General features: G+C 36.8%; 48 protein-coding genes and 4 pseudogenes (2 of these 52 running past the window's edge). 34 read left to right on the forward strand and 18 right to left on the reverse strand.

What is annotated here, in order from left to right; translation table 11 throughout:
• The 5 genes from MHB53_RS18440 to MHB53_RS18460 all read left to right on the forward strand — a co-directional run.
• Positions 1-195: the end of an ROK family transcriptional regulator gene (locus MHB53_RS18440; RefSeq protein ID WP_340921127.1), read on the forward strand. 960 nt of this gene lie to the left of the window's left edge; only the last 195 of its 1,155 coding nucleotides appear in the window; its start codon lies beyond the left edge, outside the window; it ends in the stop codon at positions 193-195.
• A 30-nt stretch (positions 196-225) separates the two neighbouring features.
• Entirely contained in the window at positions 226-1,224 is a 999-nt protein-coding gene (locus MHB53_RS18445; protein ID WP_340921129.1) for an asparaginase, read from the forward strand.
• A 381-nt stretch (positions 1,225-1,605) separates the two neighbouring features.
• Positions 1,606-2,337 (forward strand): helix-turn-helix transcriptional regulator, encoded by a 732-nt coding sequence (locus MHB53_RS18450; protein ID WP_340921134.1) that lies wholly within the window; start codon positions 1,606-1,608, stop codon positions 2,335-2,337.
• 417 nt (positions 2,338-2,754) lie between these two features.
• Positions 2,755-3,669 (forward strand): polysaccharide deacetylase family protein, encoded by a 915-nt coding sequence (locus tag MHB53_RS18455; RefSeq protein WP_340921136.1) that lies wholly within the window; start codon positions 2,755-2,757, stop codon positions 3,667-3,669.
• Positions 3,670-3,845: 176 nt separating this feature from the next.
• Positions 3,846-5,216, forward strand: coding sequence for an MFS transporter (locus tag MHB53_RS18460; RefSeq protein ID WP_340921138.1), 1,371 nt, complete (start codon positions 3,846-3,848; stop codon positions 5,214-5,216).
• Between the two features lie 670 nt (positions 5,217-5,886).
• Here the strand turns inward: MHB53_RS18460 and MHB53_RS18465 are convergent.
• The gene (locus MHB53_RS18465; RefSeq protein WP_340921141.1) at positions 5,887-6,546 is read right to left on the reverse strand and encodes an SIMPL domain-containing protein; all 660 of its coding nucleotides are present in this window, start codon (positions 6,544-6,546) and stop codon (positions 5,887-5,889) included.
• A gap of 463 nt (positions 6,547-7,009) precedes the next feature.
• On the opposite strand from MHB53_RS18465, the gene MHB53_RS18470 reads away from it, so the two are divergent.
• The 13 genes from MHB53_RS18470 to MHB53_RS18530 all read left to right on the forward strand — a co-directional run bounded on the left by MHB53_RS18470 (position 7,010) and on the right by MHB53_RS18530 (position 23,989).
• Positions 7,010-8,071: a GntR family transcriptional regulator gene (locus MHB53_RS18470; RefSeq protein WP_340921142.1), complete on the forward strand. Its 1,062-nt coding sequence runs from the start codon at positions 7,010-7,012 to the stop codon at positions 8,069-8,071.
• 167 nt (positions 8,072-8,238) lie between these two features.
• Positions 8,239-9,570, forward strand: coding sequence for an ABC transporter substrate-binding protein (locus MHB53_RS18475; RefSeq protein ID WP_340921144.1), 1,332 nt, complete (start codon positions 8,239-8,241; stop codon positions 9,568-9,570).
• Between the two features lie 172 nt (positions 9,571-9,742).
• Positions 9,743-10,624, forward strand: a complete 882-nt coding sequence (locus MHB53_RS18480; protein WP_340924827.1) for a carbohydrate ABC transporter permease — start codon at positions 9,743-9,745, stop codon at positions 10,622-10,624.
• An 18-nt stretch (positions 10,625-10,642) separates the two neighbouring features.
• Positions 10,643-11,479 (forward strand): carbohydrate ABC transporter permease, encoded by an 837-nt coding sequence (locus MHB53_RS18485; RefSeq protein ID WP_340921148.1) that lies wholly within the window; start codon positions 10,643-10,645, stop codon positions 11,477-11,479.
• 44 nt (positions 11,480-11,523) lie between these two features.
• The gene (locus MHB53_RS18490) at positions 11,524-13,953 is read left to right on the forward strand and encodes a family 43 glycosylhydrolase (RefSeq protein WP_340921151.1); all 2,430 of its coding nucleotides are present in this window, start codon (positions 11,524-11,526) and stop codon (positions 13,951-13,953) included.
• Between the two features lie 105 nt (positions 13,954-14,058).
• The gene (locus tag MHB53_RS18495) at positions 14,059-15,822 is read left to right on the forward strand and encodes a glycoside hydrolase family 2 protein (RefSeq protein WP_340921153.1); all 1,764 of its coding nucleotides are present in this window, start codon (positions 14,059-14,061) and stop codon (positions 15,820-15,822) included.
• Between the two features lie 183 nt (positions 15,823-16,005).
• Positions 16,006-17,541, forward strand: a complete 1,536-nt coding sequence (locus MHB53_RS18500; RefSeq protein ID WP_340924829.1) for an arylsulfatase — start codon at positions 16,006-16,008, stop codon at positions 17,539-17,541.
• Positions 17,542-18,810: 1,269 nt separating this feature from the next.
• Complete coding sequence (locus tag MHB53_RS18505; RefSeq protein ID WP_340921155.1) at positions 18,811-18,945, forward strand: hypothetical protein; 135 nt, start codon at positions 18,811-18,813, stop codon at positions 18,943-18,945.
• 67 nt (positions 18,946-19,012) lie between these two features.
• Positions 19,013-19,918 carry a hypothetical protein gene (locus tag MHB53_RS18510; protein ID WP_340921159.1) on the forward strand — a complete coding sequence of 302 codons (906 nt, stop codon included), beginning with the start codon at positions 19,013-19,015 and terminating at the stop codon, positions 19,916-19,918.
• A 39-nt stretch (positions 19,919-19,957) separates the two neighbouring features.
• Entirely contained in the window at positions 19,958-20,599 is a 642-nt protein-coding gene (locus MHB53_RS18515; RefSeq protein WP_340921161.1) for a DUF4129 domain-containing protein, read from the forward strand.
• Positions 20,600-20,623: 24 nt separating this feature from the next.
• Positions 20,624-21,751, forward strand: coding sequence for a DUF4350 domain-containing protein (locus tag MHB53_RS18520; protein ID WP_340921164.1), 1,128 nt, complete (start codon positions 20,624-20,626; stop codon positions 21,749-21,751).
• The gene (locus MHB53_RS18525; protein ID WP_340921166.1) at positions 21,748-22,677 is read left to right on the forward strand and encodes an AAA family ATPase; all 930 of its coding nucleotides are present in this window, start codon (positions 21,748-21,750) and stop codon (positions 22,675-22,677) included. Before MHB53_RS18520 ends, MHB53_RS18525 begins: the two co-directional genes overlap by 4 nt.
• A complete protein-coding gene (locus tag MHB53_RS18530) occupies positions 22,628-23,989 on the forward strand; it encodes a DUF58 domain-containing protein (protein WP_340921169.1) in 1,362 nt (453 codons plus the stop codon). Before MHB53_RS18525 ends, MHB53_RS18530 begins: the two co-directional genes overlap by 50 nt.
• Here the strand turns inward: MHB53_RS18530 and MHB53_RS18535 are convergent.
• Entirely contained in the window at positions 23,982-24,947 is a 966-nt protein-coding gene (locus tag MHB53_RS18535; protein ID WP_340921171.1) for a stage II sporulation protein M, read from the reverse strand. The two genes, MHB53_RS18530 and MHB53_RS18535, sit on opposite strands and share 8 nt — an antisense overlap.
• Positions 24,948-25,701: 754 nt before the next feature.
• Here MHB53_RS18535 and MHB53_RS18540 point away from each other — a divergent pair.
• Both MHB53_RS18540 and MHB53_RS18545 read left to right on the forward strand, forming a co-directional pair.
• The gene (locus MHB53_RS18540) at positions 25,702-26,505 is read left to right on the forward strand and encodes an RDD family protein (protein WP_340921173.1); all 804 of its coding nucleotides are present in this window, start codon (positions 25,702-25,704) and stop codon (positions 26,503-26,505) included.
• Positions 26,506-26,550: 45 nt separating this feature from the next.
• On the forward strand, positions 26,551-26,847 hold the full coding sequence (locus MHB53_RS18545; RefSeq protein WP_340921176.1) for a hypothetical protein: 297 nt from the start codon (positions 26,551-26,553) through the stop codon (positions 26,845-26,847).
• A gap of 141 nt (positions 26,848-26,988) precedes the next feature.
• Here MHB53_RS18545 and MHB53_RS18550 read toward each other — a convergent pair whose 3' ends face one another.
• Both MHB53_RS18550 and htpG read right to left on the reverse strand, forming a co-directional pair.
• The gene (locus MHB53_RS18550) at positions 26,989-27,474 is read right to left on the reverse strand and encodes a DinB family protein (RefSeq protein WP_340921178.1); all 486 of its coding nucleotides are present in this window, start codon (positions 27,472-27,474) and stop codon (positions 26,989-26,991) included.
• A 367-nt stretch (positions 27,475-27,841) separates the two neighbouring features.
• Complete coding sequence (gene htpG, locus MHB53_RS18555; protein ID WP_340921180.1) at positions 27,842-29,722, reverse strand: molecular chaperone HtpG; 1,881 nt, start codon at positions 29,720-29,722, stop codon at positions 27,842-27,844.
• 413 nt (positions 29,723-30,135) lie between these two features.
• Here htpG and MHB53_RS18560 point away from each other — a divergent pair, with 413 nt between their 5' ends.
• The 3 genes from MHB53_RS18560 to MHB53_RS18570 all read left to right on the forward strand — a co-directional run bounded on the left by MHB53_RS18560 (position 30,136) and on the right by MHB53_RS18570 (position 32,006).
• Positions 30,136-30,690 carry an HD domain-containing protein gene (locus MHB53_RS18560; protein ID WP_340921183.1) on the forward strand — a complete coding sequence of 185 codons (555 nt, stop codon included), beginning with the start codon at positions 30,136-30,138 and terminating at the stop codon, positions 30,688-30,690.
• Between the two features lie 32 nt (positions 30,691-30,722).
• Positions 30,723-31,154 carry a YrhA family protein gene (locus tag MHB53_RS18565; RefSeq protein WP_340921185.1) on the forward strand — a complete coding sequence of 144 codons (432 nt, stop codon included), beginning with the start codon at positions 30,723-30,725 and terminating at the stop codon, positions 31,152-31,154.
• Positions 31,155-31,232: 78 nt separating this feature from the next.
• Positions 31,233-32,006 carry a MurR/RpiR family transcriptional regulator gene (locus MHB53_RS18570; RefSeq protein ID WP_340921187.1) on the forward strand — a complete coding sequence of 258 codons (774 nt, stop codon included), beginning with the start codon at positions 31,233-31,235 and terminating at the stop codon, positions 32,004-32,006.
• Positions 32,007-32,211: 205 nt separating this feature from the next.
• Here MHB53_RS18570 and MHB53_RS18575 read toward each other — a convergent pair whose 3' ends face one another.
• Positions 32,212-32,961: an ankyrin repeat domain-containing protein gene (locus tag MHB53_RS18575; RefSeq protein ID WP_340921190.1), complete on the reverse strand. Its 750-nt coding sequence runs from the start codon at positions 32,959-32,961 to the stop codon at positions 32,212-32,214.
• 600 nt (positions 32,962-33,561) lie between these two features.
• Here MHB53_RS18575 and malX point away from each other — a divergent pair.
• A complete protein-coding gene (gene malX, locus MHB53_RS18580; RefSeq protein WP_340921192.1) occupies positions 33,562-35,124 on the forward strand; it encodes a maltose/glucose-specific PTS transporter subunit IIBC in 1,563 nt (520 codons plus the stop codon).
• A 17-nt stretch (positions 35,125-35,141) separates the two neighbouring features.
• Positions 35,142-36,341, forward strand: a complete 1,200-nt coding sequence (locus MHB53_RS18585) for a MalY/PatB family protein (RefSeq protein ID WP_340921194.1) — start codon at positions 35,142-35,144, stop codon at positions 36,339-36,341.
• 84 nt (positions 36,342-36,425) lie between these two features.
• On the opposite strand, the gene MHB53_RS18590 is transcribed toward MHB53_RS18585, so the two are convergent.
• From MHB53_RS18590 to MHB53_RS18600, 3 genes and pseudogenes are all read right to left on the reverse strand, one after another.
• Positions 36,426-36,713, reverse strand: a complete 288-nt coding sequence (locus MHB53_RS18590; protein WP_340921196.1) for a YxcD family protein — start codon at positions 36,711-36,713, stop codon at positions 36,426-36,428.
• Positions 36,701-37,141 carry a hypothetical protein gene (locus MHB53_RS18595; protein WP_340921199.1) on the reverse strand — a complete coding sequence of 147 codons (441 nt, stop codon included), beginning with the start codon at positions 37,139-37,141 and terminating at the stop codon, positions 36,701-36,703. Before MHB53_RS18595 ends, MHB53_RS18590 begins: the two co-directional genes overlap by 13 nt.
• 110 nt (positions 37,142-37,251) lie before the next feature.
• Positions 37,252-37,401: pseudogene (locus MHB53_RS18600) on the reverse strand (ATP-binding cassette domain-containing protein); the annotation flags it as partial.
• 45 nt (positions 37,402-37,446) lie between these two features.
• On the opposite strand from MHB53_RS18600, the pseudogene MHB53_RS18605 reads away from it, so the two are divergent.
• Positions 37,447-37,584: pseudogene (locus MHB53_RS18605) on the forward strand (transposase); the annotation flags it as partial.
• Positions 37,585-37,922: 338 nt separating this feature from the next.
• Here the strand turns inward: MHB53_RS18605 and MHB53_RS18610 are convergent.
• A complete protein-coding gene (locus tag MHB53_RS18610) occupies positions 37,923-39,248 on the reverse strand; it encodes a uracil/xanthine transporter (RefSeq protein ID WP_340921201.1) in 1,326 nt (441 codons plus the stop codon).
• 204 nt (positions 39,249-39,452) lie between these two features.
• Here MHB53_RS18610 and MHB53_RS18615 point away from each other — a divergent pair, with 204 nt between their 5' ends.
• Positions 39,453-39,866, forward strand: coding sequence for a pyridoxamine 5'-phosphate oxidase family protein (locus MHB53_RS18615; protein WP_340921203.1), 414 nt, complete (start codon positions 39,453-39,455; stop codon positions 39,864-39,866).
• Between the two features lie 219 nt (positions 39,867-40,085).
• On the opposite strand, the gene MHB53_RS18620 is transcribed toward MHB53_RS18615, so the two are convergent.
• The 5 genes and pseudogenes from MHB53_RS18620 to MHB53_RS18640 all read right to left on the reverse strand — a co-directional run.
• A complete protein-coding gene (locus MHB53_RS18620; RefSeq protein ID WP_340921206.1) occupies positions 40,086-40,469 on the reverse strand; it encodes a lipoprotein in 384 nt (127 codons plus the stop codon).
• Positions 40,470-40,793: 324 nt separating this feature from the next.
• A complete protein-coding gene (locus MHB53_RS18625) occupies positions 40,794-42,212 on the reverse strand; it encodes a vWA domain-containing protein (RefSeq protein WP_340921208.1) in 1,419 nt (472 codons plus the stop codon).
• A 247-nt stretch (positions 42,213-42,459) separates the two neighbouring features.
• Entirely contained in the window at positions 42,460-43,569 is a 1,110-nt protein-coding gene (locus MHB53_RS18630; RefSeq protein WP_340924832.1) for an MFS transporter, read from the reverse strand.
• A 399-nt stretch (positions 43,570-43,968) separates the two neighbouring features.
• Entirely contained in the window at positions 43,969-44,616 is a 648-nt protein-coding gene (gene pcp, locus MHB53_RS18635; protein WP_340921210.1) for a pyroglutamyl-peptidase I, read from the reverse strand.
• 3 nt (positions 44,617-44,619) lie between these two features.
• Positions 44,620-44,817: pseudogene (locus tag MHB53_RS18640) on the reverse strand (5-oxoproline transporter, DUF979 family subunit); the annotation flags it as partial.
• A gap of 113 nt (positions 44,818-44,930) precedes the next feature.
• Between MHB53_RS18640 and glsA the strand changes: the two are divergent.
• Positions 44,931-45,860 carry a glutaminase A gene (gene glsA, locus MHB53_RS18645; protein WP_340921213.1) on the forward strand — a complete coding sequence of 310 codons (930 nt, stop codon included), beginning with the start codon at positions 44,931-44,933 and terminating at the stop codon, positions 45,858-45,860.
• Between the two features lie 124 nt (positions 45,861-45,984).
• Here glsA and MHB53_RS18650 read toward each other — a convergent pair whose 3' ends face one another.
• The 3 genes and pseudogenes from MHB53_RS18650 to cidR all read right to left on the reverse strand — a co-directional run bounded on the left by MHB53_RS18650 (position 45,985) and on the right by cidR (position 49,747).
• A complete protein-coding gene (locus MHB53_RS18650) occupies positions 45,985-46,548 on the reverse strand; it encodes a Uma2 family endonuclease (protein ID WP_340921215.1) in 564 nt (187 codons plus the stop codon).
• Between the two features lie 560 nt (positions 46,549-47,108).
• Positions 47,109-47,624 (reverse strand): annotated as a pseudogene (locus MHB53_RS18655) (acyl-CoA thioesterase); the annotation flags it as partial.
• 1,226 nt (positions 47,625-48,850) lie between these two features.
• Positions 48,851-49,747: a cidABC operon transcriptional activator CidR gene (gene cidR, locus MHB53_RS18660; protein ID WP_340921217.1), complete on the reverse strand. Its 897-nt coding sequence runs from the start codon at positions 49,745-49,747 to the stop codon at positions 48,851-48,853.
• A 400-nt stretch (positions 49,748-50,147) separates the two neighbouring features.
• On the opposite strand from cidR, the gene MHB53_RS18665 reads away from it, so the two are divergent.
• Together MHB53_RS18665 and MHB53_RS18670 are read left to right on the forward strand one after the other, a co-directional pair.
• Positions 50,148-50,579, forward strand: coding sequence for a terpene synthase (locus MHB53_RS18665; protein WP_340921218.1), 432 nt, complete (start codon positions 50,148-50,150; stop codon positions 50,577-50,579).
• 420 nt (positions 50,580-50,999) lie between these two features.
• The gene (locus MHB53_RS18670) at positions 51,000-52,166 is read left to right on the forward strand and encodes a DUF4145 domain-containing protein (RefSeq protein ID WP_340921221.1); all 1,167 of its coding nucleotides are present in this window, start codon (positions 51,000-51,002) and stop codon (positions 52,164-52,166) included.
• Positions 52,167-52,649: 483 nt separating this feature from the next.
• Here the strand turns inward: MHB53_RS18670 and MHB53_RS18675 are convergent, their stop codons facing one another.
• Positions 52,650-53,681, reverse strand: a complete 1,032-nt coding sequence (locus MHB53_RS18675; RefSeq protein ID WP_340921224.1) for a LacI family DNA-binding transcriptional regulator — start codon at positions 53,679-53,681, stop codon at positions 52,650-52,652.
• Positions 53,682-54,006: 325 nt separating this feature from the next.
• Between MHB53_RS18675 and MHB53_RS18680 the strand changes: the two genes are divergently transcribed.
• The 4 genes from MHB53_RS18680 to MHB53_RS18695 all read left to right on the forward strand — a co-directional run.
• Positions 54,007-54,882, forward strand: coding sequence for a sugar phosphate isomerase/epimerase family protein (locus MHB53_RS18680; protein WP_340921226.1), 876 nt, complete (start codon positions 54,007-54,009; stop codon positions 54,880-54,882).
• 35 nt (positions 54,883-54,917) lie between these two features.
• Positions 54,918-56,207 (forward strand): ABC transporter substrate-binding protein, encoded by a 1,290-nt coding sequence (locus MHB53_RS18685; protein WP_340921228.1) that lies wholly within the window; start codon positions 54,918-54,920, stop codon positions 56,205-56,207.
• A gap of 150 nt (positions 56,208-56,357) precedes the next feature.
• The gene (locus MHB53_RS18690) at positions 56,358-57,317 is read left to right on the forward strand and encodes a carbohydrate ABC transporter permease (protein ID WP_445661535.1); all 960 of its coding nucleotides are present in this window, start codon (positions 56,358-56,360) and stop codon (positions 57,315-57,317) included.
• A protein-coding gene (locus MHB53_RS18695) for a carbohydrate ABC transporter permease (RefSeq protein ID WP_340921230.1) crosses the window boundary here: on the forward strand, positions 57,318-57,671 show its 5' portion. Its footprint extends 465 nt past the window's final position; 354 of the gene's 819 nt are visible here — the first part of the coding sequence; its start codon is at positions 57,318-57,320; its stop codon lies off the right edge, out of view.

The raw sequence follows: 57,671 nt of genomic DNA on the forward strand, positions 1-57,671 counted from the left end.
GAAGTCATTGTCCTGAGTGGCGATACGATCGAGAATTTACCGGAAATGAAGGAAATGATCGAACAGAAATGTGAATTATATATTTGGGAACCACTGAAAGATAGTGCAAGAATCGTATATTCTGATTTAGGTGAAAGTGGAGTAGTGTTAGGTGCGGCTATCCAAGCACAAAATAAGTTATTAAATTTAAAATAGAAATTTTTCATGAAAAGGAAGTAATGTAAAGTGGAGCTTCAATCATTAATTGCAGAAAACAGGAATGGGATAGTTGAGAATATTCATCATGGATTAATTTGTGGTGTAAATGATCAGTTGCAACCAATCTATCATGTTGGAAATGAAGATCAATATGTATACTTTCGTTCGGCAGCAAAGCCTATTCAAGCAATTCCTTTATTTTTAACAAAGATTATATCTAAATATAATCTAACAGATGAAGAGGCAGCATTATTTACCGCCTCTCAAAGAGGGGAATCCTATCATATCTCCGGTTTAGAATCTTTATTAAAAAAGCTGCCTGTAAAAGAAGAAGAGTTATTTTGCGCGGCAGCCCTTCCCTTAAACGAAGGACCTAAAGAGGAAATGCTCCGAAATAATAAGGTGAAAAGAAGACTTTATCATAATTGTGCAGGTAAGCATTTAGGATTTTTAACAGTATGCCATGAACTCGGTTATCCTAAAGAAGGATATTGGGAATTAGATCATCCCTTACAGCAACATATCATTGAAGTTCTTTCCATGTTAGCTGAAGTCCCAGTATCAAAGATCAAAACGGGAATTGATGGCTGTGGTGTGCCGGTTTTCGCAATCCCATTAAAAAATATGGCGATCACCTATTTAAAATTAGCCTGTCCCGACTTAATTGCGGATGAACAAATAAAGCAAGCTGTAATAAAGATGTCCCAAATCATGAATGATCATTCTAACATCGTTGCATCAGAGGATTTTATCTGTTCCATCTTATTAAAGGACAATAATATCATCGCTAAAGGTGGTGCGCAGGGTGTTTACTGCTTCGGCTTGAAAAAGGAAAGAATCGCATTCGCATTAAAAGTACTAAGTGGTTCTGAAGCTGTATGGCCGAATGTGATAGCATCCATTCTCGAACAAATCGACTATAGTAATAAACAAACAATCGAGGCTATAAAGGCATTAAGACCAGCTGTAGTTAAAAATGACGCAGGTGTTGTAGTGGGAGAAATTGAGACGACATTTTTGTTGTAATCAGCTTTTGAATAAGCTAGTAGTGAGAAACTGAATAAGTATATTCGACAAGATGCCTGCCAATCAAGATAGATATTATCATTGAGGCAGGCGTTTTTTTACATATAAATATATTAAGCTGGCCTTCGATTCTGCCAATTAAACAGTAGTATCTATTTGTATAATCATTACAAAAAACAGTTGCTCCAGTTTTAGGTTAAGTAACAGAAGCCACTTTCCCTCGGTCTGGTTCCTAATAGGGATTCGCTGGTCTAACTAGTGAAGTTGTTTTATAGTAGAATTGACAGGAAATTCTTAACTAGTACCATGATGAATTATTAAATCAATGCTAGGGATATAATAAAATAATTACGCCATATTTGAAAAGGAAAGGGATATCCTATGAAAAAACATGGGAAGACAGAAGGGAATGCATCGTTGAACAAGCAAGAAATCATTGAAGATGGTCATAAGTTGAGAGATATATTACTTGATGCAATTGAACACGGGGATATAGATGCGGTAAATCAAAGTATGTCGAAGATGGGAGAAATTATGAGCGACGATTCCTTTGATTTATTGAAAAGAAGTCCAGGAAATAAACTGCGATCTTATAAAAATTTCATGTTATCCCATAACACTCTTTATGGTCACTACGCAGGAAAAGGCGGCTTAAGTGCTGTGCAGTCTCATTATATGACAGAAAAGTATGCCATCCTTATTGAGCATAGTGATACAATATCGCAACTTGAACAAATTCATATGAATTTGTTAAACGATTATTCTGATCCAACAATTCGATTTAAGTATAATGAGAACGCTACGATTGTAGTGAAAGCGGAGAATTATATTGCCATGAACTTTGCTGAAGATATTTCAATTGAGGACATCGCTCAAAAAATACATGTCCATCCATCCCACTTAATGCGCTCGTTTAAGAAAGAAAAAGGGATAACGATTAGTCATTTTCGAAATCAAAGAAGAATAAAGGAGGCAAAAGAACTCCTTGCCTATTCAAGTCTTTCAATGACTGATATTGCTTTCATTGTCGGTTTTACCAGCTCCCAGTATTTTTCTAGGATTTTCAAGAAAGAAGAAGGGATGACACCAATTGAGTTTAAAAGAAATAATTAAAAAGTTTTCTTGTTCAGCAATAAGTGAATTAGGAGGCTTTTTTATTTTGTTTGCAATTCAATTCTACAGCATTTACTCTAAATGCAATTATAGTACAAAAAATTGCTATATTACTGCAAAATTATTAGGGGAATCGATTGTATAATTGTTTTTAGATACTTAAATATAGCGCTTACAGTATTCGAAGGGCGACTTATTAAGGGTAAATTGATATTGAAAAAATTAGTTAGGATCGATGCGTAATAATTAATTTGTTGGGTAACCAAATTTTGGAATAGAAAGTGAACTCATAAGGAGAAAAATGAGAGGAAGAGTCTCACTTGAGGTTTTCTGATGTAGTAAGCAAGCAGTCGAATAATTACTATTTTGCTGTAATTGTAAGCGGTAGCTTTCGAAAAAAGATCAGGAGGAATTTATATGACAATGAATCCAATTCTTAGGAAAATGGGGTTTTCAGAGAATGATAAGGTATTAATTGTACATGCCGATGATGTGGGGATCACTCAGTCATCCGTTGATGCCTTTTTAGAATTACTTGATTTTGGAACAATCTCTTGTGGGTCTACAATGGTTCCTTGTCCATGGTTCCCAGAAGTAGCGAGGAAATTTAGGGAAAGTCCAGAATTAGATCTGGGGCTTCACTTGACCTTAAATTGCGAATATGAAACCTATCGATGGCGGCCAATTTCTACAACAAGTCAGGAATCAGGAATGATCGACGAAAATGGTTATTTTAAGCAAGATAAACTAGAAGTAATGGAAACTGCTGACCCGAAAAGTATTGAACAAGAGATTGAAGCACAGTTAAAAGTAGCGCTTAATTTAGGAGTGAAACCGACCCATGTCGATTCACATTCTGGCACACTTTGGTCGGCTAAATTCATGGATTCATATATTAACTTTTATAAGAATCATCAAGTTTTACCTGTTGTGTTTAATCCTAGCGATAATAAGGATCCTATCATGCAAAGCGTGATGAATACTTTTAATGTTTCATCTGAAAAAGTAAATGATTTTGCTGCAACAGGTCTGCCTGTTGTTGATAGTATTTCAGGTCTTCCAGTTGAGCATACGTATGATTTAAATGATCGTCTAGATTTAGCAAAACTTATATTAGATGGTGTACAACCAGGTATGCTGACACATTTTGCCTTCCATCCGATGAAAGATACGCCTGAATCACGTGGCTTATTACGCTACTCTGATGGACGAATTGGAGATTATGAGGTCTTTATGCAGAAAAAATTGAAAAACCATTTAAAAGATAGCGGAATTCAGCTTATAGGATATAAAGACATTATCAAATACATCGACGTCCATTCGTTAGTTTAAAAGTGTTTAAGGGATGGATTAGGGCACAAAAAACAATATAAAACAACGAATTGTAAGATGAGGTTGATGTGAAAAGGGTGGCAATGTATTTATATTATTTTTTAACATTATTGCAAGCGTATTCACAGAGCCAGGTGCCGTCGGAGTATGTATTTTATAATATCGGAGGTTACAATATGAAAACTAAAAAATTTGGTATTCGAGATCAAATTGGTTATATGTTAGGAGATGTTGGTGGAAGTTTCGTTAATTTATATATAAGTGCGTTTTTCCTTATATTTGCGACATATGTTTTAGGTGTCAGCCCCTATTTTATGGGAACGTTATTTTTAGTCGCTCGCATATTCGATGCTTTCACAGATGTGATGATGGGAACTATTCCAGATCGTTGGACAATTGGAAAAAGCGGAGATAAGTTTTTGCCTTATATCAATATTTCAAAATGGTTATTAGCTGCTTCGTTGCTATTATCTTTCGCTGATGTATCTAATTTTTCTTCAACCGTCATTCATATATGGGTCGTTGCTGTTTATCTTTTTTTTGGAATTGCCTATACAGCTGATTCGATTCCTTATGGTTCATTAGCTGCTGTTATTACAAATGACCCAATCGAACGGACTAAATTATCACGTGCTCGTGCCATTGGTGGAATGATTGTTGGGTTGGGTGCTTTATCATTTGTTCCTATGTTTATTTATGATAAGGCTGGAAACGTAATCCCAGAGGGCTTCTTTAATGTTGCGATCGTATTCAGTATTTTATCTCTTTTGTCATATACAGGATTAGTAAAATTAACAACAGAACGTATCCGTGAAGAAAAACCAGCTGGAGGATACGCTGACTATAAGTTTGTAGATGCATTAAAAGCAGTGTCCAAAAATAGACCATTAATTGGGATGATGGTTGCTTCGGTTGGCTCACTTATTATGATAAATGGTGTTACTCAATTAGCTGCAATTGTTTTTGCTGAATATTATCATATGCCATCAGCTTTTGCGATCAATTCTTTTATTAGTATATTTATTACAATGGTACTATTCTTCACTGTACCTAAACTTGTAGAAAAATTTAATAAAAGGAATTTGGTTATTGCTACCGCTGCTTTCAGTTTAATTGCAACGACTCTATTAACTTTAGTTACTTTCGAAAATGTATATGTATTTATGGTTTTATACAATATAGCTACGATTGGTTCGTCTGTTTTCGTCATGGTTGTTTGGGCGCTTGTCACAGATTGTTTAGACTATACAGAGCTTCAAACTGGAAAGCGCTACGATGGGACACTCTTTTCTATTTATTCATTCTCCAGAAAGGTAGGAATGGGTGTTGGTTCTGCAATTGGTAGTTATGCACTCGGCTGGGTTGGCTTTGTTTCAGGGGCTAAATCACAAGCCCCAGAAGTTGCCCAAGGTGTGTTGAAAATGTACACTGGGATTCCAATTATTACGTTTCTTTTAATACTAATCGGGCTCGCTTTGATTTTTAATTTAAATAAAAATAAAACAGACGAAATGTATCTAACACTTGAAGAAAGAAGAGCATCTTAAAAAGGATATCCTTTAGGGGGTTCCTTATAATCTGAAATTATAAATTTAAATAGAAAAGGAGGCTTACTTTTATCAGCATTTGTTGACGGACTTCTGCAACTGCCGGGTGGTTTTCTCAATGGGATTACATCACTTATTATTGATCGTTTATTTGATAAATACGTACCCAAACACCTTCTAATCACAGGATTCACGATTACAATAATAATGGCATTTTTATTCACAAGAATATCCACAACTACATCTTAAATAATGCTTGTAGTTATCCACAGCTGTACGCTAATTGGAGTCGCTATGATTATGAATCCTAAACCAATTACCGAGAAAACTCTATCCAGATGTCGCAGCTGCCATTGTACTCTTCAACAAATAGCTGGAGCAATCGGAGCCGCCAGTGCTATCAAGTATTATGTCGGTGGGTCAAGAACAATATCTGGCAACAGCTACCTATCTGTCAAAATTAGCAGATGTTCAAAATGCATTCTTATTTGCATTAATTGCAGCTATCATTAAAAGGATATAGATTTAATCCTGTGGGTAACCTCAGTAAATAAGAAAAAGAGCCAATTTCACTAGTGAAATTGGCTCTTTTTCTATAATAGCAGAGAAATTATCCACATTGTTTTTCTTGGATCATAATCATATAAAATTGTTTCAAGGAATTTCAGCGTTAATAAACAAATTCAGCTGTAATGCTGCTTATTATTTCTATTATGCCTGGCTGTATTGGAGTAGCTGCTTCGCTTTTTGCGAATGCGGTTGTATGAAAAGGAATCGGACCTTCTTGATCCTGGACATTTTCAACTACTGATATAGGTGCCTTCGTTAAAATAACTCTTATCGTATTGGCAATCGTCTCCGCTTTCTGACCGGCATTAATGATAGCCAGAGATAATGCCTGTTGATAATATTGATTGTAGTCTGATGTATCAAAACTAATCCCCAAAATAGTATTTGCTCCATTGCTAACAGCAGTATCCACAACCAAACCCGTATTTTCTATATGCTCCACGGTTATATGAAGCATATGCTCTACCTTATAATTCCGGAAAATTTGTTTTCCATCATTATAGTCGTATTGTGGAAAAATTGAATAATTAACAGTTTGGATCTGCTCATTAGTTATTCCAATCTGATTCAGCGCCTTTTTTATATTTGAAATTGTAATAGCGTTGCTTTCCTGAGCTTGGGATAATGATTGATCTTCAGTTGAGGCTCCAAGTGTAACGTCTGCCTTATTCGGCTGTATAGATACGATGCCTTCCCCGGTTACTCTAATTACATTCGGCTTACTATTCTCAGAAGACCGGTATGTTGATTGATATTGCAAAATGATCGCCCGCTTTCCATCGTTTATATGATATGTACGATGGAAAGCGAAATAAGATACAGTATTTTTAATTAATTATAAAAAAGTAGAGCAATCTGCGAGTGGCCAGTAATGGTGAGTAAGTGGCTTATAAAACTCGAAACATCGTTGATGAATACACAAAAAAAGGAATAGTTACAGTAATCTTGCATTAAACAGAGAAAATGGTAAGTGAATTGTAATTAAGTTTCAATTTCAGCAGCCAATGAGTATGAATGTGAGAGTAACTATAACTTATTCACAAAGTTCACTCATTTATCCACATTATTCACACTTCCACATGTATAAGTCTTCTTTCCTCTCAAATTACTAACAGGAACGGTTTTATTAACAATTTAAAATTTACAATAGAATATAAAACACGGATGTGTTAGTATACTTAGTATAAAATAGACATAGGTGATGACATATAAAAAACGTACCATTGTATCAACAGATAAAGGATTATATTAAAGAACAAATACTATCCGGTGACTTGCGCCTTGGAAACTTAGTTCCATCTGAAAAAGAATTAATGGAAAAGTTTCACGTTAGCCAAATTACGACCAAAAATGCTCTTAATGGACTTGCGGAGGAAGGGATAGTAAAAAGAATTAAGGGAAAGGGGACGTTTGTTGAAGAAAGCAGTTTACTTAAACATTCTGATCAACAGATAAATAATTCTAAAGGTATAATCGGCCTTATTTTGCCGAGTATGAAGACAAAGGTAGAGCAAGAATTTGTCAATTATATAGAAAAGTATGTTTCGGAAAATAAGTATAGTTTAATGATCAAGATCACAAGAGAATCGCAGTTTGAAGAGACGTACGCGATTGAAGCGTTTCGTGAATTAGGCGTTAAAGGAGTGATTATTTTTCCGACGGAGAAGGAGACATATAATGAATCTGTTCTTCGGCTTACGCTTGATAAATATCCTCTAGTTTTAATAGATCGATATTTAGAAAATATACGGACATATAGTGTATCTTCAGAAAATGAAACGAGCACTTTTGAGGCCATTTCGTACTTGATCCATAACGGTTATAAGCATATTGGGTTGGTATCCCCGTTAATTACTAATACGGTTACGATTGAAAGATCGAAAGGGTTTGAAGAAGCCTTTGCAAAAAGTGAAGTAATCATGGATAAAAATCTTTGGCTATTAATAAATTTTAATAAAATATCTAAAGATCAAACACCTCTATTAATAAAAGAATTCCTGTTGAAAAAATCAGAAATAACAGCAATCTTTGTTATGAATGCTGAATTAGCACGATATACATATATCGCTATAGAGTCTATCAAAAATGAACAATCGAGAAATATTAAATTAATCTCTTTTGACGATCCGGGAATTGATGGGATTACTTATATGCAACAGAATATTGAGGAATGTAGCAAAAAAACGGTTGAATTATTGCAAAAACAAATAAATGGGGAATATGATCCGAAACGAGTTTTCGTTCCTGTTCGATTAGAAAATAACGAGAATATAGATAGCATTTAGTTAGAGCCTTATAAGTCTTCTTTAATAAGACTTATAAGGTTTTTTATTGATTGGGAAACATAAATAGTATACTTATATCATTTTATACTATACCTAGTATATAAAAGTATTAGAATCTTTAATAGTATTAAAAATGTAAGGGATTACATTATAAGGGGGATTTAATATTGAAGAAGTTCAGATGGGGATACTTAATGTTTGTATTATGTACTTTTTTATTGATTGCAGGCTGTAACAATACTGAGAAAACAGAAGGAAAGACAAAAACTGGAGAAGATGTTATTGAACTATCCTTTATGGGGCATGGCAATCCTGATGAAAAGAAAATCTTTCAATCTGTTATTAAATCATTTGAAGAAAAATACAAGAATGTAAAAGTAAAATATACGAGTGTACCACCCGCTGAATATTCGCAAAAACTATCAACCTTGATTGCTTCAGGAAAGCAACCAGATGTATATTATGCTGCTGGTCCGGAATTTTCCAGATTTGCAAGTGCTGGTGAACTATTAAACCTACAGCAATATTTAGATTCTACAGATATTTTTAATCCGGATAATGTATGGGAACAGGCTTTGGACCGATATCGATTTAATGGTGAAGTGGTTGGTCAAGGTGATCTATATGGATTGCCAAAAGATATTGGACCATGGGCAATGGCGTATAACAAGGACTTGTTTGATGAAGCTGGAGTTGAATATCCTTCCCAAGAAGTTGGTAAATGGACGTGGAATGAATTTTTAGAAGCTGCGAAAAAATTGTCCAAGGATACGAATGACGATGGAAAAATTGATCAATATGGAATCGCTGGATTTCCGCTAGAGACGGCGGTTTGGGGCAATGGTGCTGATTATATAGATTATGAAACTGGTGAAATGAAAATTGATAGTCCTGAATTTATAGAGGCCATGCAATTTGTTGCAGATTTAAGTCTTAAACATAAAGTATCGCCTTCTCAAGAGGCAGAAAAAGCTCAGAATTCATATACACGATTTGTTTCTGGAGGAGTAGCGATGTTCCCAATGGGTCCATGGGATCAACCTGGGTTTTGGGAATTGCCTTTTGGATGGGATCTCGCTCCGTGGCCAGCTAGTCCAAATACAGGTGAAACGGCAACATGGCTTGGCTCTATGGGATTCGTTGTGTCAAAGAAAACGAAGCAACCCGATGAAGCATTTGCACTGGCTTCATACTTATCCTTAGATGAAGACGGGCAAAGACAGTTTATGGAACTTGGTCAACAGGTCCCTAATTTAAAGGATTTAACGGAAAATGAATTTTTGTCAATGGAACAAGCTCCTGAAAATCGCCAAGAATTTGTTAATATTATTCAAGATTATGGTAGGCCCAGTTTAGGATGGAAATCAGCAGATGTTAAATGGTTAGATACTTTTAAGCAAGACGCAGCAAAAGTTTGGAATGGTGACATGTCAGTGGAGGAATGGGTAAAGCAAGAAAAACCAAAGTTAGAAGAATTATATCAAAAAGGTAATATGTAAGTACCTCGATATGGAACGATGGATATAATCTAGTGGTTTATAGCAGCTACTAGATTATATTTGAAAGAAACCTTTTGCATCATTCTAAAAGGTAAGAATAGGAGGGGACTCATTGAAAGTAGAAGACAGAAAAAAGGGCGTAACCCTTAAAAGAAGGTCAACCTTTTCAAATATGCCTGGATACAAAAAGAAAGAAATATTATTGGCTTACTTTTTTGTAGCATCTCCAATTATTGGATTTCTATTATTTGGTTTAGTTCCGACTATATGGTCTGTTGGTCTTAGTTTTACCGAGTGGAATTTGATAGATTCACCAAAATTTATAGGGATAGACAATTATAAGGAATTAGTAAAGGACGAAAAGCTATACAAATCAATCTTTAATACCGTCTATTTGATGATAGGGATTCCGATAGGGATGATCATATCTTTAGTTTTAGCCGTTATGATGAATAGGAAAATCAAAGGAATAACAGTTTTTAGGGCAATTTATTATATACCAGTTATTTCACCAATTATTGCAGTAGCTTTAGTATGGCAATGGATTTTTAATTATGATTACGGTCTTTTAAATAATATGCTTTGGGAATGGTTTGGAATGGAAGGACCTAACTGGTTGGGAAATGCAGCTTGGGTTAAACCATCTCTAATAATTATTGGAGTTTGGGCAGGAGTTGGAGGTACGATGATACTTTATTTGGCTGGACTTCAATCCATTCCCGATTCCTATTATGAAGCCGCAGATGTGGATGGGGCTAATATATTCCAGAAGTTTTTTAGAATTACTTTGCCGCTATTAACGCCTATTCACTTTTTTGTGCTTGTTATGGGGGTTATTGGTTCTTTTCAATCATTTAGTCAAATTTATGTGCTTGCCAGTGATGGAGGCCCTGAATATAGTGCAGCAACAATTGTGTTTTACATCTTCGAAAATGGATTTAAGTATTATGACATGGGTTATGCAAGTGCAGCCGCATGGATTCTTGGTGTAATTGTATTTATTGTTACTTTAATCCAATTTAAGTTGTCTAAACGCTGGGTTTATGAAGGATAGGATAAGGAGGATTAAGGTATGAGACGAGAAAAGATACTAAACTTATGGGCATTTCTAATATTATTATCTGGGACAGCTATGATGCTTATACCATTTATTTGGTCTATTTCTACATCATTAAAAGATCAAAAGAATATCTTTCAGGTGCCACCTAAGTGGATACCCGATCCAGTAACTTTTCAGCATTATATAGATGTATGGAAGGAAATTCCTATGTTAAGTGGGTTTATTAATACGTTAATTGTTGTCGTTTTGGTTTTAGTAGTCGGTATTTTCACATCAACAATGGCAGCATATGCTTTTGCAAAAATTGATTTTCCATTTAAAGAAGCTATTTTTTTAGCTTTACTTGGGACGATGATGATTCCCTTTGCGGTAGTAATGATACCACAATTTATTATGTTCTCTAAATTGAACTGGGTTGATACTTTACTTCCATTAATTATTCCAGGCTTGTTTGGAAATATCGTAGTCGTCTTCTTTTTAAGACAATTTTTACAAACTGCTCTCCCTGATGAGTTATTAGATGCTGCGAAAATTGATGGCAGTGGTTTTTTTCGAACATTCTTTTCGATGGTTCTCCCTGTTGCTAAGCCGGCAATCGCAGCTCAGGCAGCTTTAGGGTTTATGGGTATATGGAATGACTTTTTAGGTCCGTTAATTTATTTGCATTCACCTGAGAAGCAAACAATCCAGGTTATCATTGCCTCTATGCAAGCTCAATATATGAGTTCATCCAATTATCCATTAATACTCGCGGCATCTGTTATTTCTATGATACCTTGCGTGATCGTCTTCTTGTTTGCTCAGAAACACTTTATTCAATCTTTAGCTATTAGCGGAATTAAGGGATAAATGTATGGTTTGATTCGAGCTGTAATAGTGTATAGGAGGTAAAGATGCTTTATAAACAGTTGTCGGCAATCACTGCAATCTGTTTGCTACTTATGATAGGAAGCGGTTGCGAGCATGCGACCGAAAAGGAGGTCAACATAAATATGGATAAGGAATCGTCATACGCTAATCCTTTTTCAGAGCTGTCTAATGAATGGCCAGATTATGGAAATGGTGATCCATACATTCTTCGACATAATGGCATGTATTTCTTATATGTGAGTACAAAGGATTCCAGAGTAGGAATAAAAGCGTGGAGTTCTCAAGATCTAGTCAATTGGACATATGCAGGGTTAGTAACGGAGGATGAACGAACAACTTCTGCTTATGCACCTGAAGTTGTTTATTGGAACGGCAGATTTTATATGTATACATCACCAGCTGGACAAGGTCACTATGTTTTAAGCAGTGAAAGTCCAACGGGTCCATTCGAAGTCGAAACAGAAAATCTGGGTATGTCTATCGATGGTTCGGTGTTTATCGATGATGACGGCTCATGGTATTTTACAAATGCAGGCGACAAAGGGATAGTTGGTCATAAAATGGCCGATCCATATACCTTCGATTATGGTGTTAATACGAATGTTTTCTTAGGACATTGGACGGAAGGTTCCATGATCATAAAGAAGAATGGACATTATTATATGACCTATACGGGAAATCATGTGTTTAGTAAGGGATACAGGATCAATTATGCTGTTTCAGACGAAAATCCTCTTGAAGGATATGAAGTGCCAGAGCATAATCCAATCATTATTAGTACGAGAGATGATTTTAATGGGCTTGGGCATAACTCTATTGTGTTAGGTCCGAATTTAGATTCATATTATGCTGTTTATCATAACTTAATCGGAAGATCCACAGAAGGTCCGCCAGTTCGAAAAATGAATATCGATCGATTTGTTTTTAATGGAAAGAAAATGGATGTGTTAGGCCCGACGAATTTTGATGTGCCTATTCCAGAACGCCCGGTTTATGAAAAAAGATGGAGCGAAGATGAGGAGCCTATTTTAGAGGATGAAAAGAGATGGCTAAGTGATGAAAAGACGGAAGCCTATTATACTGCAGAGTATAATTTAAAAATAAACGAATCAACCGAGAAATCGCAATTTGCAGTACTTTTATCATATGAAGATGAAAATAACTTTGGGTCCATCTCCATTAATCTAGAGGAGAAAAGGATTGATTTAAACCAAGTGAGAGATGGAGTAGAAAAGGTGCTTGGCTCAGGGAATTATCCTAATGAATTTGACTTTACAAAGCTTCATACACTTAGAGTCGAAAACAAAAAGACAAGGACTATTGTATTTTTGGACGGAATGAACAAAATAGAGGTCGAAAATACTGACTTTGGGCGAGGGGAAATTGGATATGAATTCGAAAATGTAGAACCAGCGCTTGCTTATACTGCCTTCTCAAATCATGTCGATAGTTCCAGCGATTTTGAAGTATATAAACCATTGCCTGGCACGATTGAAGCGGTCCATTACTTAGAAGGAGAGAATCGCGGATTTTATATAAAAAACCCTTTAGAAAAGGAAGGCTACCGAAGTAAGGTTCCTATTCGGTTGAAAGAAAATGGGGCTTACTCCGTATCTTTAATGGATAAAGGAGATTGGCTTAAATACAAGGTGAATGCAATGGAAACAGGTATGTATGAAGTCAGTGCAGTTATCAATCCTCACTCACTTAAAAAGGATATAGCTATAGGAATATCGATAGACGATCAGAAAGTGGATACTTTTAAGGTATCAAAAAAAGAAATAGATCTTGAAACGGAGTCACTAAAAGTGCGTCTTGGCAAAGTGAAAATGGAAAAAGGGCTTCATGTATTAAAACTTATGCTTGAACGTGGGGAAGTTGAGGTTGACCATCTGGAAGTGTATCGCGTTTCAGATGAGGAGATTGATATTCCAAATGGATTTAGTGAGGTAGAAGAGGACGATATCCATGGATCGTGGATGCAGAAAGAAGAAGGTGTTAACTCCAATTCTACAGAAGATATGAAAATGTATGTGGGGGATGAGAAATGGACTGACTTGGAAGTGCACTCAACATTTGAAATTAACAATGAATTTATGGACGATGCCGGATTATTAGTAAGGGTCACAAATGAATCCAATTTTGAACATCAAGTAAGAGATTCTTTGATAGGCTATTATCTTTCATTTAATACAAGGGAAATCGCATTGCAAAAACTAAACTACGATTCTACCCTTTTAAAAGCTGTATCGGTTTCGTTGGAGCAAGGGAAAGAGTATCAATTGCGTGTATTGGTCCAAGCGAATGAACTCAAGGTATTTTTAGATGATGATAAAGAACCGATCATTTCCTATAAGGATCCTGATGCATTGATGTATGGAAAAGTAGGAGTGAGATCCGTATATTCGGATGTTTTTTTCAAAAATATCGCTATTAAGTCTTTATCTCGATAATTATAGAGTGAACTCGTTTCAGCAAGCTGAAACATCGGGCGTCAGATGAGGGCTAAAACCCTAAAGAAAAACCAATATAAATAAGCTAAAGGAGAAATGATCTAAATGACAAATAAGACAATTCCAAGAAGTGAATATCCAAGACCACATTTTGTGAGAGAGGATTGGTTAAATCTTAATGGCGAATGGGATTTCGCTTTTGATAATGATAATACCGGGGAAAAAGAACGTTGGTTTGAATGTAAAAACTTCGAACAAAAAATCATTGTACCTTTTACATATGAAACGAAAGCGAGTGGAATTGGCAAAGAGGAAATGTGCCCAAATATTTGGTATCAAAGACTTGTTACTATACCTAATAATTTTAAAAACAAGAAAATTGTTTTGCATTTTCAGGCTGCAGATTACATTACGAAACTTTGGGTAAATGGAAAATTTATTGGGAAGCATCAAGGTGGGCAAGTTGCTTTTTCGTTCGATCTTACGGACTGTCTTGATGATAACGAACTAAACATAGTAGTCAAAATAGAAGACAATTTTAGTTGTTACCAACCCAGGGGGAAACAAAGATGGCTCGATGAAAACTTTGGTTGTTGGTACGTTCAGACCACTGGAATATGGCAGACTGTTTGGTTGGAATTTTTAAATGAGACAAATTTGGATACAGTTAAAATAACACCAGATATTGATACAGAGTCGGTCGAGTTTGCATTTAAATTTACGAATGATATGGATCCAAATACCAATCTTTTATTAAAAACGTCGATAACTTTTAATGGAAAGCCAGTTAAGGAATTCGATCTAGCGATTGACAGGCAGAATCATACGATAAAAGTGAATGTCGCTAGTGAGCATTTTCATTGGAAGATAATGCAATGGAGTCCGGAAGACCCACATTTATATGATGTAGATTTTACATTATATAGAGAAGGTGGAATAGTAGATCAGGTTCAATCATATTTTGGCATGAGGAAGATCTCGATTGAAAATGGTAATGTCTTATTGAATAATGTTCCACTGTATCAGCGATTGCTTTTAGATCAAGGATATTGGCAGGATAGCCACTTAACTCCACCATCAGAGGAAGCGATTATAGAAGATATTGATAAAACGCTTGAAATGGGCTTTAACGGTGTTCGGAAACATATGAAGGTGGAAGACCAACGTTTTCTTTATTGGGCAGACAAGAAGGGACTGCTAGTTTGGTCAGAAATGGCTGCTACATACGATTTTTCAGATGAAGCGGTGGAAAACTTTACTAAAGAGTGGCTGGATGTGGTGCAGCAGCATTATAATCACCCGTCCATTATAACTTGGACACCATTCAATGAGTCGTGGGGGATTAAGAATATATATACAGACGTAAAACAGCAGCAATTTACCGAGGCAATTTATCATCTTACTAAATCACTGGACAGCATGAGACCAGTTATTGTCAATGATGGATGGGAGCATACAGTTTCAGATATTATCACTTTGCATGACTATGTAGAATATGGCGATGAATTCTTGCAACGTTATAAGGATAAAGAAACAATCGTCACTAATAAGGTTGCTTTTAATAAACATAAACATGCGATGGCACAAGGGTATAAATATAATGGACAGCCAATTATTATAAGTGAGTATGGCGGTATTGCATTTAATACTGAAAAAGGCTGGGGTTACGGCAATCAGGTGAAAAATGAAGAAGAATTTTTAAAACGCTATGAATCTATCACTCAAGCAATAAAGGAAACGGACTATATTTGTGGTTTCTGTTATACGCAAACAACGGATGTTCAGCAAGAAGTGAATGGACTGCTGACTGAGGATAGAAAACCGAAAGTGGATGTTGACAAGATTAGGAGAATTAATCTCGGTAATTGATTTTTTGAATAAGGATTCGAACCAAGATCATACTCATATTGTTTTTGGAACATACAACCTGCCTGGTTAAAACGATGATAAAAATCAGGCGGTTTATTTTAATAGAAACCATGTTAATTAAAACGTAATCTATGGAGCTATTGAAGTAGTTAAATAAATAATGGTATATGGAGGTTGAAAGTGATGACTGAAACGCCAAATATATTATTAATATTGACCGATGACTTAGGTTTTTCTGATTTAGGTTGTTATGGAAGCGAAATCAAGACTCCGAATTTAGATCAAATAGCGATGGATGGGTTACGATTCACACAATATTATAATTCTGCTCGTTGCTGCCCAAGCCGAGCTTCACTTTTAAGCGGTTTGTATCCTCATCAGGCTGGTGTGGGAGATATGACACATGATCAGGAAACGCCGGGGTATCGGGGTCATTTAAAAGATCAATGTGTTACCCTTGCAGAAGTGTTGAGAGAGGGCGGATATCGTACATATTTATCCGGAAAATGGCATGTCGGAAAACACGGTCCGATTGAACGTGGATTCGATGAGTTTTATGGAATATTAGGTGGATTTACAAGCTTTTGGGATGAACAAGATTATGTGCGTTTACCTGAATGCCGAACAAAACGGAATTACAAAAAAGGCGAATTTTATGCAACAGATGCTATTACGGATTATGCCTTGGATTTCATTGAGGAATCACGTGTGGATGATCGGCCACATTTTCTTTATCTTTCATATAATGCACCACATTTCCCGCTACAGGCACCGGAAGAGGATATTGCAAAATATGAAAAGATATATGAAAAAGGCTGGGATATCATCAGGAAAGAACGATTTGAAAGAATGAAAGAGTTACAAATTGTAGATGAGGATATGATATTAACGCCTCCAGCTGAATATTGGGATCGGGATCGCAATATTCATGGAACCAATCCGGCGTGGGAGTCCATTGATATGGACCGACAAAAAGATTTAATACGCCGTATGGCAATCTATGCGGCTATGGTAGATCGAGTCGATCAAAACGTAGGAAGAATAATTGAAAATCTAAAGGAACACGGAGAGCTCGAAAATACTTTAATACTATTTTGTTCAGATAATGGTGCATGTGCAGAATGGGATCCATGGGGCTTTGACAACTGGGTGACAACTTCAAATGTTTTGCACAGAAATGAAGATTTGCAAAAAATGGGTGGTCCAGACTCCTATCACAGTTATGGATCCGGTTGGGCAAATGCAAGCAGTACCCCGCTAAGGATGTTTAAACACTACGGTCATGAAGGTGGAATCAGTACACCTTTGCTTATCCATTGGCCGAAGTTAATAAAGCGAAAAGGGGAAATTGATCATCGTCCTGGCCACTTTATAGACTTTATGGCGACTTTCGTTGATATTACTGGAATACCATATCCAAAGGAATTTAAAGGGAATGAAATTTTGCCAATGGAAGGGGAAAGTTTAATGCCTGCGTTCTTGGGGGAGGAGCCATTAACACGTACGCTGTATTTTGAACATGAACAACATTGTGCCCTTCGCCAAGGAAAGTGGAAACTCGTAAAAATTAAAGAAAGGGATTGGGAGCTTTATAACATCGATAAAGATCGAACGGAGATGAATGATTTAGCCAATGTTTATCCGGATTTAGTTGATGACATGAAAAAGACTTGGGAAGCTTGGGCTGAAAGAACGAATGTTTATCCACGTACAAAGTGAAAAGAATGATAAACACTAGATTTGAGCGAATAATTTAGTGGTTTTATTTGAGACGATTTTTTACGAAAAAGCGCCTGTATTATACGTGATCTTAAAATTCAATTGAAGACATAATTAAGTGCACTGTCCATCATTCGGTTAAAAGTTAGGTTGCTGGATGATGGACACTTAATCTTAAAGTAGCTGCGATTATCATGGTCTTTTTTTGAAGCAGAAAAATAATGATGAAATTAAAATTATTATGTCCTGATAGTTAAATGTAAACGTACTGCTTTTTTCAAGTGGATCTAGTGTTGATACTTCTAATTTAAATTTATCGCAGATTAACGAGCAGTAAAACCCTCGCTTCAAGGATTCAAATTTAAGCAATGAAGAGTAAGTGGGGGATAAACTGCCCGTAAAGGCCCAATTGGTTCAGGCCAACAGGATGTTGGTCACTCAGGCGTGGCCACAGGACGCGGCGGACCTTAGCCTGGGTTCCTTAACAATCAGCGGTGGATGATAGAAAACCCCCACTGATTGAAGTTTCACTTTATGAATAGTTCGACCATTTGAATATTGGGCAACCGGCTAATAGTGATATATTATCCCAAATCTAAGTGTGTTGTAAGAAAGAATAATAGCTTCGTCTATTCATCCTCTTCTACTTCGAATAGTATTGCGATTAGATTAGGACCTCCTGATGCCTTCAATCATAATCAGAACCATCTACAACTAGTCTCATATCTTCTATCTTCTTAATAATTTTACGCAAAATGAGGACTGCCGCGTTTTCCTTACTTTAACTTTCCATCCTATTTTAAATGATTCATAGTATATCATTCTCCGAACGGCGCATCACTTTTTGTGAGTGGCTCATAAATCTGCGAGTGGCCAGTAATCACAAGTGAGTGGCTCATAAATCTGCGAGTGGCCAGTAATCGCAAGTGAGTAGCTTATAAACTCTGCGAGTGGCCAGTAATCGCAAGTGAGTAGCTCATAAATCTGCGAGTGGCCAGTAATCACAAGTGAGTGGCTTATAAATTCTGCGAGTGGCCAGTAATCACAAGTGAGTAGCTCATAAACTCTGCGAGTGGCCAATAATAGTGTGTGAGTCGCTTATAAAATCCGTGATTAGCCAGTAATCACAAGTGGACGGACTCATTAACCCCACAAAGTCGTTGATTAATGCACATAATTAGGGAACTTCAGCAATATCCTTACTTTAAGTAGTGGAGATGTGAATAAAATTTTGTGAAAGTCTGTTTATCAACAGCTAGGAGGTTAAATGTGGATAGAATCGATGCTTATCCACAGTATTTGTTTATTTATCCACATTGTCCACAACGGCTTATGCACGAGCAATTTCTTTTAAAAGAAATACGCCTACAAAACTGTAATATTTATGCACTTTTTGTAAAATGAGACTATATACCAATTAGAATAGTGTTAAAATGGTCGAGATGAGTAATTTTTTAGGGGGTTTTGGAAAATGGACGCAAAATTTAATAGACCGAAGGGATTTGGGCAGATACTTGATCTGACGTTTACGATAAGTAAGAACAAGTTCCGAGATTTAATTATGATTCTACTTATTTTTATGGGACCTATTTATTTATTGCAAGCGTTGATTCAATTGCTGTTTGGCACTAGTTTTTTTAGAGAAGTTGGACCGGGTAATACTTGGTATGAACAGATTCTATCGGGATTTGATGTGGGAGAAGTGACAGAGGCGACGAACTTAGGTGCTGATATCGGAGTTGGCTTTGTTGGATTTATTAGTTTTTTCTTGTTTCCAATAGCTACGGCAGCGATTTTGCTCGTTGTTAATCACATGAGAAAAAATGAAGATTATACAGTTGGTTCAGTCATTAAAGAGGCTTTTGCACGATATTGGCCAATTATTGGTAGTACGATTTTATATAGTTTAATCGTATTTGGACTAATATTTATCCCGATTATTATTATCACATTAGTAGGGGTCTTTGGTGCTCTTGCGCTTCCTGCTCTAGGCATTGTATTGGCTATCGTTCTATTTCTAGCATTTGCTGTCGGAATCATATATCTATTAACTCGTTGGAGTTTTTATTATGGATCTGTCATATTAGGGGAAGGATCTCCTGGATTTTCAAGAAGTTGGAGACTTACTCAAAAACGTACGTGGACATTAATCGGTCTTTATATTGTTTTTTTATTAATTATTACTTCCATTAGTACAGCAATTGAATTTACCTTTAGTCTATTTTTAGGGAATAGTGTGTTGTATCAGATGATAGTAAACATTGCGACTATATTTACTACATTAATTTTGTCTGTCGGCTATGCTGTAATGTATTTTGATTTAAAAATTAGGCATGATGCAGAAGATTTGAAGGAAATGATTGAAGATTATAAGTGATTTAATGAAAAACCTATAACCTATCAAAGGTGATAATCTATGGTAAATGTAGACGAGGCAAGAGATGAACTGGAAAAGATACTAAATGGACAAGAATATACGATTTATCGTGACCAATCGAAAAGTATCGTTAAGATGTGGTGGGTAAAGGCGAAAGAGTGGCTAGCAGAACAATTGGAAAAATTGTTTCCTTCTTTTGAAAAAACAGCTACTGTTGCGGAACCACTTCTGATTATAATCATAGCAATTGTAATTATCATTTTAGCTGTAGTTCTATTTTTCATTGTTCGCAACATGAGACGAAAGCGCATATTCCGAGATAAAACACCTTTGCGGTCCATGAAGGAAATGGATTGGTCGTATCAGATGCATTTATCTGAGGCAAAAAAACAAGAGAGTTTAGAAAAGTATGCACCTGCGACACGACATTTATTTTTGGCATTGCTGCTTTATTTCCATGAGAAAGAATGGCTGGAAGCGAGGATTTGGAAAACAAATTGGGAGTACTTCGAAGAATTGAAGAAAGTGAATAAGCAGTCAGCTGATCCATTTTTTCATCTCGCGCATTTTTTCGAAGAGGTTACGTACGGGGAGCGAGAAGTACAGAAGGAAGAATATATTCAGTTTCACACGGATGTAATGAAATGGCTTGGAGAATCAGATAAATCAGCACAAGGATAGGAAGAAAGGAGGTACGAAGACACGTTGCAGAACCGAATATCGAATAAAAGAACGTGGATTTGGCTGTCACTTCTTCTTATTTTGTTCATGGTAGCTAGTTACTTTTTAGTAGAAAAACAGCCGGAAGAATTCCCAAGATATGTTTCTGATTCTCCTTCTCCTACAGGTGTGAAGGCATTTTATACATATTTAAAGAATAATAATGATGATGTCAAAAGATGGTCCAATTCACCAGAAAGATTACCAAATAGTGCAGAAAATCAAATGCTAATTATGGTTGAACCATTTTCCATTCCGGAAAGTAAAGAAATAGAAGCATACGAAGATTTTATGGAAGCGGGAAATACGATTCTGTTACTGCAGAATAATCCAAAAGGCATGTTCGATATAACGACGGAATTCGTGGAAACTGATTCTTACACTTTGCTTGATCAAGCAGGGAAAAAGTATCAAGTGGAAGAATCCACCACGGTGCGCCTTCAAACAAGTGATCAAGATGAAATCTTACTATCTGATGACGCCGGAACGATTGCGCTAAAGCGGGTATTTGGTGAAGGGCATTTAATTGTAGCTAATTCACCTGATTGGATCACGAATGGAAAAATATTAAACGAAGATCATTTACCACTCGTTTTGTCACTAATAAATGAAGGAAATGCAGACACCTTCTTATTCGATCAATACATACATGGTGGGAAAAATGCCACCAGCGCTTTGAAGGTATATCCGCGTTGGTTTATACTATTCATGCTTCAAGGAGCTCTATTAGCTATTCTTTGGCTTTGGTACCGTGGCAAGAGATTTGGACCGATTTTTATTCCAAGAGAAGAGACTGTTCGTTTTAGTGATGAAGGAATTAGGGCATTGGCTGCGTGGTATTTGCGAGGACATCGTTACCATGATTCATTAGTCATCCAAGCTGATTACGTGAAGCTTTTGCTACAAGAGCGTTGGAGAATTCCTTATCACCAAGAATGGCAGGATCTTACCGATCATTTTGAACGGAAGTTTCCGCAAATGAAAAGAACGGAGATTCATGCTTTTTTAAATGGCTTAACAAACATATTGGAAAGAGAAAAAGTTAGTAAGCAGGAATACTTATTATGGTCGAAAAAGATAGAGCGAATGAGGAAAGAGGTGGAAGAAGGATGAGAACGCAAATTTTATCCTTATTGGAAAAATATGAGGAGCGTATTTTAGGTCAAAGTACGAATCTCAGACTCTTATTGTCTGCTATTTTATCAGGGGGACATGTATTGTTAGAAGGTGTCCCAGGTACAGGAAAAACGCAAATGGTAAGAACGCTCGCCAGTTTGCTTGGCGGAAGTTTTCATCGTATCCAATTTACACCGGATTTACTACCAAGTGATATTACAGGAAGTATGATCTATAACATGAGAGAAAGCTCATTTGAAACGCTTAAAGGACCAGTATTTACGAATATCCTTTTAGCTGATGAAATTAACCGAACGCCGGCAAAAACGCAGGCAGCACTTTTAGAGGCAATGGAAGAAAAACAAGTAACCATTCAAGGTAAAACATATCCATTACCTGATGTGTTTTTTGTTGTTGCAACACAAAACCCAATTGAATTTGAAGGTACATATCCATTACCAGAAGCTCAACAAGATCGCTTCTTATTTAAGATATATATCGACTTCCCTTCATTTGAAGAAGAGAAGAATGTGCTAAAACAAGTGATTGAAAATAGCTTTGACGCAAGCCAAGTTTCTCCAGTTTTAGATATGGAGGCTTTTCTTGCCATCCAAAAAGAAATTGAACAAGTTACTATCGGTGAAGGTGTTTTAGATTACATCATGAAAATCGTTAGAAAAACACGTGAGACAGAATCGATTCGTTTTGGAGCGAGTACAAGGGCAGGGATTTCGATCGGGAAAGCTGCTCAAGCTTGGGCTTATTTAGCAGGTCGTGACTATGTGACACCAGATGATATCAAAATGGTAGCCAGACCGTCATTAAGGCATCGGATTCAATTATCCCCACATGTAGAATTGGAGGGAGCGGCCGTTGACCAAATCATCGAAGAACTTGTGGGGTCGATTCCTGTTCCAAGGTAGAGGGGTATTGCCGACAAAACGTTTACTGATTGCTTATTTAATCATATCTTTAGCATTCATTTTGTTCGGAGACATATTTCATATTTCTTGGGGATTCATTATTGCAATGAATATTATTGTTATTTTAGCCAGTTTGCTAGATGTTTTGTATTCTCCAAAGAAAAGTCAATTATCCTTTCAACGGACGATCACGAAGGAAATGGAAAGAAATCTTGCGTACATAGTGCAGATTCATGTGAAAAATACTTCTCCACATGGCGTGAATTTTTTCTTAGTGGATGGAATTCCCCAGTCATTTAAGCATCCCTTTCCTTTACGAGGAGTGGTGCAAAAGGACTCTACAACAGTATTGACATACGAAACTAGTGCATCTGTAAGAGGGAAATATGATATCACGACAGTGAATTTTCGGTATGCCAGTCTTTTCGGGTTATGGGAAAAGCAAATGACGATTGAACTGGTGGATACTATTAAGGTAATTCCAGATTTAACTGAGACGAAGCAGTATTTAGAGAATGCCCAGAAGTTTTTATTATATGAGGGTTCGAAAATCCGTAAGCAACAACGTGGGGTAGGAGATTTTGCACAGATTCGTAATTATGTCGTTGGTGATGATCCACGGATGATCAACTGGCGGCAAACGGCGAAGCTTCAAGAAGTGATGACGAATGAATATGAACCGGAACATGGAAAGTATATTACGATATTAATTGATTGCGGGAGAATGATGGGGGCGGAACTGACGAAAGGTAATCGCCTCGAGAAAGTGTTAGAAGCAGCTCTAACTGTGACAGCTGCAGCTTTGCAAAAAGGAGATTATGTTTCCGTCCTTGCTTTTTCAAAGGAAGTAAAGGTATTTGTACCACCAGCAAAAGGGATGGCTCATTTGCAAACGGTTCTTCATTCAATCTACGATCTCGAAGTAGATTCCGCGGAATCGAATTATGCAGCCGTCCTCTCATACTTAGAAACAATGCAAAAGAAACGCAGTTTGCTTTTATTATTCAGCGATGTACGTACATTCCTTCATGAGGAAAGTGCCCTAACATACTTAATGAGGCTCAGACAACGACATTTATTTTTCATGGTTGGCATTGAAGATATAACACTTTTGAAGCGAGCAAATGAAGAACCCACTGATGTCCAAAACGCGATGGTAAAAAGTATCGCCCAGCAGCAAATACTGACTAAGAAAAAAGGCAAAATGAAGTGGGAAAGACAAGGCCTCCAAATGATCGAGGCCAGTGAAGAAAAACTAGCTGTAGCAGCAGTTTCCCATTATATCGATGTCATGAATCGAAATCTTATATAGGTTGTTTTTTCATTAGTAACATCTTGCCGATTAAAATATAAAGAATTAAGCCAATCACAGTTATGAATGCAACCGCGTATTTTGCTTCTAAGGAAATGGCTGCTGGAGTGATGAACCCTTCGATTAAACCAGCAATTACAAATAAAGGAATGGTCCCAAGGATTAATTGGATGGAGCGCTTTGCTTGTGTTTTTAATTGGAAACCTCTTGAAAATTGTCCTGGGACAAAGAGTTTATAGCCCATTAATAGACCAGCACCGCCTGCGATAAAAATGGCTGTAAGCTCAATCATTCCATGAGGAAGAATATACGCCCAAAACTCATACGTTTTCTCGTGATGCCAAAACAACGCAGCGAGTGCTCCAATAATAATGCCATTATAAATAAGTACATAAACTGTTAATAATCCGAATGTCACTCCTCCAGCAAAAGCCAATATCGCTACCTGGATATTATTTGTCATAATACTAGCTGACATAACCGAGGAATCGACTTGGCCATCACTACTACCAAGCGATCCAGGATCGACACCTTGAGCGATATCTGCAGGTAGTATCGCATACATATTTTGCGGATCATTGATAACCGAGAAAAAGCTACCTAACGCACCAAGTACAAAAAGAAGCATCGCTACAATGACAAACTTCCATTGCTCAGATAATAATCGAATAAATGTCGTGCTTAAAAAATGCCCAACTTGCTTCATACTCGATATTTGGTCCTTATATAATAGATTATGTGATTTCGCAACTAGTCCATTTAAATAGGGCGTTATTTCTTCATTTGGAAAATAAGTTTGCGCATACGAAAGATTTTGTGCCGCTTTTTGATAGAGTCGATAAAATTGATCAATCTTTGCACCAGTAATGGTAGACCTTTTCTTATGTAAAGCCGTCACCATTTGTTCGAGCTGTTTCCATTCTTCCCGATGTTGCTGTACAAATTGCTTTGTATTCATTTTGACACCTTCTTATATTTTGATAGATTATTTTGCTGAGTGGCTTATAAATAACCTGAGCGGCCAGTAAATCTCGTGAGTGGCTTATAAATTAGCCGAGTGGCCAGTAAATCTCCGCGAGCGGCTTATAAATTAGTTGAGCGGCCAGTAAATTCTCACGAGTGGCTTATAAAATGTCTGAGTGGCCAGCAAACCTCGCGAGTGGCTTATAAATTAGCCGAGTGGCCAGCAAACTCATGAGTGGCTCATAAAATGTCTGAGTGGCCAGTAAATCTCGTGAGTGGCTTATAAAATAGCCGAGTGGCCAGTAAACTCCGCGAGTGGCTTATAAAATAGCTGAGTGGCCAGTAAATCTCCGCGAGCGGCTTATAAATTAGTTGAGCGGCCAATAAATTCTCGCGAGTGGCTTATAAATTGGTTGAGTGGCCAGTAAATCTCGTGAGTGGCTTATAAAATAGTTGAGTGGCCAGTAAATCTCGTGAGTGGCTTATAAATTAGCCGAGTGGCCAGCAAACTCATGAGTGGCTTATAAAATGTCTGAGTGGCCAGTAAATCTCGTGAGTGGCTTATAAAATAGTTGAGTGGCCAGTAAATCTCGTGAGTGGCTTATAAATAATCTCACTCTAGATGGATCAAATCTCGATTAAAACTCTAATTAACCGTGCCAAAATGTATGTATATTCTTTATTATAGTTAGTTTGCTGATGAATAGAAACAACTATTGGAAAAACAACCTAGAAATGGGGGAATAGTGATGAATCAAGAGAGGGTAGGAATTAAAACTCCGGAATTCGTATCCCTGCAATTTCAGCTCGCAGGTCTTGGGAGTAGAACTGCTGCTTTTATTATCGACCAACTTATTTTGACGGTCACAAATATATTAGTTTTGTGTCTTCTATTTGTGTTTTTAATTGGAAGTCCGGATTTATTTTCTTTTATGGAAGTGGATTCGGTCATTTTAAGTGTTGTAATCGTTTGTCTATTTATTATTAATTGGGGATATTTTGTTGTGTTAGAATACTTTTCAGGAGGTAGAACGATTGGTAAGCGTATGGTTGGGATTCGAGCGATTCAGGAAAATGGACATAGTTTAACGCTTTTATCCAGTTTCATCCGCAATCTTCTACGTATTGTCGATTCCTTACCAACGGGTTACTTTCTTGGTATTGTAATGATTTTTTTCCATTCGAAACATAAAAGGATTGGAGACCTTGTCGCTGGTACAATTGTCGTTCATGAGAGAAAAGCGAAACGAACCAAGAAACTTTCTCCGCTTGAAAAAGAAATGGAGAAAAAGGGTCTTACGAAAAATGATCTTATAATAGAAGATTGGGCGTTAAAATCTGTGAGCCAGAAAGATTGGGACCTAATCAAAACGTATAGCAATCGGCTGATTCAGTTACCTCTAAATGAACGATATCAGCTTACTCAACAAATGGCCGACATATTATTCAAAAAACTGGGATTGGATATGACAGGAAAAGCGAATCTTGATTTAGAAAATACCCTTCTCGTTCTTTATTTGATACTAAGAGAAGAATGGGAGTATGAATTGTAAATTAGAAGCTGTTTTCAGTCTAATATCAGTATATGGAGGTGCAAGATGGTAGATATAAAAATTGAGGTATTTGAAGATGATAGCTTTACAAACTATTCATTCGAGGTAGAAATGAAAAAAAGGCTGGAGAAAGTCAATTATCGTGTAACGGCGATGAATGCTAAAAAAGTACAACAAAAATACATTTTTAAAAAGTTGAAGTTGATCGAAATAATATTAACACTTGAAGATACCGGAACAGAAGTCCGTGACCTTGATGATCTTGACCATTTTCACGAGGTATCAGACTGTGTGATAGAAGGTTTAGAAAATCTGTCACTTGATTTCTATGGTATTGAATAACCGTATTTTGGCCTGGCACTCCGCCAAGTTTGTTGAACTTCAGGGAGTGACTAGGCCTTTTCTTTTTGTTCATTTAAAAACTGGCATCCAAACATGATCTAACCCGTGTTGGCAATGCCAGTAGATTTATATTTAAGTAATTTATCCTAATTTCTCTTTTATTTCTTCGATTTGGGCTAGATGTCTTTTTTCATGAAGCCCGATAAATGGTATCCATTGTTTTAGGCTTAATTCGCCAAACATTGGATGCGGGTAAAATCTTTGCTCTAATAAAGTCTCATCTGCCGAATTTTCTACATCTATCAATGCTTCTCTTGACTCAAAAAGCTTATTTTTCATTTCTGCTAACGTAATAAAATCATCGGAAGGTACGACAATGGAAGGTGCGTCTACTTTGGTTGAACGATTAGTAGTGAATTGAATGGGTTTTTCGGCGACAGTTTTATTATCTCCATTTGCTAATTGATTAGAAATGGCATGAACGACTGTACGCTCCATTAAATAAAGATGATCTAATACCTGCATAATAGTCCAACGGCCTTCTTCCAGCTGTTCATTTAATTGTTCATCTGATAAGCCACTTACACTAAGTAAAATATCTTCCCTTATTTTCTTATTTTCTTCCATTAATTATTCCCTCCATTGGATTCATCATATTTTACAGTAAAACCATCTCTAGATAAAATGATTGGCCTGTCTCAGAGCTGAAAAGTGAAAAAAACTATATTGAAAAGGTAAATGAAGTAGCATTACCCTTATATGCAATTTTTACTTATAAAAACTCAAGTCGCAGTACCATCCATGCAAAAGTTACTTACACCATCATTATTCTCCTAGACTACGATAATTGCAAAAAAAGAAGAGGTGAATGGATAAAGCCGTATGTTAGCGACTATTCATTCAACCTCTTCTTGGCAATCTCATTTGTCATATTTATCTTTAGTTAGGAAGTATCTCACTTTATTCTCATTAGTAGGGGAATGAATCGCTACTTTTAAACCATGATTTCGCAAATGTTATTTGTGAAGTCAACTGGATCCTCGACTGGCAATCCTTCAATTAAAAGTGCTTGGTTATATAAAAGATTCGTGTACAAGTCTAGTTTTGTTTTATCTTGTTCAAATGCTGATTTTAGAGATTGGAACACCTCATGATTAGTGTTAATTTCCAATACCTTTTCTGCTTGTATATTTTGGTTATCTGGCATTGACTGTAGTATTTTTTCCATCTCGATTGTGACTTCTCCATCAGTAGAGAAGCAGACCGGATGTGACCTCAATCTAGTTGATGCACGAACATCTTTGATTTTATCTGCTAAAATATTTTTCATATAATCGAAGAGCTCTTTGTTTTCCTTTTCTTCGGCATCAGACTTGGTTTCATTGTCCTTCGATTCAATTCCTAAATCGCCGCTCGATACAGATTTGAATTCTTTGTCTTTATAGGCCGTAATCATTTTGATTGCGAATTCGTCAATTTCCTCTGTAAAATATAGAATTTCATAGCCTTTTTCAGATACTAGCTCTGTTTGTGGCAGCTTATCAATTCTTTCATTCGATTCCCCAGAAGCATAATAAATATATTTTTGATCTTCTGGCATTCTTGATACGTATTCATCCAGGGTAACTAATTTCTTTTCCTTTGATGAGTAGAACATTATTAAGTCCTGTAATGTTTCTTTATGTGTACCGAAATCACTATACACACCGTATTTAAGCTGTCTACCAAAGGATTGATAGAATTTTTCATATTTCTCTCTTTCATTCTTCAGCAAGTTTTGCAAATCGCTTTTGATTTTTTTACTAATATTATTAGCAATTCGCTTTAATTGACGGTCTTGCTGTAAAATCTCCCTAGAAATATTAAGGGACAAGTCCTCTGAATCAACCATTCCTTTAACGAAACTAAAATGGTCTGGTAGCAGGTCTGAGCATTTGCTCATGATTAATACTCCATTTGAATATAATTCCAACCCTTTTTCATATTCCTTTGAATAATAGTCGAAAGGAATGTTCTCAGGGATGAATAATATCGCGTTGTATCTTACTGCGCCGTCCACGCTCGTATGGATATATGTTAAAGGCTTATCAAAACCATAGCGTTTTTCCGTATAAAAGTTGGCATAATCTTCATCAGTGAGCTCACCTTTATTCTTTTTCCAAATCGGAACCATGCTGTTGATGATTTGTTCTTCTTTAATATCTTCATATTCATTTTCGCTGTCTTCTTTAAGTCTTTTCTCGGAAACATCCATTTTAATCGGATAGCGAATGAAGTCGGAGTATTTTTTTATAATCTCTTTCAGACGATACTCTTCCAAGTACTCGTCATAATTTTCATCTTCTGTATTTTCTTTAATTGTTAAGATGATCTCCGTGCCTACAGCTTCTTTCTCACAAGGTTCGATTGTATATCCATCGGTACCAGTGGATTCCCACTTATAAGCTTGATCACTTTCTAAAGCCTTACTAATAACGGTGATCTGATCCGCAACCATAAATGCCGAATAAAATCCAACACCAAATTGACCGATAATCTCATGCCCGTCTTTTACTTCATTCTCATTTTTAAAAGCTAAAGAACCACTTTTGGCAATGATTCCAAGATTCGTTTCCAAATCTTCCTTAGTCATTCCGATCCCAGTATCAATCAATTTTAATGTTCGGCGATCACTGTCAGCCTCAATTTTTATGTAGTAGCCATCAGTATCAAAGGTTAAAGTATCGTCCGTTAATACTTTATAGTAAACTTTGTCAATGGCATCACTAGCATTAGAAATTAACTCTCTTAAAAATATTTCCTTATGAGAGTAGATAGAATTAATCATCATTTCTAATAGTCTTTTAGATTCTGCTTCAAATAGCTTCTTTTCCACGATGTTTACGCCCCTTCAAATCATAATTTAGCACTCTGTATATGGAAGTGCCAATCAATAATTAAATACCATATATGATATAATATGTCAATATGAAGCTCTTTTGTTGAAGAGGAAAAAATCAGTAAATAAATCAATTTAATAATGGATTAGCTATAATTATTTACATTTCAATTGTCGCTTTTTACCTTGCGAAATATTTGGCAAGTGCTCATTCCACTGGACTTTACCCATTAGCTTTATAGTAGTCTTAAAAAAAGTGTTATGGTTTTTAATGTCCTATTATTATTGTGAAAAATATATGATGCTTTTGTGAGAGAGAGGCACTGACCGAAATTGTTGGAAAACCAAATGGAAAGTATTTTGTATATACTTATAGAAAAGAATTCCGAGTTTGGAAGGAGATTAAAGTGATGCACCTAATTGAAAAAGCAACTCAATTCGCAGCGGTTAAACATGAAGGGCAATATCGTAAAGCAACTAATATTCCCTATATTACACATCCATTTGCTGTCGGGATGATTTTGCAACAAGCAGGATATAGTGAGGAAGTGGTGGCAGCTGGATTACTCCATGATACGATTGAAGACACGGATACGACGGAAGAGGAATTATTGCAGGAATTTGGCGAGAAAGTTTTGAATCTTGTGATGGCGGCTACAGAGCAAGATCGCTCCCTATCATGGGAAGATAGGAAGCAAGCTACTATTAATGGTTTGGCATTGAAAACCCCAGAACAAATTGCTGTGGTTGTTGCGGACAAAATACACAATGTCTGTTCTATACGCACTGATATAGATAAGAATGGGGAAGAAGTATGGAGCCGTTTTAATCGGGGAAAACAGGAGCAAGCATGGTATTACACCAGTATTATTAAAGCAATCACCCCATTTGAAAAGAAAGTTCCTTTAATTGAAAAACTAAGCGCAGAAGTAAATTGCCTTTTCCTTGAAAGGAACGAACGTTAGTAATTATGCAAAAGTAAAAGTAGGGTGACTATATGATTACGACAATAATGAAAGATATTGAAAGAATAAAAAATATAGATGAAATGTCGATAAGAAAATCTGCAAGTCGTGATAATATTGAAGTACTTAAAAGATGGATATCGCAGAATATAAAAGAAGATTTATGGATTAGAGAGTATGAAAGCCTATTAAAGGAAACAGATGGATTAGATTTCAACGGGCTTGTTATTTATAATGCTCGTGCTGATGATAAAAACAATGGGTTGATTGCGGCTAATGAGATATGGTATGAGAATGAGTGGCAAAGAAGTTATTTGTTTTTTGGAGATTCAAGTATATCTTGGTACTGCCTAGATATCGATAATAACTATTTTCTTGAATTGGATAAGCCAAGCGGAGATATAATGGAACAATATAATAGTTTTAATGAGATGATCAAGAATGCAATGAATAGTGTTTTATGAAAAAGCTGGATGATCGAAAAAGCATGTAGAAAGTACAGATTGTATATTTAAAATTTATCGTATTTGCAGGTGATGGAAGTGCAAGTTTTTCTAAAACGTTTATCTCAACATCGTGAACGCTTAAGTCAATTAGAATTGGAAGTGCTAGAATATATCTTGCGTTATCCGGAGATGGTTGTACAGTCGAATGTAGATGAGTTAGCCAAAAAGCTCTTTGTATCTACCGCTACTATTAGTAGAACATGTCAGCAGTTAGGCTTTCGGGGCTTTCAGGATATGAAATACTCTTTAAGCAAAGAAGTTAGTCAAGAAAAACAAAATATAGCATCGTCTAAATCAGGTGTATTTACTGATCATTTAGATAGAGTAAAACGTGAAATGCAAAGTACATTGGATTCAATTGAGGAAGAAAAGATTATTACCGTGGCTAAATATATACATGAAAGCACCTACGTTGAATTTTTAGGAGTTGGTAATTCGCTTCCTCCTTGTGTAGATGCTGCTAGAAAATTAATGTTCTCGGGGAAAATAACAAGTGCCAGGGAAGATTGGGATGAGTTACGAAGCGTGGCAAATAGTTTGAATAAGAATGATTTAGCGATACTGGTCTCCTATAGTGGAGAAACAATCTATATGTTAGAATACGCTGCTTTATTAAAGAAGCGAAATGTGAAAACAATTGCAATCACGGGACAACATAATAATCGTTTACAACAAGAAGTTGATTTATCACTCCAAGCGCATGTGATGAACTGTTATTATGGGGATCTAGATATGAGCTCCCGTTTTCCATTAAGTATCATCCTTGATTTAATAATTTTAACCTATCTTGAGCAGTTCAAAGATTCCTGAAACAGTAGCAATTCTTAGAAGGCACAAAAATACCGATAACTTCATCGGCTTTTTTGTGCCTATATTTATTATGGGTGATGAGAGTTGTGTAGATGCGGTGCAAGTTTCCCGATCTTTAGTGTTTTAGACTTCCGCCTCTAAGCGAAGCGTAGGTGGGGGAGAATCCCCACCTAATTCCCCGATGTTTTAGCTTGCTGAAACGAATTCACTTCAAATCACCGGCTGATTTGGCACCCTCGAGCCGAAGCCACTGAACCAACTCGGTGGTTTCACTGCGATTCGCAGCGTCAAGAGGTGTTAGCTCTTCCCACCCCGGTATCCAGTTGATATCAGCATCTTGGTGGAGGAGATACTCAGCGCACCGCTGTTGCCCGCCATGACAGGCATTCCAGAATGCACAATTGATATCCTCCTGTGCAGGTGGCGTGGAGCTAGCGAAGTAGTTCTCGACTCGATCCATCAGCCCGAGCGTCGCAGCGTCATGGAGTGTAGTCTTTGCTCCGAGTTGTACTAGTCGATGTGCCGCCTTCCACTGCCTAAACGCCCTCGCGTCCGCCAGCGGAGTGCCACCGCCGATAACTGCACCTGTTGCCTCAATGTCGGCGCCAGCGTCGATGAGAGCGTTGAGTACATCAACATCGTCACTGCTCGCCGCCCAGTGGAGGGGAGTCTCATTGTGCGGGCCAACGAACCTTGCGTTAACATCTGCGCCTGCCTTGACTAACACGGCGACGGTCGCAGCACCGTTGGGAAAGTGGCCTGGCCAGTCTGTCACCACATGTAATAGTGTACGTGACATCCCACCGTCACCAAGTCCGTCAACATCGCCGCCAAGCCTTATGGTAGCTAAATCGGGATTCTCATGCAATATGCGTTTCAACTTCTCGATGTCTCCGCTGTGGATCGCTTCAACGACTGTGACAGCTAAAGGATCGTCGGGATGGATAGTCAACATGTTTTCAGCCTCCTTGGTTCATATTCGTATAAAGGATGTTCAAAAAGTCACCAAATGATAAACGGCGAATTTCTTCGTTGGCAATTAGGTACGTACTTCTACTAAGGAAAAGGAACCTCTGTTAAGATCGCTCACGTCCTGTGAGCAACACAGAGGTCAGCACGTCGTGTGCAAGTACGTCCTGTGGGCAACGTAGAAGTCAGCACATCCTGTGCAAGTCCGGTTCTCACGTATAGGATGGAGATCTTCTGTTAAGTTCGCTCACGTCCTGTGAGCAACACAGAAGTCAGCACATCCTGTGCAAGTCAGATCCTCAGAACCTTCTCGCCTCGAACTTCTTGTTTCTAATTTTGCACCTTTTTGAACACGTACTATAAAGGATGTTCACAAATCTCTGTTTTGTAGAATCTAACAATAAGACTTCGACATTAAATACATTAACCCTTCTAAAATAGGAAAGATACAAAGATTACCACAACCACTAATTGTCTATCACATACAAAAAATGTACGCACATACAAAAAACTGAAAGCGATTGCCTATAGGGAGAATGCAGGAGTATATTAAAGGCGTAGTACTATCCAAAAAGGAGACTGAATAATGAAAAAGAAAAAATCTATAAAATCACAGCTATGGGAGTTTTTCCAAGGGCTTGGAAAAACATTTATGCTTCCTGTTGCTTTATTAGCATTTATGGGACTTATATTAGGGATAGGTAGTTCGTTTACTAGCCCTTCAACGATTGACGCATTTCCGTTTTTAGGAAATCCGGTTTTGCAAATTATTTTTAGTTTCATGGGCACGATAGGGGGATTTGCATTTACCTATTTACCTGTTTTGTTTGCAATGGCTATTCCTATGGGACTTGTTCGCTATGAGAAAGGTGTAGCAGCATTCTCAGGCTTTGTTGGATATGTGATCATGCATTTATCAATCAACTTTTATTTAACAGAGACTGGAACACTAGCAGAGGCTGAACAATTAAGACAAGCGGGTCAAGGAATGGTAATGGGGATCCAAACAATAGAGATGGGTGTACTAGGCGGTATTATTGCTGGTATTATCGTCTATTTATTGCATAAGCGTTTCTATGAAATTAAATTGCCAGATGCATTTGCGTTTTTTGGTGGAGCACGTTTCGTTCCGATTGTGACAGTACTTGTCATGTCGATCGTGGGAATTCTAATCCCGATTATTTGGCCAATCTTTGCAGTGGCTATAGCTGGTATCGGGACAATTATAAATAAGTCAGGCATCTTTGGTCCATTTTTATTCGGTGCTGGAGAACGATTCTTACTTCCATTTGGCTTACATCATATTTTAGTAGCGATGATCCGTTTTACGGAAGCTGGTGGGACAGAGGTTGTGAACGGTCAAACGATATCTGGTGCATTAAATATTTTCTATGCACAATTGCAAGGTGGAACGGCAATCAGCCCTTCAGCAACCGCGTTCCTATCACAGGGGAAAATGCCGACATTTATGTTTGGTCTACCTGCAGTGGCACTTGCGATCTATCATACTGCTCGACCTGAAAATCGTAAGAAAATTAAAGGTCTATTAATATCTGGTGTAATTGCTACTTTTGTAACAGGAATTACGGAACCAATTGAATTTTTATTCTTATTTGTAGCACCAGCATTATTTGTTATCCATGCATTTTTGACAGGATTAGGATTCATGGTTATGTCTTTGTTGAATGTTACGATTGGAAATACGGACGGTGGTATACTCGACTTCTTAATTTTCGGAATTATGCAAGGGTTTAAAACAAAATGGTATCTGGTGCTTGTAGTTGGTGCGATTTGGTTTGCGATCTACTATATTGTTTTCCGTTACGCGATTGTGAAATTTAATATAAAAACACCGGGACGCGAAGTAGCGAATCCTGAGGATAAAGATATTCCAACTACTAGTAAGGGTTCTAACTACAATGCGGAAAAGGTTTTATTAGCATTAGGTGGAAAAGAAAATATTCACTCTCTAGATAATTGTGTTACACGCCTCCGACTTGTTGTCGAGGATATGGAAAAAGTAAATGAAAAAGTCTTAAAAGAAGAATGTGGGGCACTTGGCGTTGTGAAGCTTGATGAACATAATGTACAAGTAGTCATTGGTCCGCAGGTAGGACTATTAAAATCACAAATAGAGAAAATTTCCTGAAAATGGAGTTGTAAAGAATGAAGCAAGGCTTTGATGAAGTAATAAATCGCAGGGGAACATTTTGTACCCAATGGGATTATATTGAAGATCGATTTGGGGAGAAAGATCTTCTCCCTTTCTCTATTTCGGATACGGACTTTCTGTCCCCAAAAGAGATCTTACAAACACTAGAAAATCGACTACAGCATGGCATTTTTGGCTATACACGTTGGAACCATGAGCAATTTAAAGAATCTATTAGCAACTGGTATGAAAGACGTTATTCTTCGACAATAAAAGAAGAATGGATCGTTTATAGTCCTTCTGTCATTTACTCGATCTCAAAGATGATGGAAATACTGACAGATGAAGCAGATCATATTGTCATGCAAACTCCAGCATACGATGCTTTTTATAAAACGATCACAGATAATAAGCGAACAATCTTGCCAAATGAATTAATATATCATGAAGGAAGATACTCGATTGATTTTATTGATTTAGAAGAAAAATTAGCGCATACAAAAACGAAAGTCCTGCTTCTATGTAGCCCACACAATCCTACAGGACGCGTGTGGAAAAAGGAGGAACTAGAGAGAATAGTTCACCTTTGCAATCAATACGATGTCTATATTATTTCCGACGAGATTCATATGGATATCATTCATGAAGGGAATACACATATCCCGATCACAGATGTTGCTGTTGACCTAAATAAAGTGTGCATTTGTACCTCTGCTAGCAAAACATTTAATACTCCTGGCTTAGGCGGATCCTATTCTCTCATTCCTAATAAAAAGCTAAGGGATGCATTTCTTATCGCTCTGAAAAATAAAGATGGATTATCAAGTGCAAGCGTGTTTGGCACATTAGCAACAATTACTGCTTATAATGAATGTGCCGATTGGGTAGACGAATTAGTTGAATATATAGAAGACAATCTACGCACTATACAGTCTTATCTAAAGAAACACTTACCAAAGCTCCAGTTAACTATGCCTGAATCTACTTATCTTGCCTGGATTGATGTATCACAGCTTCCTTATTCAAGTGAGCAGTTACAGCATGCACTCGTCCACCACGGAAAAGTAGCGATCATGTCGGGAGAAACATACGGTGAAGCGGGAACAAGCTTTATTAGAATGAATGTAGGTTGTCCTAAATCCAAGGTATTAGAAGGACTTCAGCGATTGAAAAAGGGAATTGAGTATTTAGAGGAGCAAGAGAACCGTATTTAATCTGAAATAGAAAACCACTCAATCCTTATCATGGGATTGAGTGGTTTTTTCAAGCCTATTATAGAACGGGATTCAGGTAGTGAGTTAATTAATTACAGCAATAATACCTTCTTCTTCATCAAGCTGTAGGTCTATTCCAGCGTAAGGGTCTCTATTCAAAAATTCATCAAGCCATAAGCGCAAGGCTTCAATTAAGTTTACAGTAATGAGGATTTGCTTTCGTCCATCTACAAATGTCTCTGCAGAAAAGCCGTAATCATCATCATGCATGAGTTCTACCTCAACCTCTTCAGGTTTTACTTGCTTTTTGCGGGAAATATAAACGCAAACGGCATTAATAATATCTTGTTCGGGAATGATTAGCTTCTCCATGGATTGGCATCCTGTTTCTTCTTTGAATCCTTGAAAAAGGCGAAAATTTTACGAATAACAGAAATTAAAACGACAATTGCTATTACGTTGATAAGTAAACCAAGGATGGAACCCAATGCTCCCATATTTGCAAATAGACTACCAAATAAAAGTCCAGCTAGTCCACCTACTAATAGGCCTTTCATAAGTCCACCTGACATGAATCCGCCTTTTTTATTTGTAGCAGAGTTATTCGTTGTAGAGTCTTCCTTTTTCTTTTGTATATTCGAATTGTTATTCGTCTTATTACTATTATTCATGTTAAAACTTCTTTTACCTGATTTGTAGCCTTTTGCTTCAACAGTTGTTGATTGATCTTGAAAAATAATGCTTCCAACAGGCGAAAACAAAAACACTGCTGTAAGTATAGCTATGAAAACTTTTTTCATTGTAAATCCCCCTCGTGCAGAATGAGTATAACTAATCTATGTTAACATTCATTTTACATCAATTTACGATGCTAAAAATAAAGGAAGAGTGACATTTTTATGTATATTTACGTTTCACTTTTCAGAAGATCCATGACCTCATATGCTCGATCTGAATCAAGAGATGCTGTCAGTTCATCTGCAAGTATAATCGAGGGATTACTGTATAATGCTTTAGCTATCGCAGCTCTTTGCCGTTCTCCACCAGAGAGATCGGCGAGATATTTATGATGAAGATTGCTAATCGTTATCTAGCCAGCAGACATCCACTTGAAAGGCTTAATCAAGTGGTTCGCAGGAGGAACTGGGAAAGAGTCATACGTATCTTCCCGAATAATCAATCTGCATTTCGACTTATCACTGCTATAAAGTATTATGAAAACAGAGAACGAAGCGGAAAATAGAGTTTGTAAAATGATAATTTCACATGATGAAATAAAATAGCCAACTATAACCAAATATCATACAGAAAACATTGTAATCTAAATTACACAATTATCTGGACTTGACTCGTGAAAATTCACTGATCAGCTCGCAAAGTAGTGTGAGCCGATCGCGAATTATATTAATCAGTTCCGCCTCGGAGTATTGCGTCCAGAGTTTATCGAGCTGGCTGGATAAACTTCCTCACATCCGCCGAGGGATTTACCCAATTCAGCCGAAGTTCGAACTCCTACTGAATTGGGTAAATCCAGCATTCATCTCACCACATATAGAAGTGGGGGACTGCTTCTGGATGAAGTTAAAGATAGGTGCTCTTATTTATTTTATGTGTGGAATTTCTCCCTAGATAATGGAAGCTCTCCATAATAAGCGCTGATATTATTCCGATGAGCATTCCGTTTGAAAGAAGTGGTCGTACAAGATCCGGTAGCGTTGTGAAGGCGGCTGGAGGAAATGTCATGATTGACAGGCCTAATAGCGATGGTAATGCAACGCGGTAAATCGTTTTCGGATCGAAGGTTAGACCTTCAATGTTTCTTAGCGCTGAACGGAATAATTGCAAATAGGCGACAAATAGGACCGTGTTCCCAACACTATTAGGAATCGTTGAAAAGAAGGTGCTTAGTTGCGCAGCCAATCCTAGGAAAATGAATAGCACTGATCCGACAAAAAATGGCGCACGCTCCTTAATCCCTGTGGATTGCAAAAATCCTAATGAGGAAGCGTATGGTGCATAAGGAACAAGGCCGAAAATCCCAGCCAATGTGTTGAAGGTTCCTGTTATGAAGAAGGAAGTCCGATATTGTTTGGGAGTAGTCTCTTTTTCAAAAATATCTTCCGCCCCTTTTAAGGTCGCTACCGTATTAGTCGTATTTAATAGTCCGGTAATGACGACGGTAATGACAATGCCCCATTCAAGAGTTGGTTCCCCCCAAGGAAACCATGTGAGAAAAGGAGTTGTTCGGATTGTTTCCGTCGTTTCTCCAGGGAATAGCAGTGCAGCAGCAATCCACCCGATAACCATCCCGATAAGTAGATTTAAGCTGCTAATAATCCCTTTCCCTTTCACATGGATAATGATCGTAAACGCTGCAAGTATGAATGAAAAACAGGCCACTTTTATATCAATGGAATCACCTGTATTGAGACCGAGCATTCCTTTAAGAAAAATAGAGATGAGCTGGTTCGCCAATAATAGAAGAAAGACGAACATGACAACAGGTGTAAACCACTTTTTTAAAAGCTCGCCCATTCCTAAAAGGCCAAAGGTAGCGACAAGAACTCCAGAAATAATTGCGCCTACAGCGATACTTCCACCGATTGTCGTCAGTTCAAGATTCATCGTACTAGCTGTAGCAGCCAAGCTTAAAATAACACCCCACCAAAGTCCTGATTGACCCTCCATTAACGCCAAACGATGCCCCAGGACTCCTTGTAGTAGACAAGCAATCCCCGTAAGAATGAAGGAACGTTGAATGGCAGAGATAATTTCTACTTGTTCCAACTGAAAAGCGCCACCAACCGAAATCGGAATGACGACCGTATTAGCAAACATAAAAAACAGCCATTGAAATCCTGCTAATAACGTAACAGACGTACGTAATGGTTTTATATTTGTATTCATCCTATTTCCTCCTCTTCCAGTGCCGCAAATCACTATAATTTTATATATGGGCGATTATATCATACTAATTTTTTTAGATTGAGAAAGATGCTTTTGGGCTATTAATTATTTGGTTATATTCATCCATTGAGTAAAATAAGTGATGTTTATCTTTACACTAAAGAAGGAAGACTATAATGAAGTCTTTGAAAGGGAGTAGATAGAATGAATGCAAAAGAAACGGCACTAAAAATCCTTGAAGAAAGCTATATCGGTACGATGGCGACGATTCAGAAGAACAAACCTCATACTCGGTACATGACGTTTTTCAATGAGGAATTTACACTCTACACTGCAACTTCAAAAAAGACTCAGAAAGTTGATGAACTTGAAGATAATCCGTATACACATATTCTGATTGGGTACGAGGGAGAGGGCTTTGGAGATGCTTATCTTGAAATCGAAGGGATTGTCCGTATCTCTGATGATGACAGATTAAAGGAGAAAACGTGGAATGAGCACATGAAGCCATGGTTTAGTGGCCCAGATGATCCGGATCTCGTTATATTAAAAATTAAACCGGATACGATTCGTTTGATGAACAAAAAAGGCGAAGAACCACAAACGATTGAATTGTAAAAAAAAGTAGGGTGTTCCAATCGAGCTTTGGGGGCACCCTTATTGTACATGGGAAAATAATAAAAAATTCCTCTTTGACATTTTGTGTCTACTTTAAAAAAGAATAACTTAAGATATGTCTTTGATTAATTTAGGATAATCATTCAAAGGTATATTAATCCCCCAAAATCTCTGCAAGGTTTCCGACCTCGTCTTGTGCATGAATGAGACCTTCGATTACTAAATCATCTCGTTATAGATCATGCCATCGTCATCTAATGAGATGATTTTCAAACGATTATCCCTTTTAATATAGATACTTTTATACACTTTATGACCGTTTTTATCTGCAAAAAGAATAATGCGATTGCCGTTATTGTCCTTTTCGATGACGGCCTGATAGGCATCCAAGTCAATCTTTTCTGAAATTACTTCGTATTCCTCTAAGCTTGATAATTCCTTATCATGTTCTGAAACAACGCCGTCTTTTTCTTGTTCCTTTTCCGTTTCAGTGACAAGGTCAACCGTTTTTACAGTGTCCTCTTTTTGCGCTGTTTCACTATTATTGTAAGAACAACCTGCAAGAAGCAATAAAGTTAAAAAGGTAAATACTATTTTTTTCATTTAGAGCTCTCCATCCACTCGTGTAATTTTTCACTTAATTATGTCTTGAAATAAGGACAAGACGAATATTAAAAAAGTCGATAGTATATTTTAAAATGTACTATAGAGAGAGTCAACTAAAAGCGATGATGGTGTAATATTTCATTAGGTCAATCAATTCATCTAATCAGAAGAGTCGGACAAGATCCAGATTTTCACAAACCACATCACCTATTTTGCTTGTTCTTAGGTAAAATGGTAAAAGGAGAAAATCACGGAATTTTGGACCTGAAAATGAAACAAAGCCCCTTTTCATTTCAAAAAAGGTGACTTTGTAAATCTCTATTATTTAGGAGTATTTTCGATGTATTTCTCTTCGAGCATTTGTATCGCTTCATCCACTTTCGTGTCATTTAGCTTATGTAATTCTTCTTTTAATTTTGTATATTCTTCTTCTATCCAATCATGGTATTCTGTATTTTTTTGTCTTAAATAATCATGGCTTTCTCGAGACATTAATTTTCTAGTTTGATATAAGTACTGCAACGAGAAGCCAACCTGTTGGCGTTCATCCACCCATTTTCTAAATTCATGAGAATCGTAACCGAAAATAGCAAGCCAATTATTGATACGGTCACCTTCTAATCGAGCGCTTTTATTCTCTTTCCAGTCTGCCCACTTTTTGGCGACCTCGCTCGCTTGATCCAGTTCTTTTTGGAGACTTTCCGCATTTTGTACGTCTTGATATGTGCCTTCCGTTGCTTTGGCTACTTCTTTCAATTGTTTCTGTCCTTCATGATCGATATTAAAGCCGATTACATTTACAATTGGCGTAATATCGGAATTGAAAAGTGATTTGGCTGCCCCGATCGGATCATCATCACATGTAGATACGCCATCACTTACAAGGTACACGATATTCGTATTTTCTTTCCCTTTATATGGTGCCAAATCTTTCTCAGCCTCATTCAAAGCAAGTTGAATAGGAGTCCACCCTGCAGGTTGCGTTTTATCCAAAGAATCTTGAAATGCAGATTGGTCATAAGGGGCTAGTGGATAGACTAAGTCACTGCTGGAACAAGATAACGCCTTATCGGAATCACTACCTGTCCCTTTATGTCCGTAAACCCGCAGTCCAACATTTGCTTCTTTCGGCAATCCCTTCACGAAATTTGTAATCGCCATTTTTGCTGCGCCCATCTGCGTCTGGCCACCAAGATCCACTCTCATACTTCCTGATGCATCGAGGAGGACAAGGACATTAAGATTTTCCTTGAATTGCATGCGCGGATTGTCTATATCAGGACTGCCAATTGATTGAAACTTCATCGCTGCAATTAGCTCTTCTGGTCCATGGAAATCTTGCTGAAAGACGGCCAATAAATCATGATAATAAGCATCTAGCTGTTGCTCTGTAGGTTCCTCTGAAATATCCGGCAAATCCTTCGTTAGCTTATCCATTTCTTTTTGTTCTTCCTCCGTAAGAATGCCTGCATACGTAACATGGCCGGGAGGGAGAGCCGCCAATTCAGATAATGTTTGCGGAAGTTGCTTGACTTCTACTTTTTCAGTATTTGAAATTCCTCCAGTGTCTTTTTCAGAATCAGGAACATCTTCCTCTTTTTGGTCCATCTCTTCTTCAGTGGTTTCATCGAGGGAAATCGGCTGATTTGGTACAATTTTGTTATCTTCAGCAGCTTTTTCCCCACAAGCTGTGAGGGCAATAAGAATGCCTATACATAAAAAAAGTTTTGTCAGTTTCATAATATCTCCTTATCCAAATTAATTGTGTTTTAATAATAGATAATCTTGGAAATAATTGTAGCATTTTATAGGGGTATATGGTCATTTATATCTTAGAATGGTAGGAAAGTCGTGATATGGAAATGGTTTTATACCTAGTGTTTTATAGTGGGGTTTTGGAATTTGTTTGATGATAAATACAATGTAAATAATTTTCTATAAGTCTGCCAAACGAAGTTAATGATGTTGACAGACTTATAAACATGGCCTAAACACTGCGCACTCGCATTTTTGCTAACATTACTAAGTAAAGAAGGATGGAGCAGAGTACGGATATTGCTGCGACGCTATAAATCATGCTATAACCAAACCAATAAGCGATTTGTCCGAAAAGGATCGCACCTATTCCGACACCAAGATCAAAAAAAGAGAAAAAAGTTGCGTTTGCCATACCTCTTCGATTGGCGGGGGAATCTTTAACAGACCAGGCTTGTAATGCGGGCTGTACGGTTCCAAAACCAAACCCATACAAAATGGCAGCGATATACAGTGTCATGCTGTTTGGTAACCATGCTAACAGGATCATGGAGAAAATAATCAATAGAGCTCCCGGAATGAATACGGCCTGATGTCCCCGTTGGTCATATACTTTACCAGCAAAAGTGCGTGAGAGCATCAATGCGATGGCATAAAGCAGAAAGTACCAATGAATGCCTGTAATCCCTTTTTGAGCTGAATAGATGGGTAGAAATGCAGCGATACCACCGAAAGTAACAGTGATGAAAAATAAAAGCAATGATGGTTGAATGGCGCTTTTTTCATAAAAATCCCACTTTTTAAGTGGTACAGTTCGCTTCTCCACTTGTTTATAGCGGATTTTGGAGGATAATAACAAGGCTGCTAATCCAAGCAAGGAAGAAATTAAAAATAATTGCGGAAATGTGATAACACCAACTAAAGCAAGACCTAAAGTTGGTCCGAATGCTAGCGCCAGATTACCTGAAAGTCCGTAATACCCCATTCCTTCGCCACGTCTTTTTGCAGGTATCAAATCAGTCGCAATTGTCCCAGATGCAGTGGTTGAAAATCCCCAACCGATTCCTTGTACAACTCTCATCAGAAATAAAAAAAGCAAACTTTTAACAAACCCGAAGGAACCAACAGATAAAACAAAAATACCTAATCCAGTCAGGAATACAAAACGTCTACCTTTCGATTCTAAAGCATGCCCTGCATAAGGACGAAAGAGAAGTGCAGAAAAGGTAAAGATGCCTACAACAACGCCAATAAGCTGATCGTTTCCACCGAGCTTTTCTACAAACAAAGGAATGGTCGGCAACGTCATTTGAAAGCCAAGAAAAACAAAAAAATTGGACATAACGATTAATACAAAATCTCTTGTCCAAATCTTATCGGAACTCACCTGTGGCTGAGAAACTACCTTTGCGAGTTGCTGCTCCAATTAAATCTCCCCCTAACATTAGTTATTACATAAACCGAATATTTAGACACACTAAATATATTTTCTATTCTACATGATTTTAGTTGGGAATTCTAATGGGCAGCCTTTGTTGATTTGAAAAAAGAATGAATGAAGGGATACTTCGCAATGATATGGAATGCACTATCGTTTGGAAAAGTACAAAACATATTTATTAAAATGGACGAAACAAACATAAAAAAATCCCAAATAGTAAGGATGAGTTGTCTTATTGATTTATCAGTGAAGAAAAAAGATGTCGGCTTAAAAATTGCTGACATCTTTTGCAATAATAGTTTAATGTGTCGTTCCACCAATTTCTTGAATATCTTCTTTTTCATACGCTGCTACGATAGCTGCCGTTTTCAATCCTTTTACAATATCATCAAGGCTTAAACTAGGAGCACCATTTTCCAGCGTTTGCTCTGGGATATATGGAATATGGATAAAGCCTCCACGTATGTGAGGAGCAGATTTTTGTATATAATGCATTAATCCATAAAAGAGATGATTACAAACAAAGGTCCCTGCTGTATTGGAAACAGCTGCGGGCACTCCAGCCTTTTTCATATGACGAACAATCAGTTTGACCGGCAAGGTTGTCCAATATGCGGCTGGACCGTCCTCATATATTTGTTCGTCAATCGGCTGGTTCTTTTTATTGTCTGGAATCCGGGCGTCATCTACATTAATGGCGATCCGCTCAGGGGTTACTTGTGTCCGTCCACCTGCTTGTCCAACACAAATAACAACGTCAGGTTGATGTGTTTCAATTGCTTTTATCATTACATTAATAGAATCATGAAAGACGGTGGGCACTTCCTGAGTAACGATTTCTACCTCATCGATGAAGATACCATCTAATTGCTTTACTGCTTCCAACGCTGGATTTACCGTGTCATTGCCAAATGGATCGAAGCCTGTCACTAACACCTTTTTTTTCATCTGTTATACCTCCCATTTTACTAGAAAATACATGAGCAACACAATAAATGCAAGTACGAATAATGCAGTAGGAATTTGCACGCGAATGACATGATTCATATCCTTCAAATCAAATAACGCTACAGGGACGATATTGAAGTTGGCTGCCATTGGTGTCATCAATGTTCCACAATAGCCGGCAAACATGGAAATAGCAGCGATACGATATGATTTGGATTTGCGTTAAATTGATGAAACTCCTAGTGCCAGGCACGGAAACAATTCAGAAGGATTAATAGGAATGGCTTTAGTTCATACTACTAAAGGTGATGAATATGGCATGTCAATCAAGTGATGAATTAGAAGTATTAGTGAAAGAGGCGAGGGCCTTTACAAAAAAGGGCAAGATTGCAGACTATATTCCTGCACTTGGAAAGGCAAATCCAAATGATTTATCAATAGCCCTTTATTATCCTGATGGGCGATGTATTTCAGCAGGGGATATAGAAAAAAAGATTACACTCCAAAGTGTATCAAAAGTGATCAGCCTAGCCCTCGTTTTGATGGATAGAGGACAGGACTATGTGTTTGAGCGCGTTGGCATGGAACCGACTGGAGACCCTTTTAATTCAATTATCAAATTGGAAACGATCGCCCCAGGTAAACCGTTAAATCCGATGATTAATGCAGGAGCACTTGTTGTGACACATATGATAAAAGGAAATTCTGTTAATGAGAGGTTCCAGCGACTGTTATCCTTTATTAGGGAAATGACCAACGATTCAACCATTAGCTATAATGAAGAAGTTGCACGATCTGAATTTGAAACGGCTCATTTAAACCGGGCTTTATGCTATTTTATAAAGCAGCATAAAATGTTAGATGAGGACGTTGAACAGCTAATAGAGTTATATACGAAGCAGTGTGCCATTGAAATGAATTGTTTGGATTTGTCCAGAATTGGTATGGTGTTTGCAATGGATGGAGTAGATCCACAAAGTGGTAAACAAATCATGCCTACAGACGTAGCTCGTATTTGCAAAACATTTATGGTGACATGTGGCATGTATAATGCTTCTGGAGAGTTTGCCATCAAAATTGGGGTACCAGCTAAAAGTGGTGTATCTGGCGGTATTATGGGAACTGTTTCAGGGAAATATGGCATTGGTATTTTCGGTCCTGCTTTAGACGAAAAAGGTAATAGTATCGGTGGAATAAAATTATTAGAATTGTTATCAACAAAATATAAGTTGAGTTTGTTTTGAGTGACAGGCACCACTCGAATTTTGTCGAATGACAAGCTTTGTGAAAAAGAGTCAATTGCTCAAAAATGGGCAAGTGACTCTTTTTATTAGCGTACTTATCAGTAATGAACGGAGTAATAGCCGGTTAGGCAAATATCTCATCCAGGTTTACTTGAAAGCCATTTAATATTGTTGATGTAATGATTCCGGTTTCTTTTAGAGCATCGACTTGTTGGTATTGCCCATTAGGGTCTAATTGATACACTTGGATAATATGGAGCATTGGATTAACGATCCAATACTCTTTAACCCCGGCTTGCATATATAAGTTCAATTTGTAAACTAAATCATGGGATTGATTGGACGGACTTAATATTTCAATAATCAGATCGGGAGCACCCGAAAACTTGTTATCCGATAAACCGCTTTTATTGCAAATGACCAAAAGATCCGGTATGACAATGTGTTTTTCTTCTGCGTTTTTACTTTGAAGCTCTACATCAAATGGAGCGTGGAAAACTTCGCACCCACTCCCATCAAGAAAATGAAATAGCTTGGCATGTAGGCGTCCAGAAATACGCTGATGTTTAGTTGATGGCGATGGAGTCATAAAAACGATCCCATCAGAATATTCTAGGAGGTCATCTGTCTTTTCGCGCAATGTATAAAATTCTCGCAGTGAAATGGTTCTATCATGAGGTAAGCTCATGCACATATCACCTTCCTTTTGTAAAATTGCTTTATTTTTTTCATTGTATCATTGTTTTGAGTGCCAGGCACGTCCCGGTTTTTGGCGAATGTACGCAAAAAAATACCTCTCTAATATTTTGGAGAGGTATAGCTACTACGTATTGGATTTTCAATTCCCGAACCCATTTATCTAATACTGGAAGCACCGACCAATGATTCAGGTGTCATACCGAGTACTAAAAGACTGATATCTGCGAAGCCAGTATTTCTAAAGTCAGAAAAGATATTTTCCAACGCATGGAAATCGTGATCATCCTTTAATGTTTGTAATTCTTTTTTATACAAGCGGAGAACAGAGCCGTAAACAAATTTCGGGCTATATTGACCAGGATCTTCATCCATAAGCAAACATCCCATATAATGATATTTGAATTGGAATGCACGTGTAAGATTAACCACATCTACTAGTTTGTTGTATAGGACTGGATAATCATTATTGAATTTCTCAAGTGCTTCTTTGGTGGCTTTTAATTCATCTATACTAGATAAAGTAAACATATATTTTTCCTCCTTCACTTTTTTGTCCCAAGGCTTTTCTAATGAAATGTATGCGGCTAATTCTTTACTTTTTTGTCTTCTCAATTTACGAATTTCCGATCTTTCCTTACCTGTTTTATAAAGAAATTTCTCTTCATCTGTTTCTGGTATGATATTTGGAACTTCAACAGGTCGTTTATTTTCATCCAAGGCAACAAATGTTAAAAATGCCGTAGATGCGACTCGGCGCTCACCACTCACGATATCTTCAGCAATAACTTTACAAAAAATCTCCATAGAGGTTCTTCCTGTATATGTTACAAACGATTCGACACAGACAGAATCAGTTTGTTGAATTGGATATAAAAAATCGATTGAATCGGTGGATGCAGTTACACATTCTTTCACCCTAGAATGCCTACGTGCTGATAATGTTGCAGCGTCATCGAGCTTTTTCATCAAAACGCCGCCAAACAATGTATCGTAATTATTTAAATCGCAAGATAATACTTGAGCAGTATTAACAATGCGGCTTTCTTTCGCTCTTTTTGCTTTCATACAATTGCTTCCTTTCGTGATTGGATTCTAGTGTATAAATACTAAATCCATATATTAAAAGGTATTTTTAACCTAAAACAAGTGTACGCCCCATTGTTCCGTTAGTAAAATGGTTATTTTTTATCAGCAGTATAGCTTTTGTCTATGTAAGTGTATTCATATATGCCGTTTATGTATAAGTATAGCAATGCAAAAAACGGTTCTCTGCAACTACTAGTTCACGCTTTGATAAACGAACTTCATCGGTATAAACGTAGGTACGGAATGTGCAAACGGTTTTTTAAAATTGCCTAACCGCCTTAAATTCGTGTTCATAATAAATGCGTTTTTTTTTTCATTCCGTTCAAATGAATATCCTGCTTTCTCAATCGACCATATTCTTAGTGTGGACGGGATGAAATCTACATCTTTTGCAATACCTTTCTGCTTTTTATTCTAGAACATAGGACAAAACCCCTGCATTCACATAAATATGGCGAAATACAAGGGTTTGATTGCGGAGATACTTTCTAGATCCGGTTTTATGTAAACTACAATATTAAATTGATTAATACTTTTTATATTTAAATCTAATTAGTTCAGATATTGCTAACAAGATATAAAAACCAACAGTGAATACTAAAATATTTATAATATAAATTTTAATATCAAATATAATATTATAAAAAACCAAAACTCCTAAGAAAATTAAAGTATGATCAAATATTCTTGAAGAAGTTAAAATTTTATTGATTTCTCTCAAAAGTTATCAGCTCCTTCTATCTGTGATGCTATTGATAATTACTAATCTATATATATTATGACGTACCAGTTTAAATATCGTTTCTAATAATTCTTAAAAAATTTAATGTGCAGCGGACTTATGTAAACTGCATTCATGAAATTGATTATTAAATATTCTGATTCAGGACTTCTATATGTGGGACTTCTTGACTGAGGGAAGGAGAAGTGGAGATAAGCATTTTGGGGGGCGTATGAAAAAGGAATTTGGTATGAATCGGGAGAATGATATGTAGTTCAGATTTATAAGGTTATGGGGAATTTACAAACTTTAAAGAGGCCTATGATGGCAATGTGTGAAAACCAACGGAATATTCCCTTTCTAACTTTCTTTTCCTCCACATCTGTCTGCTTGCACTATCATCAGCTTTTTGGTTTCTTGCACTTCTTTTAAGAGCCGTTTTTGACATGAAAGAAGCTATAAAGTAAAGCTTCTTTCGGAGTCATTAATTTTCTCGATAACATCGTGTCAGCTGGTCTTTGGTGAACTTCAGCCATTCTTTTGCAGCATAGGAGAAGTATTGATTCTTGGCCCAAATAATCGCTAAATTCCAGCTGATAGAAGGGTTTATCACTTTGACAGACTTCACATCTTTATTTAAATTATTGCAAACACTGCTAGGTAAAAGAGAAACTCCTAGCTTGCTTGCAACCATTTCTTCAATAAAAGATCGTTGCGAACTCTCTGAAACAATATGAGGATTAAAGCCGACACTATTGCAAAAATGAATAATTCGGTCGTTAAGGGCAAAGTCCTTATTAAACAATATGAATGATTCATTAGCCAATTCAGCTAAATTAACTTCCTCTTTATCAGCAAGAGGGTGTGATGGGTGAAGAAGTAGCTTTAGATCCTCTTCCATAAAAGAGAAATGGTCAAAGATGTCGTTCTTAGTCGGAAGAACAACCACACCAACATCAAGAAGATTATTTCTGACATCTTCTTCTATTTTCTTGGAGCCATCCTCCACTAATTGGAAAGTAATCTCGGGATACTTTTCATGAAAACTGCCAACAATTTTGAGAAAATGATGCGCATCAAATATGGGCGGCAAACCAATGCGAATATGGCCCTTCTTTAGTCCTGTAAGATTGTCCAATTCCACTTCCAAATTCTTAAATGCTTTATCAATTAATTTTGCTTGCTCTAAAATGATGCGGCCTGCATCAGTAAGCACTAATTGTTTTCGAGACCGATCAAATAAAGCAACCCCCAACTCCATCTCCAAGTTTTTAATCATTTTACTAATGGTCGGTTGAGTAATAAATAAATGATTTGCGGCACGAGAAAAACTATTGAAATTTGACACCTCGATAAAATATTGTAAATGCTTGATATCCAATATCGTACACCTGCTTATGTTTAATTTGTAGGGATTCGTATATAAGTTGTCTGTAAACACGTTATTTTATTATGATAGCATGAATTTTGACGGGACGGATTGTGCATGTTGTATCGGAGATTGCTGCTTCTGATTGCTTTAACTATTATTCCACATTCAGTACTTATCAGCTGGTGTTCCAAAATCTGTGCAAAAAAAATATAAAAAGTATGGATGGTTTTAAAAAGGGGTTAGAAAAACAAAAAAATTAGATAAAGAATGTACTAAAGTAAGTAAAATGGCTTGGAAAGATATAATATTAAAGCCTACATTATATTTAAGGGCAACAGCAATTTTAGTAGGTATAACTGTAGGAAAATTATTATTGCATCCCAAATTAGTATTTGGGTAGGAGGAATCGATGATATCACTTAATAGAATTTTAAAATTGCGTGATTTAGAAATTTTCAATGTATTAAAGAATGGAAATATTTTAGCTTATGTAGTAATTGAGGATACTAGAAATCCTTTTACAGAAGAAGATAAAAAAATGGATCCTTTATGTTATATGGACGAAGAAGACATTAATAAGATTTTAAATGTTTTTAGAATTTCATTAATTAATGATGAAGCTTTTACAAAAGAAGATTCAATTACTTTGAGAACGTACTTTTCGGATTTTGTGAATAATACAAATTTGACGAATTTCATTATTAAGGAATATATTCAAGAAGATTTGTATGATAATGATGATAATATAGAGTCTTTCAATAAGATTTTACAAAATATAGGTTCAAATTATATTATTGAAGAATTTGATGAAATAAATTGGATTTATTTATCTCAAGATTAAAAAATGTAAATCGCAACAAAAGGACAGCCTTCTTTACTGATCTTGAAATGAATAGACGCTAATCGCCCTTGCTTTTGATTAGAGAAACCGCCAATCAAAGATAGGGCGGTTTTTCTCATTAATAGAATCCCTGCATTACAACTCCATTTCATTATTACGATTGCGAGGCTTTATTCTTCTTTCATGTTCTTTATCCTTCTTCATGGATTCATTTACATCCTTTACCAAACAATGTGGAGAAAAGCTGATCCTATTAGCTGATGATTTTGACAATTGATAGATAAACGCATTGTTAATGTATCAATCCCAATCTATGTAGAATTAAAGAGAAATGTTAAAAAAGCGACTAGGAGCATCTTTTTTTTGTATGGTAAAATTACATAGAAACTAGTCATTAGGTAATGAGAAAGCGAGAGTTATATGATAAAAAATCAACCATATTTTTATACATTTTTAGAGCCTGTTTCGAAAGAATTGGCTTATTTAGCTCGTGAACTTGAAAATAGCATCTATTCAAGTCCCCGCACAATGCTGACACACGCTCGAACGTTTGTCGAGGCGATTCTCCAAAAAGTGATCCGTGCGGAAAGGATGGATGATCTGTACACCACATTAAAGGATCGGATTGATCTCCTGAATGAAAAAGGCTATTTGACAACAGAAATAATAGATGCGCTACATCATATTAGAATGAGCGGAAACAAGGCTGCACATGACGTGCGGAAGTTTCGATATTCAGAAGCACTTCTTTCATGGGAAGCAATCTACACGATTGTTAAGTGGTACATCGAAGTATATGGACCAGTTGATATGATGGTACCAGATTATCAGGATCCTAGTACGGACAGGAATGAGTACGATATGACTGAGTTAGATGTGAGGCTTAAAAACCTTGAAGAACTTTTAGTGGTATCACTTGGACAAGGGCATGAAGAAGCAACACATGAGGAAACTGTAGCATCCACTGAAATTATTACTCAACATACAGAGGAGCCGGGATATACCGCAATACGAAAGGTCACATATCAGGATCGAAAACTTGATATCCCATATTTTTTACGGGATGCATTCCTTTTGCCTCAACGATTTGACAAATCCGAAAGATTTCTTATTAAGCTTGGAGCAGAACAACAAGCGCGAATTATGAGCGAATTGCCAAACAATCTAGAAGGATTGCACAAACATGTAAAACGCTACAACGAAAAGAATGATGAAAACTTATTCGAGGAACTCCATATATTCATTGAAGAGGAAAAAGTGCGAAGGAAATTAGCGCTCGAACGTCCCGGAGAACTTTTCTTCTTTTATAAATCCGACCACATCGTTGTCACTGAAGAACTATCAAAAGTACCGCTCACTACAGATGAATTCACCGGGAGTCCAAGTCTCATCAGGCAGCTTAACCAAGACCAAATCGAAACGGTAGGACAATTGCCAAGGGAGCTAGTCATCCTTGCAAAATACGAAAATGTTGGGATTGGGACTGTGGAAAGATTGTTTGAGCAGTTGAAGGGGAAGCAAAAGAACGGATCGATGAAGAGGTTGGCCAGGAATGAAGAAATTTGTGGTGTGTTGGAGGCCCGATAAGTACTAATACCCTGAAGTATCTTATTTCATAAGCAGGAGTATTGAAAAAATACCCTTAGAAATGTTGAAAAGACAACCGAGTCATGTGTTTAGGGTGATGAAGGAAACTATTTTTAAATAATAAAGAGCCAAATCTCTAGGTAAAGATATACCTAGAGATTTGGCTCTTTATTTGTATTTGGTCAGAATATTGCTATGTAACACTAATCTTGGTTAAAGGTTAGCTGACAAGCTGCAGCACTTGATAAAACATTATGAATATATGTTTTAAAAAGTATATCAAGATCTAATCTTTATATTCATAATGTGAAAAGCTACCTTTTAAATTGAGTTTTATTCGAAGCATGAAGCATTGGGATAATGTGAGGAACATGCTAGTCATATTAAGCTTAAACTAACAGTGAAATTAGGTATACTTTGACATATTAACAAATCTAAGTCCGATCTGGTGAATAAAAAAGTATAACATATTTCTTTTAATCATTATAAAACTTTTAGGACAGATTCTCTTTCAACTATGTGATGTGGAAGAAAATTCACTCCGTTATCTAATTGTGTGTGTGGTTCTTCCAGCAATTTCATTAAATATTTGACACTATTTACACCTATATCCTCAAAAGATTGTGAAACGGTAGTTAACTTTGGAGTAACCATATTAGAAATCGATAGATTGTCGAAGCCTATGATTGAAATATCTTCGGGTACTCTTAGGTTTTTATCGTGAATGCACCTCATAGCGCCTATAGCCATTTCATCGGTTGCTGCGAAAATAGCAGATATATTTGTTTCGTTTCGAGTTGCAAGTATCTGCTCCATCGTGGCATAGCCACCTTCATAACGAAAGTTTCCGTAAGCAACATGCTTTGTACTAAACGGAAGATTGTAAAAACTTATAGCATTTTTATAACCTCTAAATCGTGGCTCGCCGACTAATTTATTTTCAATTGGTGAGGGAGTTATTATTCCTATATTCTTATGACCATGAGAAACTAAGTATGTAATAGCATCAAATGATGCACTAATATCATCTGTTTTAAATGATGAATATTTTTCGTTTTTATGATCCCCCAATACTGAAATTACCGGAATCCTTAACCTATTAATTACTTCATCATATTCCTCTGGAATTATTCTGCTAGATATAATAATACCAGATACGCCATGTTTCTTTAATGATACAAATCCATCTATCATCTGTTCTTGAAAAGGGCCATCATGGTCTAAATCACGCAGCAATAAATCAACATTTGCATTTTTGGCTGTTCTGCTAATACCTCTGTATAATTCGCCAAAATAGAACGTTGTAATATCAGGAATTAATAAGCCTAATGATATATTTTGTTTTTTTGAGCTTAAAGACTTTGCCTTTTCATTGGGGTAATAATCTAGATTACGGATACTATCCAATACTCGTTCTCTGGTTTCAGCATTAACTTTTTCAGGATTATTTAAAACCCTAGATACAGTCGATATAGAGCATCCAGCATCTCTAGCTACATCTTGTATTTTCGCCATTAAAGTGAATTCATTCCCTTATCATTTTATTGAAATAGTATTATTTAAAGACTTGGTTGTCAAGGAAATGATTTACGTTAATTCTGAATTATGTATCATGACTAAATTTTCTAAAAAATTATTGACATCTGTTATTTGGATTGATTATACTGTGTATGAAAACGGTTTATGAAAAAACAGTAAAAATGAAAGGGGAATTAGTGAAAGTAATCAAAATATAAATATTCAAAGATTATGTGTAATGGTAAAAAGGTAATTACTTGTCAATTAAGAAAAAAGGATCGAATATGGGGTAGTTTATGAAATTTTTCAGGAGGGAAATTCTATGATTAAAGGATTAAGTCAGGCTGGACTCAATAAGGTTGAAAATGTAGAAGAGTTAATAAATCTCGCTTCAGCAAATGGATTTGGAGCTATTGATACAAATGGAAGTGACTTAAGAAGATGGATAGAGGAAAAAGGGATAGAAGGTGCAAAGGAATTTTTAAAAGAAAAAGAAGTTATAATTGGTTCGGTAGCTTTTCCAGTGGAATGGAGAAGATCAGAAGAGGAGTTCAAGAATGATTTAGCGATTCTGTTAGCTGATATAAAAACGGCTTCATATTTTAACTGCAAAACATTTTTCACATACTTTATGCCATCTACTGATGAAAATCCAATAAATTATTTGCTAGCGCTTACAAAGCGTATAAAGCTCTGTGCTCGGCTTTTAAATGAGTATGGGATGACTCTTGCGCTGGAATTTGTTGGTCCCCTTCATTTAAGGAATAAATGGAATAATCAATTTATATATGATATTACATCTACTTTAGAGTGGATCGAAATAATTGGTGAAAGTAATGTAGGGGTTTTGTTGGATAGTTTTCATTGGCATACGATTGGTGGTTCACGACAAGATATCCTTGATTTAAAACCACATCAGATTGCCTATGTTCATATTAATGATGCGAGAGATGTACCTATTGAAGATGTTTTGGATGATGATCGGCTTTATCCGGGCGAAGGTGTAATTGATTTAAGTGGTTTTCTCAGTGCATTAAAGGAAATTAATTATACTGGTATTGTTTCACAAGAAATACTTACTCCAGAAGAACCAACAGAAACAAATGATTGCTTAGCTGAGAAGTCTAAAGAAGCTTTTGCAAAGGTCTTTTCTGATGCTGGAATAGACTCACCCCTTATTAACGCTGTTCATTTATAAAGAGTGGTTAAAAATATAAAGTAGGAGGGTTGGGTATGTCGTCGCAAAAAAAGAAAAATATATTAATATCAATTGTTTTAATTGCATTATTAGTATTAGTTGCATGCAATCCAAATAAATCATCAGAGACGAACGGTAAAGATTCGGATGGGAATGTGAAATTAGAAATATTAAGCTGGTGGACGGCAGGTGGCGAAGCAGATGCATTGAGTGCTGTTTTGGAAGGATTTAGTGCTAGAAACCCAAGCATAATTGTGGAAAATGCAGCTGTTGCAGGTGGAGGCGGAGCAAATTCGCAGGCTGTTTTATCTACCCGACTTCAAGGGGGGGATCCTCCAGCGGTATTTCAAGCCCAGGGTGGAACAGACCTATTACGTTGGGAAACAGCGGGATATTTAGAAAACCTTGATAGTATTTATGAGAAAAATGGTTGGAAGGAAGTTTTTCCAGAAAAAATTATTGAAATGAATATGAAAGATGGACATGTTTATGGTCTTCCGATGAATGTACACAGAAATAATGTCATTTGGTATAACAAAAGTATCTTTGCAGAATATGGCCTAGAACCACCTAAAACATTTGAAGAATTTTTTGAAGTGAGTGAAATTTTAAAGGAGAAAGATATTATTCCATTCGCCTTAGGTGACAAAAATCCACGATGGGCAACTCTGGTTTTTGAAACTGTCTTATTGGAGAAATTTGGGGCAGAAAAATTTGCACAGTTGTTGAGTGGTGATTTGTCGTTTGATAATGAAGGGATTCGTGAATCAGTTGAAACATTTAAAAAGATATTGAGTTATACAAACGAGAATCATAGTTCACTAGATTGGCAGGATGCAGCAGATCTGTTAATAAACAACAAGGCTGCGATGCATATAATGGGAGATTGGGAATCAGGTTATTTTGAAAGTAAAAATTGGGAGCCTGAAAAAGATTATGGTTGGATAGCTACCCCTGGTGCAGAAGGAATTTTTAATGTAGTCAATGATTCAATGGGATTACCAAAAAATCTTAAAAACCCAGATGAAGCTGAGCAATTTGTCGAGTATTTAGGCTCGACAGAGGCACAAGAAGCGTTTAATAAACTGAAGGGTTCTATTCCAGCTCGGACCGATGTAGATATCTCAAGCTTTGGAGTATATAGTCAATCAGCGGCTGCAGATTTCAAAAAAGCCACTATCTCCATCAGTTTAGCTGGTGGTTCTGCTACACCGGCTGGATTTTTGTCTAAGTTGGATGATGCTGTAAATATATTTGTTACACAGCAAAATGTAGATAAGTTTATTGATTTACTTATACAAGCCGAACCTTTATTAAAAGAATAATTCTAATAACGGAATAGATGATTGTCATTCATTAGCAAGAAGCGGTCGTTGCTTGTCTGTACGACCGCTTTAAACTAACTAGATTAGTTATTTTACCATAGGTTGTTATTGAAGGGAGGAATCACTTTGCAAGCATATAGTAAGACTCAGATGAATAACAAACAAGGTAAGGGTAGGCTTCATTTGATTAACAAAAATCGGGGAAAACTATTCTCGATGGATAAATGGTTACCTTTTTTTGTCGTTTTGCCTTCTCTTATTGTGGTTTCTGTTTTCGTTTATATTTTCATAGGATGGACAGGCTATGTGTCTTTAAGTAATTGGAATTCCTTAGTACCCGATTATAGCTTTGCGGGATTGGAGAATTACAAAAACTTATTCCAATCTTTCCGCTTCCAATCCGATATTAGAAACATGATATTTTTCTCTATTTTTTTTATCCTTGGAGTATTGGCTTTAGGGCAGCTACTTGCCGTATTACTAGATCAGAATATAAAAGGAAAATGGCTATTCCGCAATATATTCCTTTTCCCTATGGCTATGTCCTTTGTCGTCACTGGGGTCGCTTGGAGGTGGATACTAAATCCGGAGTCCGGTATCAATCTAATTCTACAAAAGTTCGGTTGGTCACCTGGATGGTATACGGATACGACAATATTCCCGGGGTGGGAAGTATTTCAAATCCAATTTGGACTTCCGTTGGGGTTGATAGCAGTTCTTATAGCAGCTATTTGGCAAATGACAGGTTTTTCATTAGCGATGTATTTGGCTGGACTAAGTGGAATTCCAGAGGAGCTAAGAGAAGCGGCTCGTATGGATGGTGCAAATGCATGGCAAACTTATGTGAAGGTGATACTGCCACAATTAAAGCCGATAACATACGGTGTTATCCTAATTATGCTTCAAGTATCATTAAAAATCTTTGACTTAATTTATACCATGACTGGTTCTGGCCCAAATTTTGTTACAGATATGCCAGCAATTTATATGTATGAAACAACCTTTAAAGGTAGCTTTTATGCAGAAGGTGCAGGAATTGCTATTTTCATGCTTCTCTTAGTGATGTTTTTTATCATACCATTTATTTTTAGACGGAAGGAGGAATTGTAAATGACTAAATCCCTTTCGAGAGCTTCTACTTATATTGTATTAATAGCGTTAAGTATTCTTTTTTTAATTCCTTTTTATATCCTTATAGTCACTAGTTTGAAGGCGTTTGAGGAAGTTTCCTTTTTAACAATGTGGCATTTACCTAAATCAATTGAACTCTCAAGCTATCTCACTGCGTTTAGTGAACTATTACCTAACTTATGGAATAGTTTTAGTATGGTGATTCCTGCGACATTATTATCAGCATTTATCGGATCCATAAATGGATATGCACTGTCGAAATGGAGATTTAAAGGCTCTGAATGGTTATTTTCTATCCTATTATTAGGTATGTTCATACCTTATCAAAGTATT

The organism is Bacillus sp. FSL K6-3431 (assembly GCF_038002605.1).
Lineage (GTDB): Bacteria > Bacillota > Bacilli > Bacillales > Bacillaceae_C > Lederbergia.

Bases quoted from the DNA above. Each gene is read 5' to 3' on its own strand.
- MHB53_RS18500 (WP_340924829.1), top strand. From the start codon at position 16,006: ATGACTGAAACGCCAAATATATTATTAATATTGACCGATGACTTAGGT.
- MHB53_RS18535 (WP_340921171.1), bottom strand. From the start codon at position 24,947: ATGAATACAAAGCAATTTGTACAGCAACATCGGGAAGAATGGAAACAG.
- MHB53_RS18675 (WP_340921224.1), bottom strand. From the start codon at position 53,681: ATGGCGAAAATACAAGATGTAGCTAGAGATGCTGGATGCTCTATATCG.
- MHB53_RS18490 (WP_340921151.1), top strand. From the start codon at position 11,524: ATGCTTTATAAACAGTTGTCGGCAATCACTGCAATCTGTTTGCTACTT.
- MHB53_RS18510 (WP_340921159.1), top strand. From the start codon at position 19,013: ATGGACGCAAAATTTAATAGACCGAAGGGATTTGGGCAGATACTTGAT.
- MHB53_RS18455 (WP_340921136.1), top strand. From the start codon at position 2,755: ATGACAATGAATCCAATTCTTAGGAAAATGGGGTTTTCAGAGAATGAT.
- malX (WP_340921192.1), top strand. From the start codon at position 33,562: ATGAAAAAGAAAAAATCTATAAAATCACAGCTATGGGAGTTTTTCCAA.
- MHB53_RS18495 (WP_340921153.1), top strand. From the start codon at position 14,059: ATGACAAATAAGACAATTCCAAGAAGTGAATATCCAAGACCACATTTT.
- MHB53_RS18550 (WP_340921178.1), bottom strand. From the start codon at position 27,474: ATGGAAGAAAATAAGAAAATAAGGGAAGATATTTTACTTAGTGTAAGT.
- MHB53_RS18560 (WP_340921183.1), top strand. From the start codon at position 30,136: ATGCACCTAATTGAAAAAGCAACTCAATTCGCAGCGGTTAAACATGAA.
- MHB53_RS18460 (WP_340921138.1), top strand. From the start codon at position 3,846: ATGAAAACTAAAAAATTTGGTATTCGAGATCAAATTGGTTATATGTTA.
- MHB53_RS18515 (WP_340921161.1), top strand. From the start codon at position 19,958: ATGGTAAATGTAGACGAGGCAAGAGATGAACTGGAAAAGATACTAAAT.
- pcp (WP_340921210.1), bottom strand. From the start codon at position 44,616: ATGAAAAAAAAGGTGTTAGTGACAGGCTTCGATCCATTTGGCAATGAC.
- MHB53_RS18650 (WP_340921215.1), bottom strand. From the start codon at position 46,548: ATGAGCTTACCTCATGATAGAACCATTTCACTGCGAGAATTTTATACA.
- MHB53_RS18590 (WP_340921196.1), bottom strand. From the start codon at position 36,713: ATGGAGAAGCTAATCATTCCCGAACAAGATATTATTAATGCCGTTTGC.
- glsA (WP_340921213.1), top strand. From the start codon at position 44,931: ATGGCATGTCAATCAAGTGATGAATTAGAAGTATTAGTGAAAGAGGCG.
- MHB53_RS18545 (WP_340921176.1), top strand. From the start codon at position 26,551: ATGGTAGATATAAAAATTGAGGTATTTGAAGATGATAGCTTTACAAAC.
- MHB53_RS18480 (WP_340924827.1), top strand. From the start codon at position 9,743: ATGCCTGGATACAAAAAGAAAGAAATATTATTGGCTTACTTTTTTGTA.
- MHB53_RS18690 (WP_445661535.1), top strand. From the start codon at position 56,358: ATGAATAACAAACAAGGTAAGGGTAGGCTTCATTTGATTAACAAAAAT.
- MHB53_RS18685 (WP_340921228.1), top strand. From the start codon at position 54,918: ATGTCGTCGCAAAAAAAGAAAAATATATTAATATCAATTGTTTTAATT.
- MHB53_RS18625 (WP_340921208.1), bottom strand. From the start codon at position 42,212: ATGAAACTGACAAAACTTTTTTTATGTATAGGCATTCTTATTGCCCTC.
- MHB53_RS18620 (WP_340921206.1), bottom strand. From the start codon at position 40,469: ATGAAAAAAATAGTATTTACCTTTTTAACTTTATTGCTTCTTGCAGGT.
- MHB53_RS18680 (WP_340921226.1), top strand. From the start codon at position 54,007: ATGATTAAAGGATTAAGTCAGGCTGGACTCAATAAGGTTGAAAATGTA.
- MHB53_RS18670 (WP_340921221.1), top strand. From the start codon at position 51,000: ATGATAAAAAATCAACCATATTTTTATACATTTTTAGAGCCTGTTTCG.
- MHB53_RS18525 (WP_340921166.1), top strand. From the start codon at position 21,748: ATGAGAACGCAAATTTTATCCTTATTGGAAAAATATGAGGAGCGTATT.
- MHB53_RS18615 (WP_340921203.1), top strand. From the start codon at position 39,453: ATGAATGCAAAAGAAACGGCACTAAAAATCCTTGAAGAAAGCTATATC.
- MHB53_RS18665 (WP_340921218.1), top strand. From the start codon at position 50,148: ATGATATCACTTAATAGAATTTTAAAATTGCGTGATTTAGAAATTTTC.
- MHB53_RS18585 (WP_340921194.1), top strand. From the start codon at position 35,142: ATGAAGCAAGGCTTTGATGAAGTAATAAATCGCAGGGGAACATTTTGT.
- MHB53_RS18450 (WP_340921134.1), top strand. From the start codon at position 1,606: ATGAAAAAACATGGGAAGACAGAAGGGAATGCATCGTTGAACAAGCAA.
- MHB53_RS18630 (WP_340924832.1), bottom strand. From the start codon at position 43,569: ATGTCCAATTTTTTTGTTTTTCTTGGCTTTCAAATGACGTTGCCGACC.
- MHB53_RS18485 (WP_340921148.1), top strand. From the start codon at position 10,643: ATGAGACGAGAAAAGATACTAAACTTATGGGCATTTCTAATATTATTA.
- MHB53_RS18540 (WP_340921173.1), top strand. From the start codon at position 25,702: ATGAATCAAGAGAGGGTAGGAATTAAAACTCCGGAATTCGTATCCCTG.
- MHB53_RS18610 (WP_340921201.1), bottom strand. From the start codon at position 39,248: ATGAATACAAATATAAAACCATTACGTACGTCTGTTACGTTATTAGCA.
- MHB53_RS18575 (WP_340921190.1), bottom strand. From the start codon at position 32,961: ATGTTGACTATCCATCCCGACGATCCTTTAGCTGTCACAGTCGTTGAA.
- MHB53_RS18565 (WP_340921185.1), top strand. From the start codon at position 30,723: ATGATTACGACAATAATGAAAGATATTGAAAGAATAAAAAATATAGAT.
- MHB53_RS18595 (WP_340921199.1), bottom strand. From the start codon at position 37,141: ATGAAAAAAGTTTTCATAGCTATACTTACAGCAGTGTTTTTGTTTTCG.